At 72.3% G+C, this 57,233-nt stretch carries 45 protein-coding genes, 1 tRNA gene and 6 pseudogenes (1 of these 52 running past the window's edge); 26 read left to right on the plus strand and 26 right to left on the minus strand.

The genetic code is table 11. The features are described 5' to 3' along the window. Positions 1-167: 167 nt before the first annotated feature. Entirely contained in the window at positions 168-962 is a 795-nt protein-coding gene (locus SSP29_RS37405; RefSeq protein ID WP_089105379.1) for an SDR family NAD(P)-dependent oxidoreductase, read from the minus strand. 86 nt (positions 963-1,048) lie between these two features. On the opposite strand from SSP29_RS37405, the pseudogene SSP29_RS57065 reads away from it, so the two are divergent. Further along, positions 1,049-1,198 (plus strand): annotated as a pseudogene (locus tag SSP29_RS57065) (transcriptional regulator); the annotation flags it as partial. A 167-nt stretch (positions 1,199-1,365) separates the two neighbouring features. Here the strand turns inward: SSP29_RS57065 and SSP29_RS37415 are convergent. The 3 genes and pseudogenes from SSP29_RS37415 to SSP29_RS37425 all read right to left on the minus strand — a co-directional run. Beyond that, a pseudogene (locus tag SSP29_RS37415) lies at positions 1,366-2,787 on the minus strand (IS1380 family transposase); the annotation flags it as partial. A gap of 172 nt (positions 2,788-2,959) precedes the next feature. Beyond that, positions 2,960-3,964 carry a hypothetical protein gene (locus tag SSP29_RS37420; RefSeq protein ID WP_145968999.1) on the minus strand — a complete coding sequence of 335 codons (1,005 nt, stop codon included), beginning with the start codon at positions 3,962-3,964 and terminating at the stop codon, positions 2,960-2,962. Between the two features lie 12 nt (positions 3,965-3,976). Beyond that, complete coding sequence (locus tag SSP29_RS37425) at positions 3,977-5,992, minus strand: hypothetical protein (protein ID WP_089105381.1); 2,016 nt, start codon at positions 5,990-5,992, stop codon at positions 3,977-3,979. 452 nt (positions 5,993-6,444) lie between these two features. Here SSP29_RS37425 and SSP29_RS61615 point away from each other — a divergent pair. After that, a pseudogene (locus SSP29_RS61615) lies at positions 6,445-6,789 on the plus strand (PhzF family phenazine biosynthesis protein); the annotation flags it as partial. Between the two features lie 59 nt (positions 6,790-6,848). Here SSP29_RS61615 and SSP29_RS60360 read toward each other — a convergent pair. The 4 genes and pseudogenes from SSP29_RS60360 to SSP29_RS37445 form a co-directional block, all read right to left on the minus strand. Further along, a pseudogene (locus tag SSP29_RS60360) lies at positions 6,849-7,142 on the minus strand (IS1380 family transposase); the annotation flags it as partial. Between the two features lie 81 nt (positions 7,143-7,223). Further along, positions 7,224-7,559 (minus strand): phage integrase N-terminal SAM-like domain-containing protein, encoded by a 336-nt coding sequence (locus SSP29_RS59400; RefSeq protein ID WP_150135651.1) that lies wholly within the window; start codon positions 7,557-7,559, stop codon positions 7,224-7,226. Positions 7,560-7,797: 238 nt separating this feature from the next. Further along, a tRNA-Pro gene (locus tag SSP29_RS37440) sits at positions 7,798-7,871 on the minus strand. A gap of 45 nt (positions 7,872-7,916) precedes the next feature. Continuing rightward, a complete protein-coding gene (locus SSP29_RS37445) occupies positions 7,917-9,344 on the minus strand; it encodes an MFS transporter (RefSeq protein ID WP_089105383.1) in 1,428 nt (475 codons plus the stop codon). 211 nt (positions 9,345-9,555) lie between these two features. Between SSP29_RS37445 and SSP29_RS37450 the strand changes: the two genes are divergently transcribed. Next, a complete protein-coding gene (locus SSP29_RS37450) occupies positions 9,556-10,134 on the plus strand; it encodes a TetR/AcrR family transcriptional regulator (protein ID WP_089105384.1) in 579 nt (192 codons plus the stop codon). 80 nt (positions 10,135-10,214) lie between these two features. Here SSP29_RS37450 and SSP29_RS37455 read toward each other — a convergent pair whose 3' ends face one another. After that, positions 10,215-11,465, minus strand: a complete 1,251-nt coding sequence (locus tag SSP29_RS37455; protein ID WP_089105385.1) for a PP2C family protein-serine/threonine phosphatase — start codon at positions 11,463-11,465, stop codon at positions 10,215-10,217. 370 nt (positions 11,466-11,835) lie between these two features. On the opposite strand from SSP29_RS37455, the gene SSP29_RS37460 reads away from it, so the two are divergent. From SSP29_RS37460 to SSP29_RS37495, 8 genes are all read left to right on the plus strand, one after another. Continuing rightward, on the plus strand, positions 11,836-12,804 hold the full coding sequence (locus tag SSP29_RS37460; protein WP_089105386.1) for a cyclase family protein: 969 nt from the start codon (positions 11,836-11,838) through the stop codon (positions 12,802-12,804). A gap of 98 nt (positions 12,805-12,902) precedes the next feature. Beyond that, positions 12,903-15,839, plus strand: a complete 2,937-nt coding sequence (locus SSP29_RS37465) for a SpoIIE family protein phosphatase (RefSeq protein ID WP_089105387.1) — start codon at positions 12,903-12,905, stop codon at positions 15,837-15,839. Positions 15,840-16,043: 204 nt separating this feature from the next. Further along, positions 16,044-17,609, plus strand: coding sequence for a sugar ABC transporter ATP-binding protein (locus tag SSP29_RS37470; RefSeq protein WP_089105388.1), 1,566 nt, complete (start codon positions 16,044-16,046; stop codon positions 17,607-17,609). After that, on the plus strand, positions 17,606-18,697 hold the full coding sequence (locus SSP29_RS37475) for an ABC transporter permease (protein ID WP_089105389.1): 1,092 nt from the start codon (positions 17,606-17,608) through the stop codon (positions 18,695-18,697). Before SSP29_RS37470 ends, SSP29_RS37475 begins: the two co-directional genes overlap by 4 nt. Before the next feature lie 74 nt (positions 18,698-18,771). Next, a complete protein-coding gene (locus SSP29_RS37480; RefSeq protein WP_245883459.1) occupies positions 18,772-19,941 on the plus strand; it encodes a substrate-binding domain-containing protein in 1,170 nt (389 codons plus the stop codon). A 384-nt stretch (positions 19,942-20,325) separates the two neighbouring features. Beyond that, on the plus strand, positions 20,326-20,949 hold the full coding sequence (locus SSP29_RS37485) for a DedA family protein (RefSeq protein WP_089105648.1): 624 nt from the start codon (positions 20,326-20,328) through the stop codon (positions 20,947-20,949). A 331-nt stretch (positions 20,950-21,280) separates the two neighbouring features. Next, positions 21,281-22,705 carry an MFS transporter gene (locus SSP29_RS37490; protein WP_150135655.1) on the plus strand — a complete coding sequence of 475 codons (1,425 nt, stop codon included), beginning with the start codon at positions 21,281-21,283 and terminating at the stop codon, positions 22,703-22,705. 70 nt (positions 22,706-22,775) lie between these two features. Continuing rightward, positions 22,776-23,372, plus strand: a complete 597-nt coding sequence (locus SSP29_RS37495) for a cysteine hydrolase family protein (protein ID WP_089105390.1) — start codon at positions 22,776-22,778, stop codon at positions 23,370-23,372. A gap of 48 nt (positions 23,373-23,420) precedes the next feature. On the opposite strand, the gene SSP29_RS37500 is transcribed toward SSP29_RS37495, so the two are convergent. Further along, positions 23,421-23,870, minus strand: a complete 450-nt coding sequence (locus SSP29_RS37500; RefSeq protein ID WP_167450089.1) for a MarR family winged helix-turn-helix transcriptional regulator — start codon at positions 23,868-23,870, stop codon at positions 23,421-23,423. A gap of 84 nt (positions 23,871-23,954) precedes the next feature. Here SSP29_RS37500 and SSP29_RS61010 point away from each other — a divergent pair, with 84 nt between their 5' ends. The 4 genes from SSP29_RS61010 to SSP29_RS37520 all read left to right on the plus strand — a co-directional run bounded on the left by SSP29_RS61010 (position 23,955) and on the right by SSP29_RS37520 (position 30,320). Further along, on the plus strand, positions 23,955-26,864 hold the full coding sequence (locus SSP29_RS61010; RefSeq protein WP_167450090.1) for a helix-turn-helix transcriptional regulator: 2,910 nt from the start codon (positions 23,955-23,957) through the stop codon (positions 26,862-26,864). 322 nt (positions 26,865-27,186) lie between these two features. Beyond that, positions 27,187-27,726 (plus strand): HdeD family acid-resistance protein, encoded by a 540-nt coding sequence (locus SSP29_RS37510; RefSeq protein WP_089105651.1) that lies wholly within the window; start codon positions 27,187-27,189, stop codon positions 27,724-27,726. A gap of 86 nt (positions 27,727-27,812) precedes the next feature. After that, positions 27,813-28,691, plus strand: a complete 879-nt coding sequence (locus SSP29_RS37515) for an LLM class F420-dependent oxidoreductase (protein WP_089105392.1) — start codon at positions 27,813-27,815, stop codon at positions 28,689-28,691. Positions 28,692-28,790: 99 nt separating this feature from the next. Continuing rightward, complete coding sequence (locus SSP29_RS37520; protein WP_089105393.1) at positions 28,791-30,320, plus strand: GMC family oxidoreductase; 1,530 nt, start codon at positions 28,791-28,793, stop codon at positions 30,318-30,320. Between the two features lie 294 nt (positions 30,321-30,614). On the opposite strand, the gene SSP29_RS37525 is transcribed toward SSP29_RS37520, so the two are convergent. From SSP29_RS37525 to SSP29_RS37545, 5 genes are all read right to left on the minus strand, one after another. Further along, positions 30,615-31,835, minus strand: a complete 1,221-nt coding sequence (locus tag SSP29_RS37525) for a low temperature requirement protein A (protein ID WP_089105394.1) — start codon at positions 31,833-31,835, stop codon at positions 30,615-30,617. Positions 31,836-31,957: 122 nt separating this feature from the next. Further along, positions 31,958-32,410 (minus strand): MarR family winged helix-turn-helix transcriptional regulator, encoded by a 453-nt coding sequence (locus SSP29_RS37530; RefSeq protein WP_089105395.1) that lies wholly within the window; start codon positions 32,408-32,410, stop codon positions 31,958-31,960. 107 nt (positions 32,411-32,517) lie between these two features. Beyond that, positions 32,518-33,810 carry a glycosyltransferase gene (locus tag SSP29_RS37535; RefSeq protein WP_089105396.1) on the minus strand — a complete coding sequence of 431 codons (1,293 nt, stop codon included), beginning with the start codon at positions 33,808-33,810 and terminating at the stop codon, positions 32,518-32,520. Between the two features lie 140 nt (positions 33,811-33,950). Further along, positions 33,951-34,427 (minus strand): MEKHLA domain-containing protein, encoded by a 477-nt coding sequence (locus SSP29_RS37540; RefSeq protein WP_089105397.1) that lies wholly within the window; start codon positions 34,425-34,427, stop codon positions 33,951-33,953. 67 nt (positions 34,428-34,494) lie between these two features. Continuing rightward, positions 34,495-35,922, minus strand: a complete 1,428-nt coding sequence (locus tag SSP29_RS37545; RefSeq protein ID WP_089105398.1) for an aldehyde dehydrogenase family protein — start codon at positions 35,920-35,922, stop codon at positions 34,495-34,497. A gap of 137 nt (positions 35,923-36,059) precedes the next feature. Here SSP29_RS37545 and SSP29_RS37550 point away from each other — a divergent pair, with 137 nt between their 5' ends. Further along, positions 36,060-36,671, plus strand: a complete 612-nt coding sequence (locus SSP29_RS37550) for a TetR/AcrR family transcriptional regulator (protein WP_218036957.1) — start codon at positions 36,060-36,062, stop codon at positions 36,669-36,671. A gap of 190 nt (positions 36,672-36,861) precedes the next feature. Here SSP29_RS37550 and poxB read toward each other — a convergent pair whose 3' ends face one another. The 3 genes from poxB to SSP29_RS37570 all read right to left on the minus strand — a co-directional run bounded on the left by poxB (position 36,862) and on the right by SSP29_RS37570 (position 40,125). Further along, positions 36,862-38,592, minus strand: a complete 1,731-nt coding sequence (poxB, locus tag SSP29_RS37560) for a ubiquinone-dependent pyruvate dehydrogenase (protein ID WP_089105400.1) — start codon at positions 38,590-38,592, stop codon at positions 36,862-36,864. Positions 38,593-38,662: 70 nt separating this feature from the next. Further along, positions 38,663-39,451 carry an acetoacetate decarboxylase family protein gene (locus tag SSP29_RS37565; protein WP_089105401.1) on the minus strand — a complete coding sequence of 263 codons (789 nt, stop codon included), beginning with the start codon at positions 39,449-39,451 and terminating at the stop codon, positions 38,663-38,665. A 71-nt stretch (positions 39,452-39,522) separates the two neighbouring features. Continuing rightward, complete coding sequence (locus SSP29_RS37570; RefSeq protein WP_150135660.1) at positions 39,523-40,125, minus strand: MarR family winged helix-turn-helix transcriptional regulator; 603 nt, start codon at positions 40,123-40,125, stop codon at positions 39,523-39,525. Between the two features lie 153 nt (positions 40,126-40,278). Between SSP29_RS37570 and SSP29_RS60375 the strand changes: the two are divergent. Further along, positions 40,279-40,722, plus strand: a pseudogene (locus SSP29_RS60375) (YceI family protein); the annotation flags it as partial. A gap of 135 nt (positions 40,723-40,857) precedes the next feature. Continuing rightward, positions 40,858-41,460, plus strand: coding sequence for an NAD(P)H:quinone oxidoreductase (wrbA, locus tag SSP29_RS60380; protein WP_245883473.1), 603 nt, complete (start codon positions 40,858-40,860; stop codon positions 41,458-41,460). Between the two features lie 362 nt (positions 41,461-41,822). On the opposite strand, the gene SSP29_RS37580 is transcribed toward wrbA, so the two are convergent. Beyond that, positions 41,823-42,227: a tautomerase family protein gene (locus SSP29_RS37580; RefSeq protein WP_089105653.1), complete on the minus strand. Its 405-nt coding sequence runs from the start codon at positions 42,225-42,227 to the stop codon at positions 41,823-41,825. Positions 42,228-42,299: 72 nt separating this feature from the next. Here SSP29_RS37580 and SSP29_RS37585 point away from each other — a divergent pair, with 72 nt between their 5' ends. The 4 genes from SSP29_RS37585 to SSP29_RS37600 all read left to right on the plus strand — a co-directional run bounded on the left by SSP29_RS37585 (position 42,300) and on the right by SSP29_RS37600 (position 47,313). Beyond that, a complete protein-coding gene (locus tag SSP29_RS37585) occupies positions 42,300-43,304 on the plus strand; it encodes a zinc-dependent alcohol dehydrogenase (protein WP_167450091.1) in 1,005 nt (334 codons plus the stop codon). A gap of 237 nt (positions 43,305-43,541) precedes the next feature. Further along, the gene (mdlC, locus tag SSP29_RS37590; protein ID WP_245883460.1) at positions 43,542-45,125 is read left to right on the plus strand and encodes a benzoylformate decarboxylase; all 1,584 of its coding nucleotides are present in this window, start codon (positions 43,542-43,544) and stop codon (positions 45,123-45,125) included. 41 nt (positions 45,126-45,166) lie between these two features. Beyond that, entirely contained in the window at positions 45,167-45,916 is a 750-nt protein-coding gene (locus tag SSP29_RS37595) for an SDR family NAD(P)-dependent oxidoreductase (protein WP_089105405.1), read from the plus strand. A gap of 89 nt (positions 45,917-46,005) precedes the next feature. After that, positions 46,006-47,313, plus strand: a complete 1,308-nt coding sequence (locus SSP29_RS37600) for a cytochrome P450 family protein (protein ID WP_089105654.1) — start codon at positions 46,006-46,008, stop codon at positions 47,311-47,313. Here SSP29_RS37600 and SSP29_RS37605 read toward each other — a convergent pair. Further along, positions 47,310-48,305 carry an Lrp/AsnC family transcriptional regulator gene (locus SSP29_RS37605; RefSeq protein ID WP_089105406.1) on the minus strand — a complete coding sequence of 332 codons (996 nt, stop codon included), beginning with the start codon at positions 48,303-48,305 and terminating at the stop codon, positions 47,310-47,312. The genes SSP29_RS37600 and SSP29_RS37605 overlap by 4 nt on opposite strands. 190 nt (positions 48,306-48,495) lie before the next feature. On the opposite strand from SSP29_RS37605, the gene SSP29_RS37610 reads away from it, so the two are divergent. After that, positions 48,496-50,094: an MFS transporter gene (locus SSP29_RS37610; protein ID WP_150135663.1), complete on the plus strand. Its 1,599-nt coding sequence runs from the start codon at positions 48,496-48,498 to the stop codon at positions 50,092-50,094. A gap of 4 nt (positions 50,095-50,098) precedes the next feature. Here SSP29_RS37610 and SSP29_RS37615 read toward each other — a convergent pair whose 3' ends face one another. From SSP29_RS37615 to SSP29_RS37625, 3 genes and pseudogenes are all read right to left on the minus strand, one after another. Further along, a complete protein-coding gene (locus tag SSP29_RS37615) occupies positions 50,099-51,430 on the minus strand; it encodes an enolase C-terminal domain-like protein (RefSeq protein ID WP_089105407.1) in 1,332 nt (443 codons plus the stop codon). 62 nt (positions 51,431-51,492) lie between these two features. Continuing rightward, on the minus strand, positions 51,493-52,167 hold the full coding sequence (locus SSP29_RS57075) for a response regulator (protein WP_245883461.1): 675 nt from the start codon (positions 52,165-52,167) through the stop codon (positions 51,493-51,495). Next, positions 52,164-52,496 (minus strand): annotated as a pseudogene (locus SSP29_RS37625) (sensor histidine kinase); the annotation flags it as partial. The gene SSP29_RS57075 and the pseudogene SSP29_RS37625, both read right to left, overlap by 4 nt. Position 52,497: 1 nt before the next feature. Here SSP29_RS37625 and SSP29_RS37630 point away from each other — a divergent pair. The 3 genes from SSP29_RS37630 to SSP29_RS37640 all read left to right on the plus strand — a co-directional run bounded on the left by SSP29_RS37630 (position 52,498) and on the right by SSP29_RS37640 (position 55,097). Beyond that, complete coding sequence (locus SSP29_RS37630) at positions 52,498-53,328, plus strand: ABC transporter permease (protein WP_150135665.1); 831 nt, start codon at positions 52,498-52,500, stop codon at positions 53,326-53,328. 80 nt (positions 53,329-53,408) lie between these two features. After that, positions 53,409-53,777: a DUF779 domain-containing protein gene (locus SSP29_RS37635; protein ID WP_089105408.1), complete on the plus strand. Its 369-nt coding sequence runs from the start codon at positions 53,409-53,411 to the stop codon at positions 53,775-53,777. A 144-nt stretch (positions 53,778-53,921) separates the two neighbouring features. Then, positions 53,922-55,097 carry a phosphodiester glycosidase family protein gene (locus SSP29_RS37640; protein ID WP_089105409.1) on the plus strand — a complete coding sequence of 392 codons (1,176 nt, stop codon included), beginning with the start codon at positions 53,922-53,924 and terminating at the stop codon, positions 55,095-55,097. 9 nt (positions 55,098-55,106) lie between these two features. Here SSP29_RS37640 and SSP29_RS37645 read toward each other — a convergent pair whose 3' ends face one another. The 3 genes from SSP29_RS37645 to SSP29_RS37655 all read right to left on the minus strand — a co-directional run. Continuing rightward, complete coding sequence (locus tag SSP29_RS37645; protein ID WP_089105410.1) at positions 55,107-55,301, minus strand: hypothetical protein; 195 nt, start codon at positions 55,299-55,301, stop codon at positions 55,107-55,109. A 102-nt stretch (positions 55,302-55,403) separates the two neighbouring features. Beyond that, on the minus strand, positions 55,404-56,267 hold the full coding sequence (locus tag SSP29_RS37650) for a phosphatidylinositol-specific phospholipase C/glycerophosphodiester phosphodiesterase family protein (RefSeq protein WP_089105411.1): 864 nt from the start codon (positions 56,265-56,267) through the stop codon (positions 55,404-55,406). 198 nt (positions 56,268-56,465) lie between these two features. Beyond that, positions 56,466-57,233, minus strand: the 3' portion of a protein-coding gene (locus SSP29_RS37655) for an acyl-CoA dehydrogenase family protein (RefSeq protein ID WP_089105412.1). It continues 324 nt past the right edge of the window; only the last 768 of its 1,092 coding nucleotides appear in the window; the start codon falls outside the window, past its right edge; its stop codon occupies positions 56,466-56,468.

Raw genomic sequence — 57,233 nt, forward strand, 5'->3', positions numbered from 1 at the left:
GACGCCGGGCGTACGGCACGAAGCGTGTCCGCTGTCGCTTCAGAGGCCGCCCAGGTCGCAGGCGCGCCTCGATCCGGGTCGGGGAGGCCAGCAGTGGGGGGAGTTCGCGCCCGAGAACCACGGACACGACCGACGGCTGGCGTGGCCGCAGCGACCGGTCACCGAATTCAGGCGCCGGCGCCGCCGTCGACCGGGACGATCGCGCCGGTCACGTACGAGGCCCGGTCGCTGAGCAGCCACGCGGCCGCCTCGGCGATCTGCCGGGGCTCAGCCATCCGACCAAGCGGGATCGTCGCGGTCATCTGCTCGACGATGCCGGGAGTCGCCGCCTCCCAGGTGTCGATCATCTCCGTGGCGGTCCCGCCGGGGGTGATGCCGTTGACCCGGACACGGTCACCGGCCCAGTTCACCGCGGCGGTCTCGGTAAGACTGTTGAGCGCGCGCTTCATGGCGCCGTAGGCGGGCAGGGCGGGGTTCGCGCGGCGGCTGCCGATGCTTGACGTATTGACGATCGCCCCGCCGCCGCCCCGCCGCATGAGCGCGGCCTCGGCGGTCATGGCGGTCCAGTGCGAACGGAAGTTCACGGCGAACTGCTCGTCGATGTCCTCGTCGCTGGTGGTCTCGACCGGGCCGAACTGCTGCTGAGGGACCGCGCCGTTGTTGAAGGCGCCGTCGAGCCGTCCGTGCAGCTTTTCGACGTGATCGACAGCGGCGCGGATGCTCGCGGGGTCTGCCAGGTCCAGGGTGACGGCGTCGGCGGCGCCCCCGACGGCTCGGATCTCCTTCACGATGGTCTCGAGGGCGTCGGTGCTGCGGGCGGCGAGCACGACGGCGGCGCCCTCGGAGGCGAAGAGCCGGGCCGCGGCCGCCCCGATGCCGCGGCTGGCCCCGGTGATGAAGATGACCTTGCCGGTGAGCAGGCCGACGGGTGCGCTGTCGGTGGTGTTCGTGTTGTTCGTCATGCCAAACAGCGTCAGGCCGCACCCGGACCGGATACAGGCACAGGCTGTACCAGGATCCGCCACCGCGCCGCGCGCACACTGGGCGTATGAACAAACAGGAGCTCGGGGCGTTCCTCCGCAGCCACCGCGAGCGGCTCCACCCCCAGGAGGTCGGCCTCCCCTCCGGCCCGCGACGCCGCACACCAGGTCTGCGCCGCGCGGAAGCGGCAGACCTCGCCCACTTCTCCACCGAGTACTAACCTCGCCGTTTCGGTTGGGGTGGTGAGGCGTCGCTGAGGGGCGACTGTTGTGTGGCCGAGGCGACTTCGGTGCTTGGGCATGGCTGAGTCCCGGCGCGGTGGTCGGGTTCTCCAGGGTCCTTCAGGTCGCGGTGGTCAGGGGGTTTCCGGTCAGCTGGCCGGGCGGGGCAGCACGTGAGGCGATGGAAGGCCGTGGTGAGTTCGTCTCTCCAGGGCCAGGTCGCCGATATCCGCAAGCGCAGGCGGCGGCCGCCGCGGGTGAGGAGTGCGGCAACGTGCAGCAGCCGGTAGCGGAGCTTCTTCGGCTCCGCAGCTGCGAGTTCGCCGTCCAGTAGCAGGACGCGCATCCAGGCCAGCAGATCGATCGCCGTGAGGCTGAGTTCGAGCCAGGCGGAGTTGATGTTGAAGTCGGGAGAGGGGAAGCGGCCGAAGCCGGTGGCCTTGCCGCACCGGATGTGGTCTTCGACCGTGGCGTGCCCGCGGTGACGGACTTCCAGGAACTGGGCGGAGCCGCCACCGGAGTGCGGTGTGTCGGTGAGGAACACCTGATGCCGCAGACCTTCGTCCTGGTCGAACAGGGACAGCTGGGCTCCGGGGTGCGGCCGCTCCCGGCGCACGATGATGCGGGTGGCGGCCGGATAGCCGTCCAGATCGACCATGCCGGTCAGCTCGGCGACCTCGGCGCCATCACGCAGCGACCCGTCCTGGTCGAGGGCGGGATGCCAGAGGCGGCCGGGCATGGCCCGAATGGCGCGGCGGACCGGCTCAGCGATGGCGTATCCGACGGAGAAGAAGCTGCGGATTCCGCGTTTCCGCAGGTCACGAACGTGGGCAAGGAAGGCTTTCGCGGATCCGGCGCTGTCGGTGCGGACAAGGACGTCGGTGCCGTGCCGGTGGGCATCGGGGATCTGCGCGAGCGCCTGATCGAGCACGGTGATGTGGTCGCTCGCGGTGTTGGCGCCGGCGTTTCCGGGCCGCAGTCGGCCGGACATCCCTTCACCGGTGTTGGCCAGGAAACACAGCAGCGGGTGGAAGCCGAAGCCGCCCTTATAGGTGGGAGCGGCCTGCGCTTTCTCGGAGTGGCAGGTGATCAGCGTGGCGTCGAGGTCCAGGACCAGACCGGGCACTTCGCGCCCTGCGGCGCGGACTGCGGGTACGCCTTCACCGTGCTCAGCGGCCTGCAGCCAGGCGACTTCCCGGGCCCGGGCACGGGCCGAGCGCAGAGAAGCCAGTGTCCTCTCGTCGATGTCGGCGAGCAGCCGCCAGGCCGTTGGTGTCGAGGCGACAGGGCCGAAGACCCCTGTCTGGTCCCGCAGTACGGCCAGGTCCGCGATAGCCTCGCCGCCGTCGGCGAGCATTACCGCCAGGTCGGTGGCGATCCGGCCTGGATCATGTCCGGTCCCGCGCGGCCGAAGCGGCCTGAGAGCGGCGGAGTACGCGGCGGTCAGCCTGGTGGCATCAGCGAGATCCGTCAGCAACCGTGCCCCGGCTTGCCCGACCACCCCCGAACCATCGGCACTGACCTGAACCTTGGGACGCAACCCGATAGCCTGCACGTAGAAAATGCCCTCCGCCTGGACCGACAGAACCCCTCAGCAAGGTTCATCGTCCCAGGTCAGGAAGGCACTTTCGTACTTTCCGCCCAAGGGTTAGCCATCCCTATGTGAACCGCGGGGTTAGAGGGCCACCAGGCGGGCTCGCGACGCGCCGGTCAAGGATCGGGCGGTGCATTCAGTCTGAACCCAGGAGGCGGCATCGCTAAGGCAGTGACAGCAGGGCGTAGCCGCCGACATCAACCCCGTCGGCCACCTGCGTGAGCCGGTGGATGAGGGCTCTCCCGTTCAGGCCGCCAAGATCGGTGGTCACCTCCACCTGCGCGACTGCCGCCGGGGGCAGGATAATGCGGGCGACCTCCGGTCCGAAGTCGTGTTGTGCGTGACCTCGCAGCCGTATCTGACGCTGCGTCTCCTCGCTGAAGCCGTATGCCTCTCCTTCTTTGACATCCGGCTCCCCCACCTGGAGACCCGTGCCGGTCTCTACGTCGCCGACCTCCAGCCCCAACGCGGCGAAAGCGTCGGTGAGAGTGCGGTCGCCTGCGTGCACCAGGGCGTCGACCGGACGGACGTGCAGTCCGAATCCCAGTAGGCGCTCGGCACTTTGGACCGCAAAGGAGCGGAGGTGAAGCGTGGTCGTGACCTCCTCGGAGAACGGGTTGGTGAGAATCAGCATCGAGGAATGCGGGTGGCCCTCCGGTTCGAGGATTGTCATGTTGCGCTGGCCGACGTGCCGGTCCAGGTCGGGCCGGAAGCTCTGCTGCAATGGGTCTGAAAGGCAGGAGACTTCCACCACGAGGCACTCGTGGCTGCCGGCGATGTAGTGCGGTGTCCAGGGGTCCCCGCAGATCAGGGTTTCCGCCTGCCCCGCCGCGATCGAGACGCGCGGCGAGGTGCCGATACGCTTTGCATTCGAGGGAACGATGCCGCCCGTTGCCTCGGCCCACCAGAACGTGGCGCGTACTCCCGCCGCTGTCGCGAAGCCAAGGTTCTGCACGGTCACCGAGACGGTCACTTCCTCCTCGGGACGCACTCGCCCCCACGGGTCGGCCGGGGCTGCACCGATGTCGGGGGACGCGTAAAACACTGTCCCGAGCTTTGCCGGCCGCGCGCCCTTGTCTGAGGGGGTGGCGCGGACGACGAGCCACGGCGTATACGTTGGGGGCGGGCCCTCGCCCTTCTCTCTTTGGCCTTCTGTCTGATGCGCCATGGTGGTTCTCCTTCACTCGCGGACTACAGGCCCGGGTTGGCCGGTCTTCCACACCCATGTAGGCCAGCCGACGCCGCGGTCGCCGTCCAGGTCCCAGTCCAGGAGCGGCTGGTCCGGTGCTCGGTGGAGCAAGGTCAGCGCCACGTCCACGGCATTGCCGAAGGGCACCTGGGGGCTGTCGCCCTGTTCCGCCCCTTCCATCCGCTGCTTCCAGTCCTCCTGGGAGAGGACGCTGGGCCTGCCCTGTGGGGTGTCGAGCGGGTTGATCTGGGTGGAGGTGTACCGGGGGACGGCTGTCGTTCCGTTGTCGATGAAGGAGAGCCCGTCGAGGAAGTGCCGCGGGTCCCATGGGCGGTCTGGGTACGAGATCTGGCTTGGCTGCTCGGGCGGTTCGGTGGGATAGCGGGCCCAGTCGCTCGCAGTCGCCGCCCAGGCGCTTGCCGGATACCTCTCGCCTTCGGAGGCCGACGGGCTGCGGCACGTGGTCAGCGCGGCGTCCGGCGGGACGATGCTGTTCGGATCCGTGGGATCGGTCTGGAACTGGATCTCGTTGTGGGCAAGCTGTATCGCGTACGGGGGGCCAAGGCCGGCGACGCGCAACAGATCGCGGAAAGCGATGTCGAGTTGTGCGAGGTAGGAGTCCACCCACCCTGCGTGGCAGCGCAACTCTGGCCAGTCAGGGTCAGTGGCGTCATCGACGAGGGCGACAGCGGCAGCGATCAGGGCGATTCCGGCGGCGGCGCCGCCGACAACGAAGGCGGCCGCTCCCAGGACCGCGGCCACGAGGGCGCTGACGAGCTCAGCCACCGACGGATCGAAGGGCCTGGGATCCGGTGGCGGGACCACGGTCCCGCCGACGACGACGCTGCCGTCCACGTTGACCCACTGGGGGCGTTCACCGCAACCGTCAGGGTCATTGATCTGGTTGGGCGGGGTGGCGCCGAAGAGAGCGGACGAGGTGGTGATCCACGTGGTCAGCCAGGTGAGTGCGTAGGCGCCCTCAAGGCCCGCAGCGTTGACTCCGGCACCGGCCGGGTTGCCGTGGGTGTCGCGGTAGCAGTCCAGCCAGAGGGTGACGAGTTCGTCGGGCAGGCGCGGCGGGAGTGCGGTGCGGTCGCGGATGGCGTCGAGGACGGAGTCCGGTGTGATACCGCCTATGGCGAACCGGTTCTGCAGTTCCGCTCCTGCAATGTTGTGCCAGGCGGCGTACGGCGGTACGGGGACTCGGCCTGCCGTGGTTGTTGTAGGGGGAGGCGGGAATACGATCTCCTGCCCTGCAGGACGAAGCTGCCTGCGGGTGCGGTCGTAGCCCCACACCCAGGAGTCGACGTGCTGCGACACCCAGCGGTGGCGCCACCAGTGGTTGCGGTATGGGGCGCCCACGACGCCGTTGATGAAGGGGTTGCCGCACAGCGCGCCCGCGTAGCCGGTGCAGGCGCCGAGGCCGAAGGCTCGCAGCCGCGGGTCGGCGGAGGCCGTAGCGCGTCGGTGGAGTTGGTCCCAGAAGGCACCGGTTCGGTGGCCGTGGAGGACGTCCCGCGGGTGGCGGTCGGTGGCCGGTGGCTTCTTGGGGCGGGGCCGGGCGCCGAAGACGGCCTTCGCTATCGTCGACCGCAGCCCGCTCACGGTCTTGACCTGGGCCGTGAGGGCGGAGATCAGAGCGGGTAGCGCATCGAGTTCTGACTTCATGTCCAGCAGGGCCAACTTGTCCTCGTCGCGGATGGCATCGCGTAGTCGCTGAAGGGTGTTCTTCAGCTTTTGCAGGTTTGCGGCCACCCCGGGGGTGGGCGGCATGCCGGGGGTGCCCGCGAGCAAGTCGAGGATGGGCGACCAGACGTCGAACAGGGGCGCGTTGGAACCTCCGGCGCCCGGCTCGACTCGCGTGGGCAAAAAGTCGCCCAGCGTAGGCCCAAGGGCGCCGAGGTAGAAGAACGGCAGATCGGCGTCATCGGGGACCGGCTCGCCGGCGGCGCGCAGGGAGTCCAGAACGATGTCCGCGACGGTGAATTGTGTGGGTACGCCAGGCACGACGTCCCCCTTCCTTCGGGAGTCGATCGAACGGCGCTGCCTCGGCTCCTCTGGCTAAGCGAGGGGAGTGTGGGGCGTCGTGTACTTCCCCCGCTGAAGGTCGCGTCCATCGATCACGGAGTCGCCTTCGTCACGCTCATCCAGACGACGAAGTTGGTCCGTCATCCCCCGGACGTCAGGCCCAGCGGCGTGCCCAGGGGTGACCATCCTCAGGGCTGCTCCGGGCAGCCAAAAGGCCAGATGGCCAGCACGGAGCACCGCCGGAGGCACCCTTGAGGGACCTGATCAGCCCCCACTTGGCAGTCGGGCAGCCCGTCAACAACTGGGACCCACCAATGACTTGCGTGATGCTCACAGTGCTGCTGGGTGGGAAGTCGTCTGAACGCTGACAAGAGCGCCCGTTTCCACAGTCCCTCCGGACGCGACGTGCCGCAACTTGTAAAGCGACTCCGATGCTCAACACTCCGCCGACCACACTGCCCGCATACGACACTGCGACCGGCTGGTGGCCACCGGACGTAATACAGGTCGGCACAATACGTTGTGTGAGCTTGACGTCGGAACTACAGGACGCGGACTCGGAACTCTCCCGGTTCTTCGCCCGCCACCTGCCGAATGCCACCGGCCTGGCCGCCCTGTGCCGCTCCCTCGACCTGGCCACGGTGCACCTGGTGTGGCACGAGCCGGAGGACGCTCGCGTCTTTCACGTCCGCGAACCGATCCCGGCGGGCGGTGTCGTGCAGGACCCCGCGACAGGCGCCGCGGCCACCACCTTTGGCGCTTACCACCGCGAACTGCATGTGGTCGACTCGGCCGTGGAGTTGCTATTCCTGCAAGGGCAGGACCGCAGCCGTCAGGCCGTCGGTGTCGAAGCGATCGGGCCGAACATCCCTGTCTGGTGCCGCAGCACGGCCAGGTCCGCAATTGCCTCGCCGCCGTCGGCGGGCATCACCGCCAGATCCATGGCGATCCGTCCCGGATCATGCCCGGTCCCGCGCGGCCGAAGCGGCCCGAGAGCGGCGGAGTACGTTGCGGTCAGCCCGGTGGCGTCGGCAAGATCCGCCAGTAACCGTGTCCCGGCATGCCCGACCACCCCCGATCCATCGGCGCTGACATGGACCTTGGGACCAACCCGATACCCTGCACGCAGAAGTGCCCTCCGCTTGGACCGACAGAACCCCTCAGCAAGGTTCATCGTCCCAGGTCAGGAAGGCACTTTCGTGTTTCCGCCTCAACATCCGCCATACCCAAGTGAAACGGCGAGGTTAGAGGTCTCCTCGTCACGGATCACCGGGACCGGCTTCTGCGGCAGCTTCGGCTGACGGACCCGCTCCATCGGCGACCTGACGATCTCGCCCTCGTCGAGCATCAGCCACTTGAAGAACTGCTGCAGCCCCTTGTGTTTGTTCAGCGCCGTCGACGCCGACCGCGTCTCGATCATCCACGCCTGGAACGCCTCCACGTGCGCTCGCGTGACCTCGACCGGATCCTCGGCCGCCGCGCCGGCCTCCGGATCCGGCCCCGTATTCTCCCAAGTACCGCGCCAGCTGCACGGCCGCCAGCAGATAGTTGTAGCGCGTGGTCTCCGGGTAGTTCCCCGACCGCAGCGAGCGGTCCCAGTCCCGCAGGAACCCCGATCAGGTCTTCGACAGACCCGTGGTCATTTTCTCCAGGTCCAGCAAGGGCATCTTCGCCAGCCTCCGAGTAAAGGTGCCGATGAGCGGCATGCTCAACCCCGAAGCCGGAAACACCCCACGCGAAAAAGGGCCCCCGCAGGCTCTCGCCTGCGAAGACCCTTCGCACCGTCGGGACGACAGGATTTGAACCTGCGACCCCTTGACCCCCAGTCAAGTGCGCTACCAAGCTGCGCCACGTCCCGCTGCGGAGTCACGCGGTGGTTTCCGCGTGATCACGCAGGTCAACACTACCGCACGCGTACGGGTGCTGCCGCCGGCCGCTCCGTGACCGGGTCGGCGGTGCGGGTCGCGCGGCGGACCGGGACGAGGAGGGCGGCCCCGGCGGCGGTCAGGCAGAACAGCGCGAGCAGGGCCCAGGCGTGGGTGTAGCCGGAGGCGTACGGCAGTCCGGAGGGCTGGAGCCGGCCGGTGACCAGGACGCTGGTGAGCGCGGCGCCGATGGAGCCGCCGATGGTGCGGATGTTGGCGTTCATGCCGGTCGCGGCGCCGGTCTGCTCGGGCGGGACGCTGCCGACGATGAGGTTGGCCATCGAGGCGAAGGCCAGGCCGATGCCGAGGCCGAACAGGCCCGCGACGACGCCGATCTGCCACTCCTTGTCGTGCCAGAGGGTGAGGAAGCCGCAGGCCAGCGCGCCGAGCGCGGCTCCCGCGGTGAGCTGGGCCTTGGCGCCGACGCGGGGTTCCAGGCGGCCGCCGATGACGCCCGAGAGGAACATGGCGATGAGCATCGGCAGCATGAGCAGGCCGGACTCGGTGACGGTGGCGCCGAAGCCGTAGCCGGCCGAGGCGGGGGTCTGGACGAAGCCGGGCAGGAAGGACCAGATCGCGTACATGCCGGCGCCGAAGAGGAGGGCGGCCGTGTTGGTGGTCCAGACGGCGGGCAGCCGCATCACGCGCAGGTCGATGAGCGGGCTGGCGGAGCGGGACTCGGTGAGCAGCCAGACGGCGAACAGGACGACGGCCGTACCGAACAGGCCGAGCACCTTGGCCGAGCCCCAGCCCCACTGCCCGGCCTGGCTCAGCGGCAGCAGCAGCGCCACCAGCCAGGCGGAGAGCAGTCCGGCGCCGAGCCAGCTGACGCTGCCCCCGGCCCGCTTGGGCGACTCGGGAACATAACGGGCGGCGATCAGGACGGTCGCCGCGACCACGCCGACCGGGATCCAGAACAGCCAGCGGTAGTCGAGCGCCGAGACGATCGGTCCGGCGGCCACGATGCCGACGCCGCCGCCGGCCGCGATCACCGCGGACAGGTTGCTGATGCTGCCGCTGACCTCGGCCGGGGTGAACTCGTCCCGGATGATGCCGAAGGAGAGCGGGAACAGGGCGCCGCCGATGCCCTGGACGACCCGGGCGATGATCAGGACGCCGATGTTCGGCGCGAGCGCGGCGACGAGACAGCCGGCCAGGACGGCCAGCAGGACGGCGACGAGGGTGCGCTTCTTGCCGACCAGGTCGCCGACCCGGCCGAGTATCGGGGTGAAGACCGAGGCGGACAGCAGATAGGCCGTCATCACCCAGGTCGCGGTGGACTGGGAGGTGTGCAGGGCGTGCTGGACGGTCGGCAGGGCCGGCGCGACCAGCGACTGGAGCATGGAGAACACGCCGGCACCGGTCGCGAGGACCGCGAAGGTGAGGCGGGTGGACTTCCGGGGCATGAAAGGCCTCTCCGATATCGGAACGGAGGGAAAGGGTGAGGGAGACGTCCGTGAGCGTGCGGGAAGGGGACACCGGGCCGCGTCCGGCCATGGCGGTACCGCTCCGCACTGCTAAAGTGGAGGTACCCCTCCACTCTACTGGAGGCAACCCTCCGCTTCAACCGAAGTCGAGGAACACCTCCGGTTCACCCTTGTCACGCGGGAGGCAGCAGTGACGGACAGCCCGTTCCCCGTCAGTGAGATCGTCGCGTCCCGCAGACCGCACCGTAAGGACGCGGCCCGCAACTACGACGCGCTGGTGACGGCCGCCCGCGAGGCGTTCGCCGAGCGCGGCGCGGACGTCTCCCTGGAGGACGTCGCCCGCCGCGCGGGGGTCGGGATCGGCACCCTGTACCGGAACTTCCCCACCCGCCGCGACCTCTTCGAGAGCGTCTACGCGGACGAGGTCAACGCGCTGTGCCGGGCCGCGGTGGACCTGGCCGGGCTGGAGCCGTGGGAGGCGCTGACGTCGTGGCTGGACCGTTTCACCGGCTACATGGTCACCAAGCGGGCCGTCCGCGAGGCCCTGAACGACGAGTCGGAGATCTTCCAGGCCTGCCGTGACTCGATGTACGCGGCCGGCGGCCCGCTGATGGAGCGGGCCCAGAAGGCGGGCGCGGTCCGCACCGACATGGAGATCGGCGACCTGCTCCGCATGGTCTCCGGCATCACGGCGACGGCCTTCGACGACGACGCCCAGCGCAACCGCGTCCTCGGCATCGCCCTGGACGGGGTGCGCGCCGGCCGGTAGGGAGTCCCGCGGCCGGCCGGACCTCCGGCCACCCGCCAGAGGCTTCCGAGCCCGCAGAGCTTTCAGAGCCTGCAGAGCTTTCAGAGTTTCACGACGATGAGCGCGACGTCGTCCCGGCCGCCGCTGGCGACGCCCAGGCGGGCCAGCACGGTGTCGGCGAGCTGTTCGGCGCCCAGGTGGATGAACGCTCCCAGAACGGCGGCCAGTTGCCCCAGGCCGACGTCGATGTCCTGGTCCCGCCGCTCGATGAGCCCGTCGGTGTACAGGACGAGGGTGTCACCGGGCTTGTACGGCAGGATCGCCTGCGGGCGGGGGACGTGCTGCGGGCGGGCGCCGAGCGGCGGGTCGGTGGCCTGGTCCAGCAGTTCGCAGCTGCCGTCGGGGTGGACGAGCATCGGCGGCGGATGGCCCGCACTGCTGTAGGTGATCAGACGGCTGCGCATGTCGACGACCGCCTTGACGGCGGTGGTGCCCAGCGCCCCCTCGACGGACCTGGCGTACAGGCCGAGGACCTCCAGGGCCTGGGCGGGGCGTTCCAGCGCCCGGATGGCGGCGGACAGGGCGCTGCGGAGCATGCCCATGACGGCCGCTGCCTCAAGGCCGTGGCCGATGACGTCACCGACCGCGACGGCGAGCCGGTCGGGCGGGATGTCGACGACGTCGTACCAGTCGCCGCAGACGTTGAGGGAGCCGGTGGCGGGCAGGTAGCGCACCGCGATGTCGCGGTGGTGGGCCAGGTCGGGGGCGTGCAGCATGGCTTCCTGGAGGGCGACGGCGACCTCGCGTTCGCGGGTGTGGGCCTGCCGGAGTTCCTCGTTCAGGCGTTGCAGCTCCCGGGCCCGTACATACAGTTCCGCCTCCAGCGCCTGTGTTTCCTGCGGATGCTCCGTCGCCCGGATGCCGTCGGGGTGGGCGGCCCGGTACTCCTTGACGAACGCGGTGACGTCCTCCACCCGGTGGATGATGTAGGTCACCTGCCCTTCCGGGCCGAGCACGGGGGTGTTCACCGGGGACCACCAGCGCTCCACGAAGACTCCGGGCCGGCCCATGACGGGGATGTCGTACTTCTGCAGCGCCATCGTGTCGGACCGGCCGGTGGCGAGGACCCGGTGCAGGGAGGCACCGAGATTCTTGACCCCGTCGGCGTCCGGGTCGGCGGGGTTGTCCGGGAACGCGGTGAAGATGTGCCGACCGAGCAGGTCCTCCCGGGTGCGTCCGGTGGCCGCCAGATAGGCCCGGTTCACATCGACGATGACCAGGTCCGGACCCAGTACCAGATACGGGCTCGGTGTCGCGGCGAACAGCGCCGTGTGATCAACCCGCGATGCCACCGCTGACGCTCCTTCCCGCCTCAACGGCTTCATCCTCAATCTACGGTCGGTCCTGCGGCTCTGCCCGCCGTGCGGCATCGGCGGGCGCGGCCCCGCGGGCCTGCCGGGGGGGGCGGGCCCGCGGGCCTGCCGGGGCGCGGCCCAGCGGGCCTGCCGGGGCGCGGCCCAGCGGGGCCGGGCGCGTGAACCCGGCGAGCCGGCGCGGGCCGTGCCAGGCTGGGAATCCGGCCGGCGGACCCGCGAGGTGGCACCGGACCAGCGAGGTGGCACCGGCCCCCGAGGTGCCGCCGGGCCCGCGAGGTGCCGACGGGCCCGCGCGGCGATCACGTCCGCCGGGGCCGTGTGTCGACGCTGGGGACGGTGAGTACGGATGAGCACGAGCTCTGCGGACGGCCCGGATCCCGGTCCCGCCGAGGCCGCGAACGGACCCGCCGTCTCCCGCGGGGAGTTCGACGCGCTCTTCGAGGCGGTCCGCACCTGGGGCCGCTGGACCCCGGCCGACCGCGGCGCCTGGAACCGGGTGACCGCGGAGCGGGTACGACGGGCCACGGACGCCGTGCGGTCCGGTCAGGTCGTGCCGCTGGCGCTGCCCTGGAACACCGTGCCCGGCCCCGACAACCCCAGGCCCGCCCTGCACCACATGACCGATCTCGGTGACGTGGAGAGCCCGGAGCCCGCCACCCACAAGGACTTCATCGCCGCCGACTACCACGGCAAGGCCGTCACCCACCTCGACGCCCTGTGCCATGTCGCCTACCGGGGGCAGCTGTACGACGGCCGGACGGCGAAGGACGTCGTCGGCGCGGCGGGGGCCCGCTTCGGAGCGGTGTCGGCGCTCGGCCCCCTCGTCACGCGGGGCGTGCTCCTCGACCTCCCCGCCGTCCTGGGGATCCGCTGGCTGGAGCCGGGGCTGGCGGTGCACGCGGAGGACATCCTCGCCGCGGAAGAGGCATTTGGCGTGCGGATCGGCGAGGGCGACGCGCTGCTCCTGCGCTCCGGGCAGACCCGCCGCCGGGCGGACCTCGGCGCCTGGGACCCGGGCGCGGCCGCCGCGGGCCTCCACGTGGACGCCGTACCGCTGCTGGCCGAGCGCGGCATCGCGCTGCTCGGCGGTGACGGCGACAGTGACGTACGGCCCTCCCCCGTGGACGGGGTGCACTCGCCCGTCCATGCCCTGGTCGTGGCCGCGATGGGGGTGCCGCTGCTGGACAACCTCGATCTGGAGGCCCTGTCGGCAGCGACGGCCCGTGCGGGGCGGCACGCGTTCCTGCTCGTCGTGGCGCCGCTGAACATCCCGGGCGGAACGGGCTCGCCGGTCAACCCGGTCGCTGTTCTGTGACTCCAGATGCCAAATGTCCCTAATTTTGCATATGTCTCATCGCTTCGGGGGAAATGACTTAGAAGGGACGAACTCTGCAGGCGCGAGTGAGGCGAAGCGTGGTTCGGGGCGGCGGGAAAACGATACCGACGGGGCGTGCGACAGACGGCAAAGGGCCCGCACGTTCGCGTGAGCGCTTCCTGCAGGGCGAGGCGGTCGAAGCCGGCGTACGCGCCCCCATCTCGAACTCGTGGCAGCGCTGCCGGGCCCTGGGACTCTCCCCCGACCAGCCCGGACTGCCCTTCCGGGACGACTTCGAACGGGACGCCCGGATCATCCGCGCGGCCGTGCCGGTGCTCGACTGGCTGCAGTCCGTGTTCGCCGGCAGCAGGATGAACATCTCCGTGGCCGATGCCAACGGGACCGTCCTGCTGCGCCGCTTCGGGGAGACGTCCCTGGCCGGCAGCCTCCCGGCGTTCCAGCGCGTCCCCGGGTTCGTGTTCGCCGAGCGGTACGCCGGCACCAACGGGATCGGGCTCGCCCTGGCGGAGCGGCAACTCGTCCAGGTCTACGGCGCCGAGCACTTCGCCGAGCGCGCGCAGGGCAACGCCTGCCGGGCACTGCCCGTCCGCGACCCGATCAGCGGCCGCATCGAGGGCGTCCTGTGCCTCGGCTACCCGCGCAACGCCGAGGACCCGGCGCTGGCCACCCTGATACGCCGGGCCGCCCACGCCATCGAGAAGCGGCTGCTCGGACAGAGTTCCGAACGTGAGCGCGCCCTGCTCCGCGCATACCTCGACACCGGCGCCGAGACCACCGCCGGACCTCACCGCAGCGTCGGGGTCGGCGAGCTGACCCCCGGGATGCGCCCCAGCGACCGGGCGGTCCTGATGGAAAAGGCCGCCGAGCTGATCTCCTGCGCACAGCGGGCCGCGGTCCACGTGACCCTCTCCGACGGCCGGCGGGTCACGCTGGTGAGCCGTCCGATGACGACCGCCACCGGGGTGGAAGGCTTCGTCACCGAGGCCATCCTGCCCGGCCCCGCACGGCACGAGCCCCTCCTCGTCCCGTGGGCTGCCGAGCAGCCGCCGCGCCTCACCCTGGTCCCCGCCGAGTCCGCCCGCGACACCGCCGCGCCCGCCGAAGCCGGCGCAGCCGCCGAACCCGCCGTCCCCGCGGTCCCCGTCATCCCGGCGGTCCCCGTCATCCCGTCGTCCGCGGCCGTTCCCCTCGCCGCGGCGCCCGGCCCGGCACCCGGCACGGCGGCACCCGGCCTCGTACCCCTCCGAGCCGATGCGCGCGGCACCGACGCGCCGACGGGCGGCAGTCGCGGCTCGCCGCCCCCGGCAAGGGGGCTCGTGCTGGTAGGAGAGCCGCACGTGGGGCGGTACGCCCTCGCCGCGCGTCGCCGTCTGGAACTGCTGACCGACGCCAGCACCCGCATCGGGACCACCCTCGACGTGCGCCGTACCGCCGAGGAACTCGCCGAGACGGCGGTGCCACGGCTCGCCGACTACGTCACGATCGACCTGCCCGAGGCCGTGCTGCGGGGCGAGGAGGCCGCCGACCCCTTCTCCGACCTGTACCGCACGGTGGTCCACGGCATCGACGACGACTGTCCGTTCCACCCGGTCGGCAAACGTATCGACTACAACCCGGCCACCCCGCACCTGCGCTGCCTGACCAGCGGGCAGGCGGTGCTGGAACCGGACCTGAGGACCGCCGTGGGCTGGCGCGCCCACGACCCGCAGCGCACCGAGGTGATGCTGACCCACGTCCACTCGCTCATCGCCGTCCCCCTCGTGGCCCGCGGCGTCACCCTCGGCGTGGCCGCGTTCTACCGCGGGCGGCATCCCGCGCCCTTCGACGACGACGACCGTTCACTCGTCCAGGAACTCGCCGGCCGCGCGGCCCTGTCCATCGACAACGCCCGGCGCTACACCCGGGAGCGCAGCATGGTCCTGGCGCTGCAGCGCAGCCTGCTCCCGCAGGGGCTGCCGGACCAGGACGCCGTCGACGTGGCGCATCGCTACCTGCCCGCGGAGTCCGACGTGGGCGGCGACTGGTACGACGTCATCCCCCTCTCCGGCACCCGGGTCGGCCTCCTGGTCGGTGACGTCGTGGGCCACGGCATGCTCTCGGCCGCCACCATGGGACGGCTGTGCACCGCCGCACGCAGCTACGCCGAACTCGACTTCTCCCCGGACGAGGTCCTCACCCACCTCGACAACCTGGTGGGACGCCTCGACCGGGAGGCGACCCCCGACGCGGGCGAGGCGGGCATCTTCGGGGCGACCTGCCTGTACGCCGTCTACGACCCGACCACGCAGCAGTGCACCATGGCCCGCGCCGGGCATCCGCCGCCCGCCCTCGTCCACCCCGACGGCACGGTCTCCTTCCCCGACATACCCGCCGGGCCCCCGCTGGGCCTCGGCGGCCTGCCCTTCGAAGCCGTCGACATCGACCTCCCCGAGGACAGCCGGCTGGTCCTCTACACCGACGGGCTCATCGAGAGCCGGACCCGAGACGCCGACATGGTCCTCGACCGGTTGCGGGGCGCCCTCGCCCACCCGGACCGCACGCCCGAGGAGATCTGCGAGACGGTCCTGGACACCGTGGCGCCGGTCCACCCCCGTGACGACATCGCCCTTCTCGTCGCCCGTACCCACGCCCTGGCCCCCCAGCGGATGGCCACCTGGGACCTGCCCGCCGACCCTTCGCTCGTCAGCGAAGTCCGCGCGTCGGCTCTGCGCCGGCTGGCCGACTGGGGACTGGAAGAGGCCGGGTTCGCCGCGGAGTTGGTGCTGAGCGAGCTGGTCACCAACGCCATCCGCCACGGCTCCGGTCCCGTCCGGGTACGTCTGCTGCACAGCCGCACCCTGATCTGCGAGGTCTCCGACTGCAGCAACACCGCCCCGCACCTGCGCCGGGCGGCCACCACCGACGAGGGCGGCCGCGGCCTGTTCCTGGTGGCCCAGCTGGCACGGAGCTGGGGCACCCGCTACCTCCGGCAGGGCAAGGTCATCTGGGCCGAGTGCGGGCTCGACGCCGCCTGAGGCCAGGGACACGGCCGACACGGCCCGACAACAGCCGACGCGGCCGCCCACGGGCGTCACGGCTGACGCGGGCGTCACGCTGACCCGTTGGTGTCATCGGGCGCACCGAATCCGGAATACATGCCTCAAATCCGTAATGACATGACGTGTCGCACTAGTATCGCGGCGAGAGTCGGGAAGAAATCGCCAGGCCGACCCCCGGAGATGTCCGTGCACGACCCTCCCGACACCCCCGAGCAGGCGGTCACCACCTTCGGAGCCCTGGGGGCCGACCCCCTGGTACGGATCCGCGGGCTCGCCAAGCGGTTCGGCGGGACGCGCGCGCTGGACGGGGTCGACCTCGACGTCCGGGCCGGCAGCGTCCTCGCCCTCCTCGGTCCCAACGGTGCCGGAAAGTCCACGCTCATCAAGGTGCTCGCGGGGGTCCATCGTGCCGACGCGGGCCGGATCACGGTGGCCGGGCACTCGCTCGGCAGTAGCGCCGCCGCCCGCAGCATGTCCTTCATCCACCAGGACCTCGGGCTCGTGGAGTGGATGACCGTCGCCGAGAACATCGCCCTGACCGCCGGATATCCGCGCCGCGCGGGGCTGATCTCCTGGCGGCGGACCCGGGAGCGCTGCGCCGAGGCCCTGGAAACGGTCGCCGGGCACCTCGACCCGGACACGCCGGTCGCCCGGCTCGGTCCCGCCGAGCGTTCGCTGGTCGCCGTCGGCCGGGCCCTTGCGACCCGCGCGCGACTCCTCGTACTCGACGAGCCGACCGCCCGCCTGCCCGCCGCGGACTGCGCCCGGCTCTTCCGGGTGCTGCACGTCCTGCGGGACCGGGGGCACGGCATCCTCTACGTCACCCACCGCATGGACGAGGTGTACCAGGTGGCCGACACCTTCGCCGTGCTGCGCGACGGCCGGCTCGTCAGCCAGGGCCCGCTGGCGGGCCTCAGTCCCGCCCGGCTGGTCCACGACATCGTCGGCGAGGAACAGCCGGCCCGCCCGCTCCCCGTGACCGCCCCCGTGGGCGGCCCGGCCGTCCTGGCCCTCGACGGCGCACGGACCGCCGGCACGGCGGCGGTGACCCTGGAACTGAGGGCCGGGGAGGCGCTTGGCCTGGTCGGGCTGTCGGGCGCGGGGCAGGTGGAGCTGGGCCGCGCGCTGGCCGGCGCCCGGCCGTTCCTCGGCGGCCGGGTCCTGCTGGGCGGCCGGCCCTACCGGCCCCGCACGGTCACCGACGCCGTCGCCGCCGGGGTCGGCTTCGTGCCCGGGGACCGGCAGCGGGAGGGCTGTGCCATGGGGCTGACCGTGCGCGAGAACCTGCTGGCCAATCCCCGGGCGGGCGGTCCGCGCGCACCGCGCTGGATCGGCCCCCGCCGTGAGCGGGCCCGGGCCGCGGAGCTGATCGAACGGTTCGCGGTGCGTCCCCGCGACGGCGAGGCACCGCTCGCCGCCCTGTCCGGCGGCAACCAGCAGAAGGTCCTGATCGGCCGGTGGTTCAGGGCGGATCTGCGCCTGTTGATCCTGGAGGAGCCGACCGCGAGCGTGGACGTCGGCGCCAAGGCCGCGGTCCACCGCCTGCTCGACGAGGCGCTGGCCGGCGGTCTCGCGGTCGTGCTCGTCTCGACCGACTTCGAGGAGGTGACGGGCGTGTGCCGGCGTGCCCTGGTGTTCGTCCGCGGCCACGTGGCCGCCGAGCTGAGCGGTACGGACCTCACGGTCACGGGGCTCGCCCGGGCGGCCTCGGCCCTGCCGGCCCCCGGAACGACCACGGACTCATGACGGCCGCGCCCCCGCCCGCCCCGCCCCGTTCCCGGCCGCTGCGGCGGGGAGCGGCCGGGCACCTCGCGGGCGCCTACGGTCTTCTGGTCCTCACCGCGCTGCTCGTCCTGGTCTTCTCCCTCGCGCTGCCGCGCACGTTCCCCACCCGGGACACCGTCGACGCGATCCTGTCCAACCAGTCGATCCCGGCCGTCCTCGCGCTCGCCGCCATGGTCCCCGTAGTGACCGGCTCCTTCGATCTCTCCCTCGGCTACGGCCTCGGCCTGGCCCACGTCATGGTGCTGCAGCTCGTCGTCGACGCCGGATGGCCCTGGCCCTGGGCCTGCCTCGTGGTGGTCGCCGGCGGCGGGGTGGTGGGTGTCCTCAACGGTGTGGTCGTCGAGTTCGGCCGGATCGACTCCTTCATCGCCACCCTCGGGACCGGCAGCATGCTCTACGCCGTGACCGGCTGGGTCACCGGCGGCGGCAGGATCGTCCCGGGCCCGAACGGTCTGCCGGTCGCCTTCACCGACCTCTACGACTCCACGTTCCTCGGCCTGCCGCTGCCCGCGTTCTACGTCCTCGCCCTCGCCGTCGTCCTCTGGGTGGTGCTGGAGCGGCTGCCGCTCGGCCGGTGCCTCTACGTCATCGGGGCCAATCCGCGCGCCGCCGAACTGGTCGGCATCCCGACCCGCAGATACACCGTCTACGCGTTCGCCGCGTCGGGGCTGATCGTCGGCTTCGCCGGGGTTCTGCTGGCGGCCCAGCAGCAGATCGGCAATCCCAGCGTCGGTCTCGACTATCTGCTGCCCGCGTTCGTCGGCGCCCTGCTCGGCTCCACCGCGATCAGACCCGGCCGTCCCAACGCCCTGGGCACGCTCGTCGCCGTCGCCGTGCTCGCCGTCGGCCTCACCGGCATCGGACAACTCGGCGCCGACTTCTGGACGGTCCCCCTGTTCTACGGCGGCACGCTGCTGCTCGCCGTCGGTCTGGCCGGCTACTCCGCCCGCCGGCTGCGCACCGGGGCCGACACGGCCCGCGACGCACCGGCCGCTGCGCGGTGGCCGCCGGCGGGGTCCGGGGACGGAACCGCGGACACCGCGCCATGACCGACGCCAGGGTCGCCGACCCCGGCCCCCGCCCCCGGCGTGCCTTGCCGCTCGCGCCTCGGCGAGGGGCTCCCGTGCACCGCACCCGCAACGCCACCGCCTCCCGGACCGGCCGGGCCGCCAGGTCTCTCTCCCTCGCGCTGCTGGCCGCGGCGGTCGCCCTGACCGGCTGTCAGCGCGGCTCGTCGAACGCCCCCGCGCCCGCCACCACCGGCCCCGGCGGCTGCCCCGCCGTCCAGGCCGAAGCCCGGGCCGCCGTCGCACGGGCGGAGCAGTCCGCAACCGCCTGGACCGGGCCGACCACCGGCCCCGCGGCGGTGTCCGGCAGGACGGTCGTCTTCGTCGCGCAGACCATGACCAACCCCGGAGTCGCGGGCGTCGCACACGGCCTGCGGGAGGCCGCACGCGTCATCGGGTGGCAGGTGCGGGTGATCGACGGCGGCGGCAGCCCCGCGGGCATCCAGGCGGCCATGGGCGAGGCCGTGGCCCTGCGGCCCTCGGGCATCGTCATCGGCGGCTTCGACCCCGGCTCGACGTCCCAGCAGGTGGCCGCGGCCGGTGCGGCGGGCATCCCGCTCGTCGGCTGGCACGCGGTCGCCGCCCCCGGCCCGAGCAGGCGGCCGCCGCTCTTCACCAACGTCACCACCCGGGTCGAGGACGTGGCCGGCATCAGCGCCCAGTGGATCATCGCGCACTCCGGCGGCCGGGCCGGGGTCGTCCTGTTCACCGACGCCTCGGTGCCCTTCGCGAAGCGGAAGTCCGACCTGATCAGGGCGAAACTCGCCACCTGCGCCGGGGTGCGGCTGCTCGCGTACGAGAACATCCCGATCCCGGACGCGAGCAGCCGCACCCCGCGCGAGGTCGCCTCCCTGCTCGCCCGGTTCCCGGGCACGTGGACGCACTCGGTCGCCATCAACGACCTGTACTTCGCCGACGCGGCCCCCGCCTTCCGCGCGGCCGGCCGGAAGGGGACGGGCCCGCCCTTCAACATCGGTGCCGGGGACGGCGACCCGTCCGCCTTCCAGCGCATCAACAGCGGGCAGTACCAGTCCGCCACCGTTCCCGAGCCGCTGTCACAGCAGGGCTGGCAGATCGTCGACGAGTTCAACCGCGCCTTCTCCGGCCGTCCCGCCAGCGGCTATGTCGCCCCCACCCATGTCTCGACGGCCGCCAACAGCGCCGGAGCCACCTCCTGGGACCCACCGGGCTACCGGGAGGCCTACCGGAGGATCTGGGGCAGATGAGCCGCCGTGGGCCCGCGGCCGACCGCGCCGGTGCCGCGCGGGCCGGTGGTTCTGCCACCGCGAACACATCGACGAGTTCTGCACGGTGATCCGGGGCGTGCCCCACCGGACCGTACGGATCACAGGTCCCCGACCGCGGCGGCCGACCCGGACCCGCATCGGTGACGCCCTTCCCTTCCCGCTTCCTCGGCGGCGGGTGGCGGGCGTCCGCCGAGGATCGCGTCCAAGACGCTCACCGTGCCCCGCGGAGCGTCGAGTTGCCTGACTCACGCGGGATCCACCGGCGGGTCGTCCCGGAAGCGCGGTGTTGAAGGCGGGTCCCCGGCCGCCGTCACGCGACACTTGAGTGAGACGGCCGGCGAACGGGGCGGGGAGGCGAGCGTGGTGATCGCCGTCAATCCGACGGACAGCGGCTCGCTGCTCGCCGCCTTCGGTGCGCTGGGCGTCCTGGCGGTGATCTTCGCCGAGTCCGGGCTGCTGGTCGTCGGCTTCTTCCTGCCGGGTGACACGCTGCTCTTCCCGGCCGGTGTGCTGTGCGCGGCGACCGCGGACCGGCCGCCCCGGCTGGAGCTGTGGCAGGTGCTGCTGTGCGCGGCCGTCGGTGCGGTGGCGGGCGGACAGGTCGGCTATCTGATCGGCCGGCACGGCGGGCGGCCGCTGCTGGCCCGTACCTCCCGGCCGCGGGTGCGGGAGGGTACGGCCCGGGCGGAGCGGCTGCTCGCCCGCTACGGATACGGCAAGGCGCTGGTGATCGGCCGTTTCGTGCCGATGCTCCGGTCGGTGCTGCATCCGGCGGCCGGGGCGCTCGGGGTGCCGGTGCGGCCGTTCACCGTCTGGCAGGCCGTCGGCGGACTCCTCTGGTCGCAGAGCTTCGTCCTCGCCGGGTACGCCCTGGGCTCCTCGGTCTCCCACATCGACCGCTATCTGCTGCCGCTGGTCGGCGCGATCGTCGTACTGTCCCTGCTGCCGCTGCTGGTCGAGGCCCGCCGGGCCCGCCGCGACCGCTGACCCCGGTCAGGGCTCCGGGGGCCGCGGCCGGTCCGGTTCCCGACTGTTAACCGGTGCGACCGGGGGGTGGCGGAAGGAAATCCGGGATCTGACGGAGAGCCGGACACCGAGGTCGAAAGCCGGCCGGCAGCTCCGTCTCCCCCGCCCACACCCCGTCCGACAAGGTATTTCCCGCCGATACGGCGCCTTGCGCGGCAACCCCTCCCGCTCCCCCGGATCACCCTGCAGGAATAGGCAGGCTGCCTGCTATTGTTTGTCAGGCAGCCTGCGTAAATTGCCCGACCGGCCGTACGCAGGCCCAGCAGCAGTGCGGGAAGGGAGGAGCAGCACCTTGGAAACCACCGCCGACACCACCTCCGTACAGCAGGAGAAGGCTCCACCGGGCAACCCGTTCGGAGCGGCCTTCGTGACCCCGCTGTACATGGGCGCCGTACTCAACCCGATCAACAGCTCGGTGATCGCACCCGCCCTGGTGGCGATCGCCGCCGCGATGCACACGTCCGTCGGCGGCACCGCGATCCTCATATCGAGCCTCTATCTGACCAGCGCGATAGCCCAGCCGGCGGCCGGGCGGCTCGCCGAGGAGTTCGGGCCCCGACGGGTGTTCTTCGCCGGCATCTTCCTGGTGCTGGCGGGCGGGATCCTCGGTGCGGTGGCACGTGACATGTCACTGCTGGTCGCGGCCCGCGTGCTCATCGGCGCCGGCACCTCCACCGGCTACCCCTCCGCGATGCTGCTGATCCGCCGCCGGGCCCGGGACGCGGGCCGGTCGGAACCGCCCGGCAGCGTCCTCGGCGGCCTCGCGATCGCGGGCGCCGCCACCGTCGCCGTCGGCCCCGCCGTCGGCGGCCTGCTCATCGGCCGGCTCGGCTGGCAGACCGCCTTCTGGATCAACATCCCCGTCGCGGTCGTCGCCTTCGTCATGGCCGCGGTCTGGATCCCCAGGGACACCGACCGGGTGCGCGGACGCTCGCCGCGCGAGCTCGTCTCCCGCCTCGACCTGGCCGGTATCGCCGGCTTCGGCGGGGCGCTCACCGCACTCCTGGTGTTCCTGTCCTCGCTGCCCGGCCCCGAGTGGCCGGCCCTCGGCGTCTCCGTCCTGATCGCCGCCGTTCTCGTGGCCTGGGAGCTGCGCGCCGCCAACCCCTTCCTGAACGTCCGGCTGCTCGCCTCGAACCTCGCGCTCACCCGCACCTACCTGCGCAACGGCCTCACGCTGCTGGGTACTTACGTGATCCTCTACGGGCTCACCCAGTGGCTGGAGGCGTCCCGGGGGCTCACCGCCTACCAGTCCGGCCTGGCGCTCGTCCCGATGGGTGTCCTGTCGGCGGTCTCCGCCCGGGTCGTGTCCCGGCGCAGCCGGGTCCGCGCGCCGCTGGTGGTCTCGGCGCTGCTCCTGTTGGTGGGCGCCGTCGCCACGCTGTTCCTGGACGGCGGCACGCCGGTGGCCGTGGTGGTCGTGATCACCGCGGTGTTCGGCCTCACCTCGGGTGCCGGCACCGTGGCTAACCAGACGGTCCTGTACCAGGAGGCGCCCGCGGACAGCGTCGGCACCGCCTCGGGGCTGCTGCGCACCTTCGGCTACATCGGCTCCATCGCCTCGGCGGCCATCACGGGCACCGCCTTCCACACCCACGTCGACGACACCGGCCTCAGGCACATCTCCTGGGCGCTGGTCGGCATCGCCGCCGTCGTCCTCGTGATGACGGTCCTCGACCGGCAGCTGGCGCACGCCGACCGGCGGCCCGCCCCCTGACCCTCTCCCCCGCCATCCGGCGCCACCCCGACCGTCCGGAACCATCCGGCAAGACAAGAAAGTTCAGGTCATGACCAGCACCGTCCCGTATCTCGACCCCGCCCGCACCGCCCTGTTCCTGATGGACTTCCAGCCGGCCGTCCTCGCCGCCGTGGCCGACCCGGACCAGGCGCTCTCCCGGGCCCACGCGGCCCTGTCCTGGGCCCGGTCGCACGACGTCCAGGTCGTCCACGTCCGCGTCGCCTTCGCCCCGGAGGACTTCTCCGCCATACCCGCGCTGAACAAGGCGTTCGCCGCGGTCGCCGAGAACAAGTTCCTTCCCGACGGCAGCCCGGAGGCCGACCTGCACGAGTCGTTCGAGGTGTCGGAGCGGGACATCACCGTGCGCAAGACCCGTTTCAGCGCCTTCGCCTCCGCCACCGACGTGCGCGGGCTGCTGCGCGAGCAGGGCGTCGACACGCTCGTGCTCGCCGGACTGTCCACCGGCGGCGTGGTCCTGACGACCCTTCGGCAGGCGGCCGACGACGACTTCGCGCTCTACCTCCTCAAGGACGCGACCGCCGACCCCGACCCCGAGGTCCACCGCGTCCTGACGGAGAAGGTCTTCCCGCACCAGGCCCACGTCATCGACACCGACGAACTGCCCGGCCTGACCAAGTCGGCCTGATCCCCGGCCGCCCCCGACGGCCTCGCCCCCGGACACCCGGGGGCCCCGTCAGCTGCCGCTGTCCGCGATCCTGTTCATGATCGCGGCTGCCTTCAGCAGGGTCTCGCGCTCGTCCGCCCGCAGGTGCGCCTCGATCGCCGCGCCGAGCCAGGTCGCCCTGGCCACCGGGATCGTCCCGATCAGCGCGTGTCCCTCGGGCGTCGCGTGGACGAGGGTCTTGCGGGCGTCGCCGGGATCCTTGCTGGTGCCGACCAGGCCTTCGGCGCGCAGGGCGGCGAGTGTCTCGGCCATCGACTGGCGGCGTACGTGCTCGGCCTGCGCCAGCTCGGTGGCCGTGACCGGACCCTCCTCGACGATGCGGGCCAGCGTGGTCAGCTGCGACCAGCTCCACCGCCGGTCACTGGGCGCCGACTCGGTGCGCAGCCGGGCACGCAGCCGGGTCATCGCCTTCATCAACTCGGCGGCGACCTCGGCCTCGGGGCTTGGGTCACTCGTCATCCGCCCACCATACCCAGCGCTCACCTCGCCCTTTGCGCAACTGTTTGCGCCGTCAAGCATTTTGGGGAGGCTATATTCAGATCTGTGAGCACCTCCGAGAGGCGTCGTCAGACCGAGGAGCCGCCCCGATCCCCCTCGGGCGAGGGCCGGCTGCCGGGACGCAAGGCCGAGCTGGAACTGATCGACTCCCTGCTCGCCGGTCTCGGTCAGGGCAGCTCCGGTCTCCTGCTGCACGGCGAGCCGGGGGTGGGCAAGACCGCGCTCCTCGACGCCGCCGCGACCCGGGCCACGGCTCTCGGAATGCGGGTGCTGCGCGCCGCCGGCGTCCAGTCCGAGACCCGGATCCCGTACTCGGCGCTGCACCAGCTGCTGTACCCGGTGCGGCATGACGTGGACCGGCTCGACGGGCACCACCGGGACGCCCTCCACCAGGTCTTCGACCTCACCCGGCCCCCGGCCCCGGAGCCGCTGGTGTCGACGGCGGTGCTCGCCCTCCTGGAGCTGACCACCGCCGAGCGCGGCCTGCTGATGATCACCGACGACGTGGCGTGGTTCGACGAGGCCAGCGCGGCCGTCGTGGGATTCGTCGTACGGCGCATCGCGGACGCCCCGATCGTCTTCCTGGCCGCCTCGCGGACCGGCACCGAGGACCTCTTCCGGCGGTCCGGGCTGCCCGAGCGCAAGGTCGAGTCGCTGGACACCGGAGGGGCGGGCGCCGTCCTGGACGCGCACGCGCCCGGGCTGGCGCCCGCCGTGCGCCGGCGGCTGCTGGCGGAGGCCGACGGCAACCCGCTCGCACTCCGGGAGTTGCCCGCGGCGCTGACCGACCGGCAGCTGAGCGGCCAGGACCCGCTCCCCGACCGGCTGCCGCTGTCCCGGCGGCTGGCGGCCACCTGCGCCGGACTGCTCGCGGAGCTGCCCGCCCCCACCCGCACGCTGATGCTGCTGGCGGCCCTGGACGCCGACGCCGGGGTCACCACCCTGCGCATCGCGGCGCGGGGGTCGGCCGACATCGACGACCTCGTCCCGGCCGAGCGGGCCGGTCTGGTCCTCGCGCCCGCGGCCGGCCGCGGCCTCTCCTTCTGCCACCCGCTGATCGGCACGGCCGTGGTGGACCTGGCCCCGCCGAGCGACCGCCGGGCCGCGCACGAGGCGCTGGCCGCCGCCCTTGCCGACGATCCCGAGCGTCGCGCCTGGCACCTCGCGGAGGCCGCCACCGGGCCCGACGAGTCGGTGGCACGGGCGCTGGACGAGGCGGCACTGACCGCCTGGCGGCGCGGCGGGGCCGTCCCCGCCGAGCTGCCGGCGCCGGTCGGCGCGCTGGTCTCCGACCGGCGCCGGACCGCCGCGTCCACCGCGGTCACGGCGCTGGTGCGCGCCGGTGAGCTCAGCCCGCACCCGGTCGACCGCTCCCGCCGCCTGGTCGAGGCCGCCTTCCTCGCCACCATGACCGGTCAACTCGACCAGGTGAACCGGCTGCTGGCCGACGCCGGCCAGACCCCGGACACCCCGACCGGGCTGGTCTTCGCCGCCACCGCCCACCTCCTCACCCACGACGACGGCGACGTCGACGCCGCCTACCGGCTGCTGGCGCGGGCCCTGGACGACGTCACCGGCAAGGCCACGAAGGGCGACTGGGACCGGCTCGGGATCCTGTACACCCTGCTGCTGGTCAGCCTCTACACCCTCAGACCCGAGCCGTGGAAGCTGCTCGACACCGCGATGGCCCGGTTCCCCCCGGAGGCGGTCACGCCCTTCCGGCTGTGTTACGACGCGTACGTCGACCCCACCCGCAAGTCCGAGGCGATCCGGGAGGGGCTCGCGGACGCGTTCGCGGAGCTGCCCACGGACGCGGCCCCCTGGCAGATCGTGCCGCTGGGGTTCGCCGCCGTCGCCATGGACGCCCTCGCCGACCACCGCTGCCTGCTGGTGCGCATGACCGAACGGGAACGCGACGGCGGCGCGATCGGCATGGTGATCCCGGCGCTGCTGCTGCTCTGCCAGGACTCCTATGTGCACGGACAGTGGGACGAGGCGGAACGGCTCGCGCAGGAGGGGCTGGACCTGGCGACGGCCTACGGCTACCAGTTCTGGGAGCGGCAGCTGCGGGCCGTGCTGGCCTCGGGCGCGGCGCTGCGCGGCAACGCCGACCTCGCCCGCAGCCGTAGCGAGGAGACCACCTCCTGGGCGGCGCCCCGCGGCATGGAGGTGACGGAGGGGTACGCGCGGTCGGCGCGCAACCTCGCGGCCATCGGGCAGGGCGACTACGAGGAGGCGCTCGCCCAGGCGGCGCGGATCGGCCCGCCCGGTGCCCCCACCCCCGGGGTGCCGGGCCGGTGGATGGTGCTGGACTTCGTGGAGGCGGCGGTCCGCACCGGCCGTCTGGAGGACGCCCGGGCGCATGTCCGCGCCGCCCAGGAGGCCGGCCTGCCCCGGATCGGGCCCCGCATCGAGCTGATCACCGCGGGGGCCGCCGCCGTGGCCGCCGACGACGCGCAGGCCGCCGGGCTGTTCGAGGCCGCCCTGGCCCTTCCGGACGCCTCCCGCTGGCCCTGGGACTTCGCGCGCATCCGGTTCGCGTACGGCCAATGGCTGCGCCGTACCCACAACATGGCCGGGGCGCGGGTGCAGCTGAGCGCGGCCCTGGAGACGTTCGACCTGATCGGCGCCGCGATGATGGCACAGCGGGCCGCGGCCGAACTGCGCGCGACCGGCGTCTCCGTCACCGCCCGGTCCGACGCGGCGCCCGAGCCGCTGACCGCCCAGGAGCGGCAGATCGCCGAACTCGCGGCAACGGGCCTGAGCAACAAGCAGATCGGCGAGCGGCTGTTCCTGTCGCACCGCACGGTCGGCTCGCATCTGTACCGCGTGTATCCCAAGCTGGGGATCACCTCGCGGGCCGCTCTCCGTGGCGCGCTGCAGGCGATGCCCGCCGCCGAGGAGGCCGGCCGGGCACCCGCCGACACGGACGGGCAACCGTCGGACGAGCGCTGAGCGCTCCGCTGGAAGGGCCGCGATGTGCCGTCGGTCGACTGCGGCGCCGTCGTGGCTGGTCGCGCAGTTCCTCCCCCAGCCTTCGGCCGGGGGTACCCCCAGCGCCCCTTCGGGGCGCTCAAGAACCGCAGCGGACTTCGCCGGACCCGCTTAGCCGGACGAGCGCCGGCCAGACGAAAGCCTGCCGATCGGGCAGTAACGGAATGAGTCGAATGACCGATCACACGGGGCCGTCGCGCCGCTAGCCTTCGTGCCCGTCATCGCGGTATTCCGGGCCGGGGTGGAAGTCGGCGCCGCGGCACCCTCGTTCACGGAGGTCACCTTGCTCAGTTCGCCCAACGCACTGCTCTGGCGCGGCCTGCTGGCCGTCGTCATCGGCATCGTCTCCGTCTCCTGGCCGGGCATCACCGTCGGCGCGTTCGTCGTCCTCTTCGCCGTATACGCGTTCATGTACGCGGTGATGGACGGGGTCCGCGCCTTCAGCAGCGACCGGGTGGGTCCGGTGCTGGGGTGGCTGCTGCTGGCCGTGCTGTCGGTCGTGGCCGGCGTCAGCTCCCTGGCGTGGCCGGGCATCACGGCCCTGGTGCTCACCCTCTGGGTCGCCGCGTGGGCCCTGGCGACGGGTGCCACGGAGGTGGGCCTGGCCTTCCTGCGCGGTGAGACGGCGGGTGAGCGCGCCCTGTTCCTGCTGACCGGCCTCGTGTCGGTCGCGCTCGGGTTCGTCCTGTTCGTGCGGCCGGACATCGGTGCCGTCTCGCTCGCCACCGTCTTCGGTCTCTTCAGCATCGTGCACGGCATCTCGGCGGTCTTCGCCTCGTCGGAGGTGCGCCGCCGGCGCCGGCCGCAGCCGCTCGGCGGCTGACCGATCGCCCAATTTCCTTGCTTGACAAAGCACATATGGGTCCCGGCATACTCGATGGCGACAGGTTCGGATCACGGAAGGCCCGCATGAACCTCGGCATCGCCATCGCGGATTTCACCCAGCCCGGCGGCCCGGCGGGCATCGCACGCCATGTGGCCCGGCTCGCCCGGAGCGCGGAGGAGTTCGGCTTCCGCCGGATCGCCGTCATGGACCACCTGTTCCAGATCGGGATCGTGGGCGCCTCCGAGCAGGAGATGCTGGAGGCGTACACGACCCTGGGCTATCTGGCCGCGGCCACCGAGCGGGCGGAGCTGCTCGCGCTGGTGACCTCGGCCGGATACCGGGAACCCGGGCTGCTGGCCAAGATGATCACCACGCTCGACGTGCTCTCGGAGGGCCGCGCCGCCCTGGGCATCGGGATCGGCGCCGGCTTCAACCTCGCCGAGGCACGCGGGCTCGGACTGCCGTTCCCGCCCGTCGCGGAGCGGTTCGAGCGACTGGAGGAGACGCTGCAGATCTGCCTGCAGATGTGGAGCGACGACGAGAAACCCTTCGACGGCCGCCACTACCGCCTCGAACGCACCCTCAACTCCCCCCGCACGGTGCGGCGTCCGCACCCGCCGATCCTGATCGGCGGCTCCGGCGAGCGCAAGACGCTGCGGCTCGTCGCGGAGTACGCGAACGCCTGCAACCTCTTCCACGGCCCGGACCTGCCGCACAAGCTCGACGTGCTCCGCCGGCACTGCGACCGGGCCGGACGCGACTACGACGAGATCGAGAAGACGGTCCTGCTCCCCCTCGACCCCGGAGCGCGCGGCGAGCGGATCCCCGCCCTGCTCGCGGAGTTGCGGCGACTGGACCGCATCGGCATCGACCACGTCATCGGCCCGGTCCGCGGCGCCGACCAGCATGCCGCGCTGCGGCTGCTGGGCGAGCGCGTCGTACCGGAAGCGATGCGGATCTGACCGGGCCCGCCATGACGACACCGGCACCGACACCAACACCGATTCCGACCAATTTATTTGCTTGCCAAAGCACGGTTCAATTCTGAAGGAGAGACGCAGATGAGCACCCCGAGCGAACACCCCGCAGCGCACGAGGCCGATGTCGTCATCGTCGGCGGCGGTTCCGCGGGCGCCGTACTCGCCGCCCGGCTCAGCGAGGATCCAGGGCGCACGGTCCTGCTGGTCGAGGCGGGCCCCGACTACCCCGCCGACCGCGTCCCCGAGGGACTGCTGACCCCGCACCTCCTGGCCGACCCCGACCACGACTGGGGCTACACCGCGCGCGCCACCGACCGCGCCCCGAGCATCGCGGCCCCGCGCGGCCGGACCATGGGCGGCAGTTCCGCGGTGAACGCCGGTGTGGCGATCCGGGCGCGCGCCGCCGACTTCGCCGCCTGGGCGGACCGCTACGGGATCAAGGGCTGGTCGTACGACGAGGTCCTGCCGGTCTTCCGGGACATGGAGAACACCCCCGCCGGCGACCCCGCCCGCCACGGCCGCACCGGCCCCTTCCCGATCCGGCAGTGGACCTACGCGGAACTCACCTCCCCGATGCGGGCGTTCGTGGACAGCGCGGCGTGCCTGGGCTTCCGGCGCAACGACGACTTCAACGGCGAGCGGCAGGACGGCACCGGCGCCTACCCGGTGAACATCGTGGACGGGGTGCGCCAGAGCACCGCCCTGGCGTATCTGACGCCGCAGGTGCGCAACCGTCCCAACCTGACCGTGTTCAGCGACGTCACGGTCGACCGGGTGCTGGTCGAGGACGGCAGGGCGCGGGGTGTCGTCAGCGCGTCGGGCACGGTCTTCCGGGCCGGTGAGGTGGTGCTGAGCGCGGGCTCGTACGGCAGCCCGGCCATCCTGCTGCGCTCCGGCGTCGGCCCGGCCGCGGACCTGCGCGGCCTCGGCATCGAGGTGGTCGCCGACCTGCCCGTCGGCCGCCGGCTCCAGGACCACCCGTTCTTTCACTCGCTGTTCGCGCTCGCGCCCGAGCACCAGACCATGACGTCCGCCTTCGCCGCCCACCTCTGGCTCGCCTCGCGCGAGGCGGGCCCCGGTGAACTGGACCTCGCGGTCGTCGGCACCCAGCTGCTGGACGGCTCCTTCAGCCCGACCGGCGGGGCGATGGTCCTCGCGGCGGCCGTCACCCGGCCGGAGTCGCGCGGCTCGGTGCGGCTGGCCGGTCGTGACCCGTACGACGCCCCGGTCATCGACGACAACTACCTGGCGACGGACCGGGACCGTCGCCGCATGCTGGAGGCCGTGCGGCTGGTGCGCCGCCTCGCGGGCAGCGCGCCGCTCGCCGGTGCGGTGGCGGCGGAACTGGTGCCGGGCACGGCCGTGGGCGACGACGAGCTGGCGGCGGCGATCGAGAGCGGCATCGCCACCTACGGGCATCCGACGTCGACGGTGCCGATGGGCGGGCCCGAGGACCGGTGGGCCGTCGTGGACGAGTCCGGTGCGGTCAAGGGGCTGTCGGGGCTGCGGGTGGTGGACGCCTCGATCATGCCCGAGGTGCCGTCGACGGTGACCAACGCCACCACCATCATGATCGCCGAGCTCATCGCCCGGCGCGTGTACGGAAGTTAGATCCACCGCCGGCCCGCCGGGGTGCCGACGACTCGGCGGGGTGGCGACGACCCGCCGAGGTCTTGGGGATCCGGCGAGATACCGACGACCCGCCGGGGGTAAGGGCGACCCGGCGAGGTACCGCCGATCCTCCGAGGTACCGGCGACCCCGCCGAGGTACCGGCAACCCCGCCGAGGTACCGGCAACCCCGCCGAGGTACCGGCAACCCCGCCGAGGTACCGGCAACCCGGCCAGGTGCCGGTGATCCGGCGGGGTGCCGGTGATCCGGTGATCCGGCCTCTGGCCTTGTGGGTTCAGAGGACCGCTGTCTCGTCCCGGCTCAGTCGGTGGGTCACGGCGAGGCCCCAGGGGATGCCGAGGAGGGCGACGAGCGCGAGTCCGAGGAGCAGGGGGGCGGGACGTGCGGCGCCCAGGGCCACGACCACGACGGCGACGGCCAGGCTGGTGCGGGCGAGCGGCCGGTAGAGGTCCCGCTCGTCCCGCCAGGCCTGCAGCCCGGTGGCGAGCAGCATCGTCCCGGTGAGGACGACGGCCACGCCCCCGCACAGCACCCAGGCGGTGGCGGCGGGCGTCCGGCCGGCGTGGGCGTGCTCGACCAGGCCCACCATCGCGGCGCCCATGGCGGTCACGGCCGCCGTGAGCGGCAGATGGGTGAGCATCCACCCGGCGGTCACCGTACGCGTGCGCCGGGGCGGCCGGTGGCCGGCGAAGTCGAAGTACGTCCACCAGGCGCCGAAGCCGACCACCACGGCCACCAGTCCGACCGCGAGGCTCATGGCGGTGGTCGGCTCGCCCGCGAGGCCGTCCACGACGCCCGTCACGGTCTCGCCGAGCACGATGATGATGAGCAGCCCGAACCGCTCGACGAGCGCCTCGGTGAGGGCGAGCGCCGACTCCTGGGCCGGAGCGGCCGCCAGGGTCATCCACGCGAACCCGCCGAGGTAGGCGAGGACCAGCAGGCCCCAGGTCAACAGCCGGGTGCCGGCGGGCAGTCCGGCGCTCCCGAGGAGGACGGCCGCGCAGGCCGCCGTCCCGATGACGTACAGCCGGGTGGGCTTGCGGAACTCCGCGGAGCTGCCGCGTCCGGCAAGGAACCAGAGCACGGCCAGGACCGCGAACAGGATCCCGGCGTTGACCGCGAAATGGGCGCCCTCCGCGCCGCCGGCCTTGGGGATGAACGCGCCCAGCGGGACGAGGACGAGGATCTGCAGGAGGAAGAGGCTGCGGCCCCGGGCGTCGTCGTGGCCGTGCAGGTCGTGGTGGAGGGTGCCGTTCAGCCAGGCGGTCCACACCAGGGCGAACACGACCGCGAACTCGCCGAGCCCGTGCCAGGTGAGATGGTCCGCCAGATGGTGCGCGGCCTGGGCCACCAGGACGACCACGATCAGGTCGTAGAACAGTTCCAGCGGGCCGACCACCCGGTGCCGCGGCTGTTCCCCGTGGGCGCGCGGCGGCCGCCACAGCTGCCGGCGCAGCCGGGCCCAGGTCTCCCGCCCCTCCGGTCGCGAGGTCATGCCGGCGGTCTCGGCCGAGATCGCTCCTGCATGGCTTCTCCCCGGGGTCGTGGTCCGGCCGGAGCCGCACAGGAACGTCTGTTTGACGTTTGTATATTAGCGGGAGGCTTCGGCAGGGCGGCTCAGTCGAGCTTCTCGACCACCGCTTCGAACTGCCGGACCATGGCGGGCACCGACCGGCCGTCGAGCAGGTCCATGACCCGCTTGCGGGCGCTCGCCAGGTGCACGGGGTAGGCGTCCCGGAGCCGCTTCAGCCCCTCGGGGGTGAGGGTCGCGACGTTGCCGCGGGCGTCCCCCTCGTAGCGCCGCTTGACGACCTGGCCGCGGCTCTGCAGCGCGTCCACGACACGGGTGATGCGGCTGGCGGAGAGGGCGGTGGCCGAGGCGAGGTCCGTCATCCGGAGTTCCTGGTTCTCAGCCTCGGAGAGGTTCATCAGGACGACGTACTCGGTGAGCGTGAGCCCTGTGGACCGCAGCAGGTCGTCGTCGAGCGAACGGGGCAGCGCGACGATGACGCGCATCAGGGCGCGCCAGAAGCGTTCTTCCTGGGCGGTCAGTGGGTCTTCTGCGCTCATTTGAGCAGAATAGCGTGCTCAAGCAAGGAATCTCAACCCGATCTCGACCTTCCGGTCCACGTCAGGGGCTGTCCGGCGGCCGGCCGGACAGCCCCTGACCGAGCCGCTCAGGCCTGCTCGACGATCTCCGCGATGACGTCGAAGGGGTGGTACTCGGCGTACTGGCCCTGGATCTCGGCCGCCCGCTTGCGGTACCGGGGGTCGTCGAGCACCTCGTCGACGGCGGCGCGCAGGGCGGACACCTCCGGGCGGGCGGTGCGCAGGTTGACGCCGGTGCCGGACCACTCGACCCGGGCGGCGACCTCGGGCTTGTCCTCCGTCTCACCGCCGACGACGAGCGGGACACCGTGCCGCAGCGCGGTCTGGACCCCGCCGTAACCGGCGTTGGTGACGAGGACGTCGGCGAGCGGCAGCAGTTCCTCGAAGGGCACGAACCCGGCGAGGCGGACGTTGCCGGGGACCTGGCCGCCCATCTCCTCGCGCACCAGGTCGGGACCGTCGGGGCGGGCCGTGGCGGCGACGACGGTGACGTCGGCGTCGGCCAGCGCGCGCAGCGTGGGGACGACGAGCTGGGACAGGTCGCCGTTCTCCACGGTGCCCTGGGTGACCACGACCACCGGCCGTCCGGACGACAGCTCTGCCCACCAGCCGGGGCGTTCGAATTCGCTGTCGGAGGCGGCCGGGAGGGGGCCGATGAAGCGGAAGCTCTCCGAAGCGTCGCTGCGCGGGTACTCGAAGGCGGGCACGGTCAGCTGGAGCAGGAGGTCGGGGACCGTGCACATGGCGTCGAAGATCGGTCCGGGGAAGGTGACGCCCATCGAGGTGAAGACGCCCTCCACGTACTGCTGCGCGTCGGCGAACATCGCCGCGACCTGGGCGCGCATGGCGTCGTAGGCGGCGCGCTCCTCGTCGGTGGTGGGCGGGAGCAGCCCCGGCCCGAAGGGCGCGGTGTCGGCGCTGGCGAAGGGGGGCGGCGCGATGCCGATGGTCATCAGGAGCGGGCGCTGTTCCCGCGGGGCGCGCAGGACCGTCGCCAGCGTCCACAGGGACAGGAGTTCGCTGATCACCACGGTCGCGGGGAACTCCGCGAGCAGTTCCTGCAGGCGCCGGTCGTGCAGTGGCGCGGGGTCGGCGGCGAAGTGCTTGAGGTCGAAGGATATGCGCTCGAAGGGGGCGAGTGCGTCGCGCTCGGGGAAGGTGGCGCTGAGGTCGGCGCCGTCGACGTCCGCCTCGGCCGGGTACGGGACGAAGCGCGCACCGGTCCTGCGGACCCGGTCCTCGAACCGGGTACCCGTGTAGAAGAGCACCTCGTGCCCGCGCCGGGTCAGGTCGGCTGCGATCGCCGCGAGGGGCAGGACATGGCCCGGCACCGGGGTCGCTGTGACAAGGATCTTCGCCATGGTCTCGTTTCTGGGCAGGCCGGACCGCAGTCCGGCAGTATCTATTTGCTTCAACAAGCAATATAGAGAGGCAGCCTTCGGGCTGTCGAACATTTCGCGGAACCCTGCGCGTGTCGCGCGCAGTTGTCCCTGATGCAACATCAGATCTCGCTCCAGGAACGGAAAACCGCCGCCTGGCCGTGCCAAGTACCGTCTGACTCAAGGAGGTTCCACATGGTGACGTCCTCTATCCAGAACCTCCGGCCGGACCCGGCTATTCGCACACCCCGGTAGCCGGAGGCGTATCCGCGGGTCGCCACCGAGCGCACGAAGGCGTCCCGGTCGCCCTGCGCGTCCGGGTCGGCGGACAGCCGGGACGGGAGCTGTACGAACTCCTCCCACGGGTACTCGAAGCACTTCTGGGCGGTGGTGTTCGCGTAGATGAAGACCGGATCCGGCCCGGCGCCGTGCGCGAGCAGCCCGAAGGGCGCGTCCCCGTAGAGCCAGCGGGCCGCCTCACCGGCGTCCTGGAACGCGGTGGGGCACAGCGGGGTACCGGTCAGCCGCTCGTGACTGGACAGCAGAAGCTGCGCGAAGGCCGGGCTCCGGCTGTACTCCGCGTCTTGGGCCGTGACCATCAGTGTCTGCCTTTCGTCGAATTCCGAAAGGATGGTTCCAGACGGGTGCGACCGCCCGGCGACCGCGTCACCACACCTGCTGGTCGTCCTGGAGACGGACGGCGACGAACTTGGTCTGGGTGTAGTGGTGCAGCGCCTCCAGCCCCTTCTCGCGGCCGTACCCGCTGTTCTTGTAGCCGCCGAACGGGCCCTCGACCATCATGCCGGGCGGGTAGGCGTTGACGTAGACCTGCCCGGCCTGCAGACGGGCGGCCACCCGGTGGGCGCGGGTCACGTCACCGGTCCAGACGGCCGCGACCAGGCCGTAGTCGGAGTCGTTGGCGAGGGCCACCGCCTCCTCCTCGTCCTCGAAGCGCAGGACGGCGAGCACCGGGCCGAAGATCTCCTCGCGGGCGATGCGCATGTCCGGGGTGACGTCCGTGTAGACGGTCGGCTCGAAGGTCCAGCCGTCCCCGGTCGGCCGGCCGCCGGTGAGGAGGGTGGCCCCGTCCTGCTCGGCAATCTTGAAATACTCGTTGACCTTGTCGTACTGGGCGCGGGTGATCGCCGGCCCGTAGGTCTCCCCCGGCGTGATGTGGGTCAGCACGGTCCGTACGGCCGCCACGAACTCGTCGTGGATCCGCGCGTCGACCAGCAGCCGGGTGCCGGCCATGCAGGACTGGCCGCCGTTGGGCAGGAACGCCTCGACGGCCCCCTGGGCGGCCTTGGCGAGGTCGGCGTCCGCGAAGACGACGTTGGCCGACTTGCCGCCCAGCTCCAGCGTGAGCGGGATGATGCGGTCCGCGGCGGTCCGGCCGATCTCGCGGGCGGCGCGGACCGACCCGGTGAACGCCACCTTGCGGACCCCGGGATGGCCGACGACCGCCGCACCCACGGTGTCTCCCGTACCGGTGACGACGTTCAGCACGCCGTCGGGCAGACCGCATTCGGTGGCGATGCGGGCCAGCCGGAGCGTGGTGGCCGAGGTGAACTCGGACGGCTTGGCCACCACGGTGTTGCCGGCCGCGAGGGCCGGGGCGATGGAGCGGGCCGCCTGGTTCAGGGGCGCGTTCCACGGAGTGATGACACCGACCACGCCGAGCGGCTCACGCCGGGTGTACGCGTGGAAGCCCGGCCCTATGTTCACCACCTCACCGCCGGGCAGGCCGACCAGGCCGGCGTAGAACTCGAAGTAGCGGGCGGCGCCCTCCACCTCCAACGGGGACTGCCAGGCGGGCTTGCCGGTCTCGGCCGACTCCAGTTCCGCCAGAACGGCGGCCTCGTCGCGCAGCCGCTCCGCGACGGCGGCCAGCACCCGCCCCCGTTCCACCGGCTGCCGGTTCCACCAGCCGTCGACCGCCCCGGCCGCCGCCGAGACGGCACGCGCCACGTCGGCGGCGTCACCGAGGGCGATCTCGTGCACGACCTCGTCTCTTCCGGGAGAGGTGGACGGCAGCCAGCGATCGGATGCCGGGTCGACTTCCACGCCTGCGATCCAGTGGCCGTAGCGCTTCATCGGCGCGCTCCTCATGACGAGTTATGGGGGTGGGCAATGGGGATGAGCAATGGGGGTGAATGAATTTTCATTCACCGCGTACCCTACCTTCCCGCCTTGACAAGATCGAGTGACTGAACGAAGTTTCACTGGTGACCATGCCCCCCTCCGCGACGGCCGACGAGACGCCCCTGCGCCGCAAGTTGATGGACGCCGCGCTGGAGCTGTTCGACGAGCGCACCTGGGACGGCACGAACGTGCCCGAGATCGCGGCCCGGGCCGGGGTCGCGGTGGGCACGATCTACCGCTACTTCCCCAACAAGCAGGCGCTGGGCGAGGCGGTCTTCACCGAGGCGAAGGCGGCGTTCGCCGACGCCGTGGTCACCGACGCGGTGCGCGCGGCCGATCCGGTGACCGCGATCGGCCTCGTCTGGCACCACCAGGTCGCGTTCGCCCTGGCCTATCCCCAGGCGTTCTCGTTCCTCGAACACCAGGTGCACGGCTCGTATCTGCGGCCGCAGGCGTACGAGGTCGTCCACCGGCTCGACGCCGAGCTGGTGGAGATCCTGCGGGCGGCGCAGGCGGCCGGCGCCGTCCGCGCCGGTGATCCGCAGGTGCTGCTCTCGATGGCGTTCGGCGCGTTCGTCGGGGTCACCAAGCACTCACGCGCCTCGGGGGTCCCGCTGGGCGAGTACGACCTGGAGGGCGTCCGGGAGGCCGTGATGAGCCTGATCGGGCTCACCGGCCCCGACTCCCCCGACGCCGGCTAGGGCCTGTCTGACCATTCCCGTCGTCGCCCGGAGGGCGGCCTCGCGGCGTCAGGTGCGTGCTCTCGGCGTGCCGGGCGTAGGCCCTCGTACTGGACGTACCTGGGTCTGCGCCCGGTGCGGCGAGAGTGCGTGCATGGCGTCGCGAGGCAGACGGGAATTGTCAGACAGGCCCTAGGACCCCCGGGGCCGTTCAGGGCAGGTGGCGCACGACGTTCGTGCGGGCCAGTTCGAGGAGTTCGTCACCGCGTCCGGACAGCACGGTCCGGGCGGCGTAGAGAGCGAAGCCCCTGACCTGGTCGAACTTGATGGCGGGCGGGACGGACAGCTCCTGCCGGGCCGTCATCACCTCCACCAGGGCGGGGCCCGGGTGGGCGAACGCGGTGCGCAGCGCCTCGCCCAGGTCGGCCGGGTGCTCCACCCTGCGGCCGTGGATGCCCAGGGCGGTCGCGACGTCGGCGAAGTTCGGGTTGTCGAGGTCGGTCCCGAAGTTCACCATGCCCTCGGCCTTCATCTCCAGCTCCACGAAGCTCAGGGCTCCGTTGTTGAAGACCACGATCTTCACCGGGTGCCGCTGCTGTTTCAGGGTGATCAGGTCGCCGAGCAGCATGGCCAGCCCGCCGTCCCCGGACAGCGCGATCACCTGCCGGTCCGGGAACGCCGACTGGGCGCCGATCGCCTGGGGCAGTGCGTTCGCCATGCTGCCGTGGGTGAACGAACCGATCAGCCTGCGGCGGCCGTTCATGGTCAGATAGCGCGCCGACCAGATCACCGGGGAGCCCACGTCCGGCACGAACACCGCGTCGTCGGCGGCGAGTTCGTCGACGACCCGGGCCAGGTACTGCGGGTGGACCGGGGTGCGGTCGTGGTCGTCGACGGCGAGCCGGTCCAGGGCGGCGCGGGCGCCGGTGTAGTGGTCGCGGGCCGCGTCGAGGTGCCGGGAGCCGGTCCTCGGGGCGAGCTTGGGGAGCAGGGCCTCGGCGGTGTCCCGCACGGTGCCGACGAGCGGCAGGTCCACCCGGGTGCGCCTGCCGATCTGCTCGCCGCGCACGTCCACCTGCACGGTGGTGGCGTGCTCGGGCAGGAACTGCCGGTAGGGGAAGTCGGTGCCGAGCATCAGGAGCGTGTCGCACTGCTCCATCGCACGGTAGCCGGAGGTGAAGCCGAGCAGTCCGGTCATGCCGACGTCGTACGGGTTGTCGTACTCGACGTGCTCCTTGCCGCGCATGGTGTGGACGACCGGAGCGCGCAACGCCCCGGCGAGGCGGACCAGTTGGTCGTGGGCGCCGGCACAGCCCGCGCCGGCCAGGATGGTGATCCGTTCCGAGTCGTTCAGGAGGGCCGCGGCGCGCTCGATCTCCTCGTCGGCGGGCCGCACCACCGGCGAGGTGGGCCGCACGGTGGCCGCCTTGCGCGGGTGGTCGAGCCGGTGCAGCAGCACGTCGCCCGGGACCACGAGGACGGACACCCCGTTGCGCTCGACGGCCGTGCGCAGGGCGATGTCGAGGAGGCGGGGGAACTGCTCGGGCGTGGCGGCCAGTTCGCAGAAGTCGCTGCACTCCCGGAACAGCTCCTGGGGGTGGGTCTCCTGGAAGTAGCCGGTGCCGATCTCCGGGCCCGGGATGTGCGCGGCGATCGCGAGCACCGGGAGGCGGCTGCGCTGGGCCTCGAACAGCCCGTTGACCAGGTGCAGGTTGCCCGGTCCGCAGCTGCCGGCGCAGACCGCGAGCGAGCCGGTGACCGCGGCCTCGCCCGCGGCGGCGAACGCCGCCGCCTCCTCGTGCCGGTAGTGCTCCCAGGTCACCGAGGGATTCCTGCGCAGGGCGTCGGTCAGTCCGTTGAGCGAGTCACCGGGCAGTCCGTGGATCCGGGAGACGCCCGCGTCCCGCAGGCCGTCGACTATGAGGTCGGCGATGGTGTGCATCAGCTTCCTTTCGGTACGGCGGTCGTGCGGAGGCTCGGAGGGTCGTGCGGGCGGTCCCGGTCCTGTTCCGCTATTCGCTCAGCAGGCGGACGGCCGTCACGGTGTAGGACATCGAGGCGCGGAAGCCGGTGCCGGTGCGCACCGGGGCCAGGTCCGCCAGCTCCTCGCCGCGGGCCGGGAACAGGCTGATGTCGCCGGAGCCGACCCAGACGTCGGCGAGGGCCTGGTCGGAGAACTCGGCCATCACCAGCTCGTGCACCGCGGGCTTGTCGTACTGTCCGACGGCCAGCGTCGGGAAGTGCCGCAGGTTGACCGTGGGCCGGAACAGGGCCGCGGGGTCGCTCGCCGGCTGCTCCAGGGTGACCCGCGCCTCGGCGAGGGTGTGCCCGGCCGCCGACAGGGACGCGCCGAACCTCCCGCCGGCGGCGAGGGACGGCGAGGCCTTGCCGGGCGAGGCGAAGACCCGGGTCTGGTGCACCGAGCCCAGCTTCTTGGGGAAGCCCTGCACCCAGCCGCGGGCCATGGCGAGGTCGTTGTCGACGTAGATGTACGGGCACCAGGAGACCGGCTCGCCCCGGAACCGGGCGTCCACCAGCAGCATGAACTCGCGGTACTGGCTGCGCACCGGGTCGAGGTACTCGTCGTGCTCCGCGGAGAACTGCCAGTCGACGAAGAGCGCGACCACCCGCCCGTCCGACCCGGTGTCGGGGGTGAGCCCCTCCGGGAGGGTCGCCGCGGCGGCCGCCGGGTCGGTCCAGAACTCGACGCCGACGATGTCCCCGGCGTAGTGCCACGGCGGAGCCGAGGCGAGGTTCGCCTCTCCGCGCGGCGACAGCGGGTAGGTGTAGCCCTGCAGCATGGGGGCCTCCAGAGAGGGTGGGCGCGCCGGAAGGGACCATGTTCCGCACGGACACCGCTCCCCGGCTTGGGTCAAATGACTGCCTCGCGGTAGCTGGAGACGTCCGGGTAGCGCGGGGGCTCCTCGCCGCACCCGTCGCCGTCCCCGGCCGCGGGCCGCTCCTGCCGCATGGGGCGCTCCCGGTGTCCGGCGCCGCGTTCGCAGGGGGAGGCGAGCGGGTCGGCCACCAACTGCATCTGCCCGGCCAGCCGTTGGACCAGGGCGGGGTCGAGCTGGTCCATGACGCGTCTGCGCGCGCTGGCGAGATGCGCCGGATAGGCACCGGCCAGCCGCAGCAGACCGGCCTCGGTCAGCTCGGCGACGTACCCGCGGGCGTCCGTGCAGTGCCGCCGCTTGGTCACCAGGCCCTGGTCCCGCAGGTGCTCCACCACCCTGGTGATGCGGCTCGCGGACAGCGCCGCCGCCGTGGCCAGTTCGGTCATGCGCAGGCTGTTTCCGTCGGCCTCGGAGAGGTTGGCCAGGACGATGTACTGCGTGAGCGACAGGCCCGTGGCGCAGAGCAGATCCTCGTCGAGTGCCCGGGGCAGAGCCACCAGCATCCGCTGCAGCGCACGCCAGAGGCGTTCCTCGTCGTTGTTCAGCGGATACGTGGGCTCCGGTGACTGCGATGACACGTGCTGACCTCCCTTCGTTGTCCGGCCCTTACCACTGAAGCACAGTGTTACTTGCTTGACAAAGCATTTCGACGACGCCAAGATACTTGCCAAGGCAAGCAACAGCGCCGCAGCGGACCAGCCGCGCGACGCCAACCGAGAGGCCAGAAAGGCATGAGCGTCGAATTGCCCCCCGCGGGGACCTACACGGTCGATCCGGAGCGGTCGTCCATCAGCTTCACCACGCGGCACATGTTCGGTCTGGGCAAGGTGAACGGCACCTTCCGGGTGGAGTCGGCGAGCATCACGGTCGCCGAGCCGGTCACCCGGTCGACCGCACACGCCGTGATCGGGGCGGGCAGTTTCCACACCGGGACGCCACGCCGTGACGAGCACGTGCGCTCCGCCGCGTTCCTCCACGCGGAGCGCCACCCCGAGATCCGGTTCGAGTCGACCGGGGTGAGCCGCGGTGCGGGCGGCGTCTGGGTCGTCGAGGGGCACCTCACGATCCGCGGGCACCGCGCACCGGTCGAGCTGACGGTGGACTCCCTGTCCGTCGAGAACGGCTCACTCAAGATCTCGGCCTCGGCGACCGTCGACCGCTACCGCCACGGGCTGACCGCGGCGAAGGGCCTCGCGGCGCGTCTGCTGCGGCTCACCCTGTCCGCCACCGCCGACCCCGCGGCGTCATCCGTCCAGAAGACCGAGGCGGCGTCCGCCGCCGAAAGCGCAGAACAGCGAGAGGAACTCCCCATGTCTCCCAAGATCGCGGTCATCTACTACTCGTCGACCGGTACCGTCCACGAGCTGGCGGAGGCCGTGGCCGACGGCGCCCGCAAGGAGGGTGCGGAGGTACGGCTGCTGCGCGTGTCCGAGCTCGCGCCCGAGGAGGCCATCGCGAGCAACGACGCCTGGTCGGCGCATGCCGCGGCCACCAAGGACATCCCGATCGCCACCCCGGCCGACATCGAGTGGGCCGACGCCGTCGTCTTCGGCACCCCCACCCGGTTCGGCAACATCGCCAGCCAGCTGAAGCAGTTCATCGACACGCTCGGCGGGCTGTGGGCCCAGGGCAAGCTGGCCGACAAGGTCTACAGCGGCTTCACCGCCACGGCCACCGCGCACGGCGGCCAGGAGTCCACGCTGCTCGCGCTCTACAACTCCGTCCACCACTTCGGCGGCATCCTCGTCACCCCGGGCTACACCGACCCGGTGAAGTTCGTGGACGGCAACCCCTACGGCACCAGCCACGTCAACGGACAGGGCGCGATCCCCGTCGACGACACCGCCCGCGCCGCCGCCGTCTACCAGGGCAAGCGGGTGGCCGCGATCGCCGCCCGCTTCAACGCCGCGTAGCGGACGGCCGGCGAAGGCCGCGCGACCGGCGGCCGACCGGACGGCCGTGTGCCCGGCGGCAGGGGGCTGCCGCCGGGCACACGGTCCTGGCACGAGGGCCGGGAGCCCGGCCGTGGCCGGGGCCGTTGGTGAGAGGACGCGACCATCGCTCCGGGCGGCGAGCGGGCGGCTTTCCCCAGGGGTGGCGGGGAGCCGCCCGTCCGGGGCAGACGGCCGACCGCCTGGCACCGTAGGCGGAGGGCCGTCGTACCGACAGGGTCGGCGGGTGGCCCTCGCACCGGCAGGGTCTCAACGCGCCGGTCCGGGCCCGGGACGCTCGCCCGGGGCCCAGGGCGTCGGCCCGGGGCGCCCCGTCGGGGCCGTCAGGACTCGCCCCTCCGGGCCAGCCACTCCTTCTCCTCGCCCGGTTCGGGCAGGACCAGGCCGCCTTCCACGGCGGAGCGCGCGGGGCCGTCCTGGAGCACGACCATGACGTGGCCCTCCGGTACGCCCGTGACGCGGGCGGCGGCCGAGGACAGCTCCAGCGCCAGCCGCGTCGCCTCCTCCTGGGGGTGTCCCCGCCGGACCCAGCCGGAGACGATCAGCGGGGCTCCGGGCTCCCCGCCGGCGAAGACGCTGTCCGGCGGCGGCTCGGAGAAGATCACGTTGACGTAGGCCGGCGGCACATGGTTGATCGCCACATGGATCCGGGTGATCTCGGCGGCCAGCGCGGCCTTCGACTCACCGGTCAGCGTTCCCTGCGCTGCGGTGCAGGTGTAGACGGGCATTTCGGCTCCTCATCGGACACGGGCGGAATCGGAATCGCTCACGGCGACGACGGAAGGGCGGCGAGGGCCGTGATGGAAGCGGTGGTCCTGGGCAGGGACCGGAAGATCGTGCTGGAGTCGAGGCCCGAGCCCGGACTCCGTCCCGATCAGGTGATCGTGGAGGTCGACCTGTGCGGCATCTGCGGCAGTGACCTGCACGCGCCGCAGCTCCCTCAGGTGTACCGCGGCGGTTTCGTCATGGGCCACGAACCCTCGGGCCGTATCACCCGCGTGGGCGACGAGGCCGGGGACTGGAAGGTGGGCCAGCGGGTCGCCGTCAACCCGAACGGCAACGTGTGCGGCCAGTGCACGTACTGCCTCTCGGGACGGCCCAACTTCTGCCGGCAGGCGACCATGGAGACCGCGCTCGGGCTCCAGATGGACGGCGCCCTCGCCCGGCGGATGGCCGTCTTCCCGGGCACCCTGCGGGCGCTGCCCGCGTCGATGGGGCGCCTGGAGGCCGCCTGGGTCGAGCCGACGGGCACCGCGCTGCGGGCCGCGGTTCTGGCCGGTGACCTCGGGGGCGCCACCGTGGCGGTGTTCGGCGGCGGCCCTATCGGCCAGCTGGCCTGCCGTATCGCCGCCCACCGGGGCGCGGGCCGGGTCGTCCTGGTGGAGCCGGCCCCGGAGCGCCGCCGCTTCGGCCCGGCCTCCGGCGCCGATCTGACCCTGAGCCCCGCCGAGTCGGGCGCCGAGCTCGCCGAGTCCACGGTGGACGTGGTGTTCGAGTGCTCGGGCAACGCGGCGGCCCGGGCGGAGGCCCTGCGGCTGCTGACCCCCGGCGGGGTGCTGGTCAACGTGGGGGCGGGGCCCGGCGGCGGCTTCGACCCCGATGTCGTCCTGCTCAAGGAGATCACCATCCGTGGGTCGTTCGTGTACGGCTCCGAGTTCGACGACGCCGTCGGCCTGCTCGCCCGCGGCGACATCCGTGTGGACGACCTCACCACGGAGATCGTCCCGGTCGACGAGGCCCTGCGGGCCATCGACGCGCTGCGCTCCGCCGAGGTCATGAAGGTGTTCGTCGCACCCAACGGCTGACACCACACTCCGACGGCCCAAGGTGTCCCGGCTTCGGTCATCCGACTGACCCCGGAACCGGGATGTACGGTCACCCGGCCGTGCGCGGCCCGGACCCGTCGTTTCAGCAGACCCTTCAGTCATCGGACGGAAGGCATGGCGGCCGTGCCCGGGTCAGGATGGGACGGATCATCCCGATATCGGGCCCGGCACGACAGCTGGCAGGCCGCCATGACCGCACAAGCCACCGTCCGAAGCGTGACCTACGATCTGCTGCGTTCCCTCGGACTCACCACCGTCTTCGGGAATCCGGGCTCCACCGAACAGCCGTTCCTGCAGGAGTTCCCGGAGGACTTCACCTACGTACTCGCCCTGCAGGAGGCCTCCGTCATCGCGATGGCGGACACCTTCGCCCAGGTCACCGGCCGGCCCGCGCTGGTCAACGTGCACTCCTCGGCCGGGCTGGGCAACGCCGTCGGCAACCTGGTCGCCGCCTACCACGGGAACACCCCGCTGATCGTCACCTCCGGCCAGCAGCACCGGGAACTGCTGATCGGCGAGCCCTACCTGGGCAACCGGGAGGCCACCACGCTGCCCAAGCCGTGGGTGAAGTGGTCGTACGAACCCGCCCGCGCCGAGGACGTGCCCGAGGCGTTCCTGCGGGCCTACGCGATGGCCCTGCAACCGCCCGCCGGTCCCGTCTACCTGTCCGTGCCGATGGACGACTGGAAGCGGCCGCTGTCCGGCTTCACCCGTATGCGGACCTTCAGCAACCGGGTGGTGCCCGACCCGGACCGGCTGCGCGCCTTCGCCGACCGCATCTCCGCCAGCAGCAGTCCGGCGCTGGTCTTCGGTCCTGAGGTCGACAAGGCCGGCGGCTGGGACGTGGCCGTCGCGCTCGCGGAGAAACTGCGCGCGGCCGTCTACGGCTCCCCGCTCCTGGACCGCGCTTCCTTCCCCGAGAACCACCCGCTCTTCCGCGGCCCCCTCGGCATGTCGGTCAAGACCATCAGCGACCGCCTGGCGGGGCACGACCTGGTGGTCGTGATCGGCGCGGAGGTCTTCCGCTACTACCCCTACGTGCCGGGCCCCTACCTGCCCGACGGCACCGAACTCCTCCAGATCACCGGCAACCCCGACGTGGCCGCCTCGGCCCGGGTGGGCGACAGCCTGCTGGGCGACCCCAAGACGGCGATCGAACTGCTCCTGGCCACGGTCGAGGACGGTTCCGCCCGGACCGCCCCGCAGCCGATGGAGCGCCCCCGGGTGCTCCCGGAGGCACCGAACAGCCCGCTGACCCCGCCGGAGGTGTACGCCGCCCTGAGCAGCGTCAAGCCGGCCGACGCGGTCATCGTCAACGAGTCGACCTCCACGATGGCCCAGCAGGTCGAGTGGCTGCCCACCACCCGGACCGGATCCTTCTTCGCCACCGCCAGCGGCGGCATCGGATGGGGTGCGCCGGCGGCCGTCGGAGTGGCCCTGGCCGACCGGCAGCGGGGTGTGCCCCGGCCGGTCGTCGGGCTGATCGGCGACGGCTCCTTCCAGTACTCCGTGCAGTCCGTGTGGACGGCGGCGCAGCACCGGCTGCCGATCGTCTACGTCGTGATGCGCAACCAGGAGTACTCGATCCTCAAGTCGTTCGCGGTCCTGGAGGAGACGCCGGGCGTGCCCGGCCTCGACCTGCCCGGGCTCGACATCGCCGGTGTGGCCCGCGGTTTCGGCTGCCGCGCGGTCGACGTCGACACGACCGAGGACCTGCAGCGCGAGTTCAAGGCGGCCCTGGCCGCCGACACCACCACCGTCATCGTGGTGGCCACCCAGCCGCAGAAGGCCATGCTGTGACGGGCGGCGTACGGGAGTAGATCGGGAGCTGGGGAGCAGAGATGGATCTCGGACTGAAGGACCGCGTCTACATCGTCACCGGCGGCACCCGTGGCCTGGGCCTGGCCGCCGCCCGCGAACTGACCTCCGGCGGTGCCAAGGTGGTGGTCAGCGGGCGCAGCACGCACTCGCTGGCCGCGGCCGAGGCGGAGCTGGGCGGCCCCGGGCAGGCCGTCGGGGTCGTCGCCGACAACGCCGACGCCGGGACTCCGGACCGGCTGATGGCTGCGGCGCACGAGGCGTTCAAGGGGCTGGACGGCGTGCTCATCAGCGTCGGCGGCCCGCCGACGGGCACCACGGACAGCATCGACGACGAACAGTGGCGGGCCTCCTTCGAATCGGGCTTCCTGGGCGCGGTGCGGTTGTCGCGGGCCGTCGCCGCGCGGCTCGGCGAGGGCGGGGTGATCGGTTTCGTCCTGTCGACCTCGGTGTACGAGCCGATCCCCGGCCTCGCCGTCTCCAACGCCCTGCGGCCCGCACTGGCCGGCTACGCGAAGACCCTCGCCGGGGAGGTGGGCCCGCGGGGCATCCGCGTGGTCGGGCTGGTCCCGGCCCACATCGCGACCGACCGGACGCTCGAACTCCAGTCGATCACCGGCGACGCCGGCACCACCGCCGCCGGCATCCCGCTGCGCCGCCTCGGAACTCCGGAGGAGTTCGGCCGCACCGCCGCGTTCCTGCTGTCGCCGGCCGCGGCCTACGTCACCGGCTCGATGGTGACGGTCGACGGCGGAACACGGGCCAGTTTCTAGCATTCACCACGTCCGAACTCTCCTTGACAGTCCCCTACTTGACCATAATGCTTGCCGAAGAAAGCAATATGTTCAGGCGGGAGACCTCGATGACCACACACACCCCGGGCGGCGAGGGCACCGCACTGCGGGCCGTACTGGAGGGGTCCGCGTTCCAGGCGGACCCGCATGCGGTACTGCGGCCGCTGACGGAGTCGGGGGCCGCGCACCGCTGTGAACCGGCCGGTGCGCCGCCGCAGTTGCTGGTCACGGGATACGAGGCGGCACGCCGGGTGCTCACCGATCCGCGGGTGTCCAAGCGCAGCGAGCGCGCGGGGCTGGAGCCCGGCTGGCTGATGAGCGGGGTCCGGGACGAGGTCGGGGTCGACTACATGCTGACCATGGACCCGCCCGACCACACCCGGCTGCGCAAGGTGGTGGCGCGTGCCTTCACCCCGCAGCGGGTCGAGGCGCTGCGGCCGCGGACCCGGGAGATCGCGTCCCGGCTGGCGGACGGCGTACTGGCCGTGGAGACTCCGGACCTGGTCGACGGCTTCGCCGCCCGCGTCCCCATCGCGGTGATCTGCGAACTGCTCGGTGTGCCGCTGGACGACTGGGACCGGTTCCGCTGGGCCTCGGAGCAGATCGTGGCCCCGGTCGCCGGTTCGGACCGGGAGGAGGCCTACGTATGGATGAGCGGGTATCTGGCGGAGCTGATCACCGGCAAGCGGGCCGAGCCCGGACCGGACCTGCTGAGCGCGCTGGCCGCTGACACCGGTGACGACCGGCTCACCGACCCGGAGCTGGTCGGCATGGCCTTCCTGCTGCTGATCGCCGGGTACGAGACGACCGCGAACCTCATCGGCGCGGTGCTCCTCGGCCTCGCCCGGCAGCCGGACCTCCTCAAGGCGCTGCGCGCCGATCCGGGGCTGATCCCAGGGGTGATCGAGGAGTTCCTGCGGCTGGACGGGCCGGTGGTGACGGCGACCGAGCGCTTCGCGACCGAGGACCTGCGGGTGGGCGAGGTGGCGGTGCGGCGCGGCGACATGCTGCTGGTGTCCCTGGCCGCGGCCAACCGGGACCCGGCCCGGTTCGAGGACCCGGACACCTTCCGCCCGGAGCGCCCGGCCGGCGGCCATCTCGCCTTCGGGCACGGCGTCCACCACTGCCTGGGCGCTCCGCTGGCCCGGATGGAGGCCGAGGTCGCGGTCGCCGCGTTCGTACGGCGCGTGGCGGGCCTGAGCCTGGCCGTGGCCGAGGCGGACCTGGAGTGGGCGCCGGGCCTGTTGATGCACGGGGTACGGCGGCTGCCGGTGTCGGTCGTGGCCGCCGAGGACACCGGGGACACCGGGGACACCGAGGACACCGAGGACACCGGGGACACCGGGGACACCGGGGACACCGGGGATTCCGTCTAGAGGGACGCTGGTGGCACCAGGCGGCCCCGGGAGATGAGGGACGCCGCCTTCTTGAGGTGGTGGACGCTGATGCTGACGCCGTAGCCGTCGATGCCCGGGGTCGCGGCGATGCGCGTGGTCAGGAAGCGGTAGAAGTCCTCGGGATCGCGGGCGACGACGGTGACCATCAGGTTGTGCTCCCCGCTGATGGCACCGACGAAGGGGACCTCGTCGTGCCGGGCGGCCTCCGCGCCGACCCGCTCCAGGTGAGCGGGGGCGACCCGCAGCCAGAGGATGGCGTTGAGCCGGTGGCCCAGCCGCTCGGGGAGCAGTTCGACCTCGTACTCAAGGGTTCCGGAGCTCTCCAGCGACTCCAGCCGGCGAGCCACCCGGGACAGCGACCAGCCGGTGAGTTCGGCGAGCCGGGTGTGGGTGGTGCGGCCGTCCTGGGCGAGGGCGTCGAGCAGCGGGGCGTCCTCGTCGGCCGGCGGGGGCGGGGGCCCGGGGGTGAGGGTCGGCCGTTCCGAGGTCAGCAGCCGGACCTGCTCGGGGTCGAGGCTGTCGCCGTAGCCGGTCCACCCGGCGGTGCCGGGCTCGTCGTAGTTGTGGATGATCAGGTCGATGCTGACGTCCAGGACCGAGGCGGACCGGGGCAGTTGCCGGAGCAGCACGTCCTCGCGCGGCATGTCGAGCGGCGAGCGCATGACGCAGATGATCTCCGAACCGCCCGAGGCCAGGTGGGCCCAGGAGATGTCGGGGCGCCGGGCGAGGGCCTCGGCGAGCGGGGCGACCCGGTCGGGGCGGCAGCGGATACGGGTGACCCACTGCGCGGCGCCGTACACCCGCGGGTTGACCAGCCCCACCACCCGCAACGCTCCGCTGCGGCGCAGCGCCTGGTAGCGGCGGGCCGCGGTCTGCTCGGACACCCCGGCCACCTCGCCGATCCGACGGAAGGGCAGCCGGGGCGCGCACTGCAGGGCGCGGAGGATCTTTCGGTCTACCTCGTCGAGCATGGTGGAAGTGTGCCACGCGAATCAGCAATCTGGAGGATTCTGCGGCCTCGGAGGGACCTGGTTGGCGGTTGCGTGAGCGGGATCGGATGCTGTGGCGGCGGGTTTCCCCTCGGACACCCGTACGACACAGGCCGCCGGACACGCCGGTGGCCTTCGACCGCGGTGCGGTGCGCCGCGAAGGAGTATCTCCGTGAACGTCACGACACCGGCGAGTGGGCCGGTCGAGCGACGGGCGGCCACCATCGTCATGGCCTGCCTGGGCGTCTTCGTCGCCTACCTTCCGGTCACCACCGTCGCCGTGAGCCTGCCCGCCCTGCAGGCCGCGCTGAACGCCTCGACCGCGCAGCTGTCGTGGGTGCAGGACGCGTTCGTGCTGCCGATGGCCGCGTTCATCCTGACCGCGGGCGTCTTCGGGGACGTCCACGGGCGCAAGAAGGTGTTCCAGGCCGGCCTGCTGTTCTCGGCCGCGGGCGCGGTCACCGCCCTGTGCGCGCACTCGATCGGGGTCGTCTGGGCCGGACAGGCCCTGGCCGGCGTCGGCGCGGCCGCGCTGCTGCCGACCACGCTGGCGCTGATCAGCCATGCGGTGCCGGACCACCGGGAGCGCGGCAAGTTCATCGGCATCTGGGCCACCTGCCTGATGGCGGCCCTGGCCGTCGGCCCGCTGATCGCCGGTGTGGTCGTCCAGCACTTCTCCTGGCGCTGGGTCTACCTGCCGAGCGTTCCCGTCGCACTCCTGGCCGTCGTCGTCGCGGCTCGGCAGCTGCCCGACTCCCGGGCGCCGCACGGGCGCCGCCTGGACTGGCCCGGCCAGCTCACCGCCACGCTCGCGGTCACCGCGCTGGTGTACGGCGTGATCGAGGGCGGGGCGGACTCGTTCACCGACGTCAAGGTGATGGTGGCGCTGTTCACGGCCGTGGTCGCCGGTGCCGCGTTCGTGCTGGCGGAACGGCGCAGCGACAGCCCGATGCTGGACCTGAGCCTGTTCCGCAGCCCCGCCTTCACCGCCACCACGCTGGTCGCGATGACCAGCTTCCTGGCGCTCATCGGGTTCTTCTTCGTGCTCAGCCTCTACTTCGGCATGGTGCAGCGGCTCGACACCATGGATGCGGCCTGGCGGCTGCTGACGGTCACCGGGGCGGCCCTGCTGGTCGGCGGGCCGGCCGGGCGGCTGATGCACCGGATATCGGCACGGGTGATGATCACCGGCGGTCTGCTGGTGGTCGCCGCCGCCCAGTTCGCGCTGACCGGTCTGGCCGCCGACACCTCGTTCGGCTCGGCCGCCTGGCGGCTCGCCCTGCTGGGCCTCGGCATGGGCTTCGTCATGACGCCGATGACCGCGACCGCGGTGGCCTCCGTGCCGTACCACCTGGCCGGCATGGCCGCCGCCGGCAACAACGCCTTCCGGCAGGTCGGCGGCGCCCTCGGCCCGGCCGTCCTGGGCGCGCTGCTCACCACCCGGGCCCTCGACGCGCTGCCGGGTCACCTCACCGAGGCGGGGGTCACCGGCGCGGCGCAGGACCGCATCGTCACGACCGCGCAGTCGGACGGCCTCGGCGCGGTCGCCGGGCTGGACCTGGGCGCCCGTACCGGACCGGCCATGGGCGCGCTCGGCGACTCCTTCCTGGACGGAATGCGCCTGTGCCTGATCACGGCGGGGAGCCTGACGCTGCTGGCCGCCCTGGTCGCGGTGGTCCTGCTGCGCGCACCCCGGCAGCAGGGGACGCTCAGGGCGGCGGGGCACACCACGGCCTCGGCCGAGCAGGCCCCGGCGGCGCAGGGCGCCTGACGGCTCACCGCACCAGGCAGGGCCGTTTGGCGTCGAAGGTCCAGCCCTCCACCAGGTAGCGCATCCCGGTCGCGTCGTCCCGGCCCGCGCCGAGCCGCTGCTCCTGGTGGAGGGCGTGGGCCGCGAGCAGCCGGTCCATGTCGAGCCGGACGCCCAGGCCGGGGGCGTCGGTGACGGCGACCTCGCCGCCCGTGATCCTCGGCGGTTCCACGGTGAGGCGCTCCTGTCCCTCCTGCCAGATCCAGTGCGTGTCCAGGGCGTTGTAGTCGCCGGGGGCCGCGGCTCCGCAGTGGGCCATCATGGCCAGCGAGATGTCGAAGTGGTTGTTGGAGTGGCAGCCCCAGGTCAGCCCCGTCTCGTGGCAGAGCTGCGCCACCCGCACCGACCCCCGCATGGTCCAGAAGTGCGGGTCCGCGAGCGGGATCGACACCGACTGCAGGGCGAGGGCGTGGGTGAGCTGCCGCCAGTCGGTGGCGATCATGTTGGTCGCGGTGGGCAGCCCGGTGGCCCGGCGGAACTCGGCGAGGATCTCGCGCCCGGAGTAGCCGCCCTCGGCCCCGCAGGGATCCTCGGCGTAGGCGAGTGTGCCGAGCAGCGGGCGGCACAGCTCGACGGCCTCGCGCAGGGACCAGGCGCCGTTGGGGTCGAGGGTGATCCGGGCCTCGGGGAAGCGTTGCTTGAGCGCCTGTACGGCCTTGACCTCCTCGGCCCCCTCCAGCACGCCGCCCTTGAGCTTGAAGTCACGGAAGCCGTAGTGGTCGTAGGCCGCCTCGGCCTGCCGGACGATCGACTCCGGGGTGAGGGCCTCCTCGCGGCGGATCCGGTACCAGGGCACGTCGGAGCCGGGTTCGCGGAGGTAGTCCAGGTCGGTGCGGTCGGGGTCGCCGACGTAGAAGAGGTAGCCGAGGACGCGTACCGAGTCGCGCTGCTTGCCGTCGCCGAGCAGAGCGGCGACGGGCACCTCCAGGTGCTGGCCGAGCAGGTCGAGCAGGGCGGACTCGACGGCGGTGACGGCGTGCACGGTGGTGCGCAGGTCGAAGGTCTGTTCCCCGCGGCCGCCGGCGTCCCGCCCGGCGAACTCCTCCCCCATGGCCCGCAGCACCCGTTGGTAGTCGCCCAGCCGGGAGCCGACGACCAGCGGCTCGGCATCCCGCAGGGTCCGGGTGATCGCCTCCCCGCCGGGCACCTCGCCGAGCCCGGTCCGGCCCTCGGAGTCCTCGACGACCACCACGTTGCGGGTGAAGTACGGGGCGTGCGCACCGGAGAGGTTGAGGAGCATGGAGTCCCGGCCTGCTACCGGGTACACGGAGAAGCGAGTGACGAAGGGCTGTCTCATACGGAGACAGTATCTACATATGAAGACGCGCACCAGGGATGGGGGCCTGCCGGACAGGCCTCTCACCTGCCGCCCGGAGTGACCAGTCCCGTCTCGTAGGCGACGACCACCGCCTGGGCGCGGTCGCGCAGGGAGAGTTTGCCGAGGACGCGGGAGACATGGGTCTTGACGGTGGCCTCGGAGAGGTGGAGGCGGGCGGCCAGGCCGGCGTTGGACAGGCCCTGGGCCAGCAGGCGCAGGACGTCGAGTTCACGCGGGGTGAGGTGGGCGAGGTCGCGGTGCAGGGCGGCGCTGTCGGTACCGGCCCGGGCGAACCGTTCGACGAGACGGCGGGTGATGGCGGGCGCCAGCAGCGCGTCCCCGGAGCGGACCGTGCGGACGGCGGCCGTCAGGTGCTCGGGTGTGACGTCCTTGAGCAGAAAGCCGCTGGCCCCGGCGGACAGCGCCGCGTACACGTACCGGTCGAGGTCGAGGGTGGTCAGCATGAGGATACGCGGCGGGTCGGGGGCGGCGAGGATGCGGCGGGCCGCCTCCAGGCCGTCCAGTTCGGGCATCCGGATGTCCATCAGGACGACGTCCGGCCGGGTGCGCCGTACCGCGTCCACGGCCTCGTGGCCGTCGGTGGCCTCGGCGACGACCTCGATGCCGTCGGCGGCGAGGATCAGCCGGAAGCCGGTGCGCACCAGTGCCTGGTCGTCCGCGACGACGACGCGCGGCGCACCCACCTGCGAACTCACGTGCCCTCCAGGGGTATCAGGGCCCGGACCCGGTAACCGCCCAGCGGACGCGGCCCGTTGCTCAGGGTGCCGCCGTGCACGGCGAGCCGCTCGCGCAGCCCGAGCAGTCCGCGTCCGTTGCCCGTCGCGGCGGCCGGTCCGGGGGTGCCGCCGGAGTCGGTGACCTCGACGCGCAGTTCGTCCTCGCCGTAGTGGACGCGCACGACGGCACGCGAACCGGCCGCGTGCTTCAGGGTGTTGGTCCGTGCTTCCTGGACCACACGGTAGGCGGTCAGCTCGACCCCGCCCGGCAGCGGCCGGACCGTTCCGGAGACCGACAAGGTCGCCGGCGTGACGGGCAGCGTGCCGGTGATCGCCTACGACGGCGACGCCTCCTGGGGCGGGTTCGTGATGGTGTCCGGGCGCTGGGTCCGGGCGGCCGGTGAGGCGGTGGTGGCCGCCCCGTTCCTGACCGCGAGCGGAGCCGAGGTGGGCGACACCGTCACCCTCACCGTGAACGGCTCCCCGGTGCGGACCCGGATCGTCGGCGAGGTCTTCGACGTCGGCGAGCAGGGCCTGCGGGTGTTCACGGACCTCGCGACGCTCCGGACCGCCGCCCCGGACCTGCACCCGACCGACCATTCCGTGCGGCTCACCCGGGGCACCGACGCCGACGCGTACGTGAAACACCTGAACGCGGCCCTGAAGCCGCTCGGCGTCACGGCCACCGACACCAAGTCGGTCAACGGCAGCGACGGTGCGCTCGCCCTCGACACGCTGGCGGCCGCACTCACCCTGATCCTGGTGGCGGTGGCCGGACTCGGCGTGCTCGGCGGGGTCGTCCTCGACACCCATGAGCGCATCCGCGACCTGGGCATCCACAAGGCGCTCGGGATGACACCCCGGCAGACGGTGACACTGGTGATCGCCTCGGTCGTCCTGCCCGGCCTCGCGGGCGGCGCGCTCGGCGTCCCGCTGGGCCTCGCCGTGCACCGCGTCGTGATGCCCGCCATCGGCGACAGCGCCGGACTGCGCCTGCCCGACGTGGTCCTCGACGTCTACCGGACACCCGAACTGCTCCTCCTCGCCCTGAGCGGCACGGCGATCGCGGTCCTCGGCGCGCTGCTCCCGGCGGGCTGGGCGGTCCGCGTCCGGACGGCGACGGCACTGCGCGCCGAGTAGCCCAACGACCGGTTCTGGACGCGCCGGTGACAAGGCATGAGACTGAGGGGGTCCGCCGCCCCGGCCCCAGGAGGGTGACCATGGCCGACACGACAGGGACGCCGCCGCGCGTCGAACTCACCCCGCAGGCCGCCGAACTGGTGCGCCGGCTGCACGCCGAGCACGGCCCGCTGATGTTCCACCAGTCCGGCGGCTGCTGCGACGGCAGCGCGCCCATGTGCTATCCGGACGGCGAGTTCCGCACCGGCGGCTCGGACGTACTGCTGGCCGAGCTGGCGGTGGACGGTGTCGAGCAGCCGGTCACCTTCTGGATGTCCCGCAGCCAGTACGAGGTGTGGAGCCACACCCGGCTGATCGTGGACGTGGTACCCGGACGGGGGAGCGGCTTCTCCCTGGAGGCACCCGAGGGGGTGCGTTTCCTCACCCGTTCTCGCGTAGTCGACGCCTAGCAGCCCCGCCGGTCACTCTCGTCTGCTGCACTTCCCCCGAGTCCTGAGGAACTTGACGAGACATCAGGGGGTGCGGTGACGCATCGTCAGAGACGACTTGCAGCGACGACCCGAACTCTGTGCACGATTCTCACCACGTCCGGCATGCTGGCCGGTGCGGCCCTCGCGGGGGCGGCACCGGCCGGCGCCGTGTCGGGCGCCGCCCGGCAGATCGCGTCCGGTGTCGCCTACCGGCAGTTCGACGTCCCGGCGGCCAAGGGCACGGTCCACGCCCATCTGCTGACCGTCGACCTGACCGATCCGCACGTCCACGTGGACCTGCTCTCCCCGGGTGCGGTGGCCGCACGGTCGCCGGTGTCCGCGATGGCGGACGCGGCGGGCGCGGTCGCGGGCGTGAACGGCGACTTCTTCAACATCAACGAGACCCAGCACCCGGGCGTCGAGGCGACCGGCGCGAGCGTGGGTCCGGCGATCGCGCACGGCAAGGTGCTCAAGGCGGCGGTGCCGACGGCCCAGCGGTTCGGCCCGTCGCTGCCGCCGGGTACCGACACCACCGACGTCTTCGGCGTCGGCGTGGACCGCCGGGCCCGGCTCGACCGGCTGACGCTCGTCGGCACGGTCCGCACCCCCGACGCCACCCTGGCGCTGCGGGGCCTCAACCAGTACGCGCTGGCGCAGGGGTCCGTCGGGGCCTACACCGCCGCCTGGGGCCCGGCCTCCCGCAAGCGCGCCACCTGCGGCTCGGACACCGACCGGGCCGCCGGGTGCAGCACGGACACCTACGAGGTGCAGATCCGCGCCGGCAGGGTCGTCGCCGCGTCCGCCACCCCGGGCAGCGGTGCGATCGCCGCGGGTACGACCGTCCTGCTGGGCCGGGAGGCGGGCGCGGACAGGCTGCGCGCCCTCACCAAGGGCGAACGGGTCGCGGTGCGCGAGCGCATGATGGCGTCCGCCTCCTGGATCCGGTACCGCTTCGCGGTCGGCGGCTACCCGGTGCTGCGCGACGGCCAACCGCTGGCCGGGCTGAACGGCACCACCTCGGCCGTGCGCACGGCCGTCGGCTACGCGAACGGCGGGCGCAGGCTTCTGCTGCTGGCGCTGGACGGCGCGGTGGCCTACCGCAGCGGCATGACCATTGCCGAAGTGGCGGACGAGATGCGGCAGTTGGGAGCGGTCGACGCGTTCAGCCTGGACGGCGGCGGCTCCACGACGATGGTGGCCCGCACCGCGGGGGCGAAGACGGTGAGCGTGCTCAACCACCCGACCGACAGCCCGGAGCGCGCGGTGGCGAACGGGGTCGGGGTCTTCTGGAAACCCTGAGCGGACGGCTCAGGGTTTCAGACTGCTGACCAGATCGGCGGTCGCGGTGAGCCCGCTGGTGATGGTCGGCGCCATGCTGGTACTGGCCAGAAAGAACCCGAACAGCATGCAGACCAGGGCGTGCGAGATCTTCAGCGCGCCCTGGCGCATGAAGATCACGGCCAGCAACAGGAGCAGCAGCACCACAGAGATGGAAACGGCCATCGCGAACCTCCTCCGCCACGCCCGTTTCAGGGCGTTCGGCCGCAAGTGTGGCGTAGCGGAGGGTTGGCCCGTGCGGTTGACACGACCCCCGTTCGAGTGGTGTTACGACGCCGCGCGGGCGTCCAGGAAGGTCTCCAGGCCGGCCAGGTCGTCGGTGTTGAAGTAGTCGATACCGGCGGTGAACAGCTCGCCCCACAGCGCGTCACGGGCGGGGCCGGCCAGGTCGGGGGTGTTCCAGAAGCGCACCGTCTGACCGTGCGCGTGCGCCTGGCCGATGATGTCGCGCAGCTTCTGCCGCTCGGCGTCGGGGAACGCGCCCTCGCCGAGCCAGGTGAAGTTGAGCTGCCAGTTGTCGCTGATCAGCGGGACGAAGGAGGCGGGCGCCGAGGTGCCGAGGTCGGTGAGCCGGCCGTCGTAGAAGGCCCGGCGCACGCTCTGTGCCTCCATCGGTGTGCGGGCGGCACGGTCACCGGAGATGACGTTGGTGACCGCACCGGGGACGACCCGGCCGTGGCGGTACGTCGTGAACAGGTGCGGGTAGCGCCGCAGATGCCGGTCGAGCTCCAGGTACGTCGAGGAGCCCTCGGTCTTGATGTCGATCAGCAGTTGCAGCGGCCTGCGCCAACCGCGGTACACGGAGCCGTGGTTGGCCTCGACGATCGCGGCCAGCGGGTCGAGGTAGAGGGATTCGAGGGTGCGGCTCGGGTCGAGGTCGTCCGCGGTGTGACCGATCAGCAACTGGTCGTCGACGAGGAAGATGTCGGCCTCGACACTGCCGAAACGGTGGTCCAGGGCGTCGTGGAGGGGGTGGGTGTGCTCGTAGTCGTTGTGGGCGTGGGCACGCCACAGCGGCCGCCGGCTTCGGTGACCGCCGCCCGCCCACGCTTGCGCGCCGGGCAGCACGACGGCACCGGCGAGGGCGGCACCGAGGGTGGTGAGGGCTCTGCGACGGGTGGTGAGGGCCATGCTCTGCCTCCCTTGTAGGGCCATGAGGGACCGAAGGGAGTATGCGTTCGAACAGAGCCCAATTGATGCATCTGCGCAGGGAGTTGGCTGGACTGCCACCCCCGGTTCATTTCATCGAGACCCCGACACAGGCGCCCCGAAAGGGGCGCGGGGAACTGCGCGACCAGCCCCCACGCACCCGCAGTCGACGACCGAAATTCACGGCGCCTGAAGATCCACCAGTACGCCCAGGGCCTCCCGATGCACCCCCGCCGTACCGAAGGCGATCGAATCAGCCTTGGCCCGCTTCAGATAAAGGTGAATCGGATGTTCCCAGGTCATCCCGATCCCCGCATGCAACTGCAGCGCCTCCTCGGCAGCATGCACGGCAACCGGCGCCGCATAGGCCTGCGCAACGGCCACCAACACCTCGGCATCCTCACCGGAGGCCAGCGCGTCGGCGGCGCCCCGCGCAGCGGCCCGCAGGTTGACGACCTCCAGCCACAGCTGCGCCAGCCGGTGCTTGATCGCCTGGAACCCGCCCACCGGCCGGTTGAACTGCTTGCGCTCCTTGAGATACCGCACGGTCTCGGTCAACGCCCACTCGGCGACGCCGAACTGCTCGGAGGCCAGCAGCCCGGCCCCGGCCCGCAGCGCACGCCGTACCGCGGGCTCCGCGTCGCCCACGCGGCGCCCCGCCGCCCCGTCCAGGGTCACCGTGGCGAGCGGCCGGGTCAGGTCGAAGGACACCTGCGGGGTGACGGTCACGGCGCCCGCCTCGACCGCGTACAGCCCGCCGTCGTCCCCGGGCACCAGCAGCACGTCCGCGGCGACCGCGTCCGCGATCCCGGTCAGCTCACCGTGCAGGCGACCGTCTTCGACGCGTACGGCGGTGAACGCGGCCCCCGGGGCCAGGTGCAGGCCCACAGCCAGTGCCCCGACGGTCCGCCCGGACGCCAGCTTCCCGAGCAGCTCCTGGTCACCGCA

The sequence above is a fragment of the Streptomyces hyaluromycini genome, assembly GCF_002217755.1.
Lineage (GTDB): Bacteria > Actinomycetota > Actinomycetes > Streptomycetales > Streptomycetaceae > Streptomyces > Streptomyces hyaluromycini.

Bases quoted from the DNA above. Each gene is read 5' to 3' on its own strand.
- SSP29_RS37495 (WP_089105390.1), top strand. From the start codon at position 22,776: ATGACCAGCACCGTCCCGTATCTCGACCCCGCCCGCACCGCCCTGTTC.
- SSP29_RS37470 (WP_089105388.1), top strand. From the start codon at position 16,044: ATGTCCGTGCACGACCCTCCCGACACCCCCGAGCAGGCGGTCACCACC.
- SSP29_RS37605 (WP_089105406.1), bottom strand. From the start codon at position 48,305: ATGCTCGACGAGGTAGACCGAAAGATCCTCCGCGCCCTGCAGTGCGCG.
- SSP29_RS37580 (WP_089105653.1), bottom strand. From the start codon at position 42,227: ATGCCCGTCTACACCTGCACCGCAGCGCAGGGAACGCTGACCGGTGAG.
- wrbA (WP_245883473.1), top strand. From the start codon at position 40,858: ATGTCTCCCAAGATCGCGGTCATCTACTACTCGTCGACCGGTACCGTC.
- poxB (WP_089105400.1), bottom strand. From the start codon at position 38,592: ATGCACACCATCGCCGACCTCATAGTCGACGGCCTGCGGGACGCGGGC.
- SSP29_RS37420 (WP_145968999.1), bottom strand. From the start codon at position 3,964: ATGGCGCATCAGACAGAAGGCCAAAGAGAGAAGGGCGAGGGCCCGCCC.
- SSP29_RS37475 (WP_089105389.1), top strand. From the start codon at position 17,606: ATGACGGCCGCGCCCCCGCCCGCCCCGCCCCGTTCCCGGCCGCTGCGG.
- SSP29_RS37525 (WP_089105394.1), bottom strand. From the start codon at position 31,835: ATGACCTCGCGACCGGAGGGGCGGGAGACCTGGGCCCGGCTGCGCCGG.
- SSP29_RS37535 (WP_089105396.1), bottom strand. From the start codon at position 33,810: ATGGCGAAGATCCTTGTCACAGCGACCCCGGTGCCGGGCCATGTCCTG.
- SSP29_RS37615 (WP_089105407.1), bottom strand. From the start codon at position 51,430: ATGAGACAGCCCTTCGTCACTCGCTTCTCCGTGTACCCGGTAGCAGGC.
- SSP29_RS37405 (WP_089105379.1), bottom strand. From the start codon at position 962: ATGACGAACAACACGAACACCACCGACAGCGCACCCGTCGGCCTGCTC.
- SSP29_RS37530 (WP_089105395.1), bottom strand. From the start codon at position 32,410: ATGAGCGCAGAAGACCCACTGACCGCCCAGGAAGAACGCTTCTGGCGC.
- SSP29_RS37520 (WP_089105393.1), top strand. From the start codon at position 28,791: ATGAGCACCCCGAGCGAACACCCCGCAGCGCACGAGGCCGATGTCGTC.
- SSP29_RS37540 (WP_089105397.1), bottom strand. From the start codon at position 34,427: ATGGTCACGGCCCAAGACGCGGAGTACAGCCGGAGCCCGGCCTTCGCG.
- SSP29_RS37500 (WP_167450089.1), bottom strand. From the start codon at position 23,870: ATGACGAGTGACCCAAGCCCCGAGGCCGAGGTCGCCGCCGAGTTGATG.
- SSP29_RS37650 (WP_089105411.1), bottom strand. From the start codon at position 56,267: ATGGCCCTCACCACCCGTCGCAGAGCCCTCACCACCCTCGGTGCCGCC.
- SSP29_RS37640 (WP_089105409.1), top strand. From the start codon at position 53,922: ATGCTGGCCGGTGCGGCCCTCGCGGGGGCGGCACCGGCCGGCGCCGTG.
- SSP29_RS37635 (WP_089105408.1), top strand. From the start codon at position 53,409: ATGGCCGACACGACAGGGACGCCGCCGCGCGTCGAACTCACCCCGCAG.
- SSP29_RS37585 (WP_167450091.1), top strand. From the start codon at position 42,300: ATGGAAGCGGTGGTCCTGGGCAGGGACCGGAAGATCGTGCTGGAGTCG.
- SSP29_RS37460 (WP_089105386.1), top strand. From the start codon at position 11,836: ATGAGCACGAGCTCTGCGGACGGCCCGGATCCCGGTCCCGCCGAGGCC.
- SSP29_RS37645 (WP_089105410.1), bottom strand. From the start codon at position 55,301: ATGGCCGTTTCCATCTCTGTGGTGCTGCTGCTCCTGTTGCTGGCCGTG.
- SSP29_RS37565 (WP_089105401.1), bottom strand. From the start codon at position 39,451: ATGCTGCAGGGCTACACCTACCCGCTGTCGCCGCGCGGAGAGGCGAAC.
- SSP29_RS37550 (WP_218036957.1), top strand. From the start codon at position 36,060: ATGCCCCCCTCCGCGACGGCCGACGAGACGCCCCTGCGCCGCAAGTTG.
- SSP29_RS37515 (WP_089105392.1), top strand. From the start codon at position 27,813: ATGAACCTCGGCATCGCCATCGCGGATTTCACCCAGCCCGGCGGCCCG.
- SSP29_RS37545 (WP_089105398.1), bottom strand. From the start codon at position 35,922: ATGAAGCGCTACGGCCACTGGATCGCAGGCGTGGAAGTCGACCCGGCA.
- SSP29_RS37445 (WP_089105383.1), bottom strand. From the start codon at position 9,344: ATGCCCCGGAAGTCCACCCGCCTCACCTTCGCGGTCCTCGCGACCGGT.
- SSP29_RS37600 (WP_089105654.1), top strand. From the start codon at position 46,006: ATGACCACACACACCCCGGGCGGCGAGGGCACCGCACTGCGGGCCGTA.
- SSP29_RS37595 (WP_089105405.1), top strand. From the start codon at position 45,167: ATGGATCTCGGACTGAAGGACCGCGTCTACATCGTCACCGGCGGCACC.